Source organism: Psychrobacillus sp. 05T411, from assembly GCF_056396485.1.
The window spans coordinates 57,672-115,342 of sequence record NZ_JBFTLO010000007.1 but is presented as its reverse complement, the minus strand read 5'-3'; the positions used below and the strand labels follow the sequence as shown (position 1 = coordinate 115,342).

Sequence of the window (57,671 nt, the reverse complement as noted above, 5' to 3'; positions counted from 1 at the left end):
CGATTCTAGTATTAAAGTTTCATACTAAATCATATTTATCAATCAATAAGATTTTTATTGATTCTTTTTACTTATTTATATATTATTAAGCTAATAATTACAAGAGGTTAATAGAAGAAAATAAAATTACTTTACAATATCTTCATATAAAGTTTCTAGCAAAAATTTACACCCTATCTTAGTATAGTATATAGAAGGCCATTATTGACAAAATTCACAAGCGAAAAGGATGATCACTTTTGTTAAACAGACTTAAAAATACAAGTGGATTCACGCTTGTGGAAATACTAGCTTCCGTCGTATTACTGACTGTTGTCATTTCATTATTTCTAACCATGTTCCCTCAAATGGCTAATATAAACAATAAAAATGGAGAAAACTTGGATGCGGCGAATGTGGGGAAAGAATTACTTGTAAAAATGAAGAAATTGACATTAGATAAAGCAATATTAAAAGAAAACCTACCTATAACCATTTCATCAAATATTAATTCATCTTCAAATCCGATTATTATCTTAGGAACATATGATTCAAATAATCAATCTTTTAAAGCTAAGATTACCATTTGGCCAACACCCGATGTAAATGGGGCACAAACTTTACATAGGATGCAAATAGACATTATGAACTCTAATGACAGAATACTAACAACAACCTATGGATATCTTAAGAATTGAAGTTTTACTGAAGAGGAGATTTCTTATGGCAAAAAGATTTAACGAAAAGGGAATAACTTTAGTAGAATTGTTAGCTGCACTTGCATTGTTTGGAATAATTTCTGTCCTTATTTGGAATTTCTTTTTTCAAGCTTTAAGTTTTAATGATCGAGAAGTTACTAAAAATCAATTGCAACAAGAGGCAAATTTGATTATAAATACGATTCAGCAACTACATACTAAATCAACAATAACTAGCATAACAAACACTAATAATACCTTAACCGTAAATTACGGTGTAGATAAACATGAAGATTTTGACAAAAAAAATATTCTCTACATTTTAGAACCATCAACAATTATTCCTAGTAAAGAATTCAAATTTAAGCTAACTTTAAAGTCTTCAACAAATGATGCTGTAAAATTCCAAGTAGAAACGACATTTAGTAAATTAAAATAAGGAGTGTGAAAAAAATGAAGAAAGTTCATAATGAACAAGGCTATACCCTTCTCCTTACAATGGTTCTAATTACTGTAGTAGTTTTACTCTTTGCAACTTTTACAATGAAAGCTCTAAGTCAGCAAAAACAGGTAGAACAGACCGACGATACTTTTGAAGTTACGGCGATTGCTGAAATGGGGATTGAGTATTACCATACAGAAGTTTTGAATCTAATTACCGAAACTTTATTTTCACTTAAAAATGATAATAGGTATAAGGATACCTTAGTTGATGACCAGCTAACAGCATCAGAAAAAACAAATCGAATTAACTCTTTAGAGCTTGAATATCGTACTAAACTACAAAAACAACTAGAATGTATTGATAATGATAAAGATTTCGAGAATAGTATTTGTCCTCATTCAGATAAAAGTATTAATCTAATAAAAACTGTAAATGAAATAAATTCTAGTCCTTCTGTCAATTTTTCCTTGTTAGATTCAAAAATTCTTACTTCATCAGGACATCCTCAATTAGAAATTGAAGTTGAAGGAAACATTTCAAATAAACAAAACAAAATATCAACTATATTAAACTTGCCTGCAAACTTACTTAATGCCACCTTTATTCCTGGTGCTACAATCACTTCAGGTACACATGGGGGAACAATAACCGCTGAAGATGATCTAGTGATTTCTAATAAAACTACAATCTCTAATCAGATTAAACTATATAATAGAGTAACTATAACTACCACTAATCGAAGTGAAATTTATAATTCTAATATTTATATAAAAAAATTAGAATTTACTAACAATAAAGAAAGTAATGGCAATAAAGATATTCTGAAGTTAAATGGAAATTCAAAGGTATGTATTAAAGAAATTTCCGGATTTGATGCAAAAAAAATTAACACTACAGGTGGTTCAAATGTCTATATCTTAACTGTTAAAACACCTACCGTGATAGAAAATGCTATTCGTTTTGTTTTAGCAGAAGAATTCAATTCTAAATGTAACTTTATTAATACAATTGAAGAGGACAGTTATGTAATACATGAAACTGTAGTTGTAGATGATATTACTGAAGAAGTCATATATCATTAATTTAAAATTTATCTATTGATTTTGGACCTTATGTTAGAACAATTATACGAAATTCCGACAATTAACTACAATTCATTTATAGGGTTTAGTGAACATACCTTAACAACCGAGGAATAGATAAAAAGATAAAAGATGAGCGGAACCCGCCCCTGTGGCAGTCACAAATTGAAGGCATTTGAGTCTGTCACAGGGGCGGGCAAGGGTTCGTCTAACTTGGTTTTGTTTAGGGAATTTGTCTTCTTAGAAAGTAACAGTAACCGAAATTATATCTTCGGTCGATTACACTTTGGGCAGAGAGCCTATGTTTCTACCCTCAATTTCAAGAACTAAATCATTTCTAGGGCTTAGTTGATACAACATGTAAGTAACTTTATAACCGGAAAAAAGAAGTTGTCCATTGTCGAATTTACAGTCGACTTAAGACAACTTCTTTCTATTTCAAAAATTCCGTAACCCAACTCCTCACTTGTGTTAGCCACAAATTAAGGAACATTTTTGTTTGCTGCAGGGAGGGATAAGGAAATTTTAGCTTTTCATTTCCCCTATCTCACATACTCCGCCACCCGATTTCTACCAGCCTGCTTAGCCCCAGTATACAAAGCCCTATCCGCATTACGAAGAAGCGACATACCTTCATCACTATCTTCAGGCGCGGTGGCAACTCCAATACTTGCTGTTATGAAGATGATTTTCTCACTGGCTGCCTGGTCTAGATCTGCTAGCACAATAAATGGAGTTTGTTCAATTTTTCGACGGAGCTGTTCAGCGATGTGAAGCGCCTCGGTTTTTGTGTAGTTCGGAAGTAAGATGACAAATTCTTCTCCACCATATCTTGCAACGGTTCCACTACTTCCAATTTCCCTTTTAATAATTTGGGCAAACTCTTGCAGAATAAGATTTCCACTATGATGTCCAAAGGTATCATTGACTGCCTTGAATTTATCAATATCCATCATGATTAATGACAAGGTACTATATTGTCCGAGCGTCAATTTTTCCATATCCGATTCAAGTTGTCTATCAAAATAACGGTAATTATGCAATTTTGTTAATTCACACCGTTCACTTTTAGCTACTGCTTCTCGTACATACTTTGCTTTTTCCACCGAAACGGCAAAATAAGAACAGAGTAAATGGATGATTTTAAGTTGGTATGCCTCGAAAGAATATTTATGGCGAGATGCCAAGACTAGGACACCTTCTATTTTTTGGTTGCGATAAATAGGTACAGCCATCACACTTTGCATTTCTAAATTTAAAAATGGAGGCTTTATATGAATCCATTCGCTTTGTTTATTGTATAAAGTTGGAACTCCTTTTTCGTAAACAATCCCTGCTAGGCTGTTTGCAAGCTCTTCATGTGCAAAGTGCAGGTCTTTGTTTTCTCCATCTTCAATTGCACGCAGTATTTCAAAACTTCCATATAAATCATCGACAATATAAGCAGCATCCATCGGAAACATGTTGGCAATTCTATCTATGAACATATCGATAATCTCTCTGCCAGTCATCCGCTCCGCCAATTCGTGACCAAATTCACTAGCTTTTTTCAAATCACCATTCACTTTTTCCGAATCACTATATAGTCTTATTAATAAGGTGATCAATATAAATGGCACCCCAAGTAACCAAAAAGCACTAGTACCGACGTAACTTTGAAGAAAATATAAACTTAATCCAAATGGTAAGGTCATAAGTAATCCAGTAGCATCCCAGCCAAAATCTCTCGTAAGAAATTTAGGTTCGAGTCCTGTAAGCACGTCTCTAACGTATAAAAATAAGTGATTCAATATAATATATAAAACCGCATAAATAGAACCGTATACCAATACATCTTTCACGACTAAGGTGCCTAATTCAAACCCAATAAAATGAACAATCGCACCACATATAACAGAAACTAAAAAAAACATAAAAGAGCAATATACAATTCGGTAAGCGTTTTCTCGATTCGTTTTCATGTGATAAGCAATTGGGATTAAACATAATTGCATGACTAGCAATTCCGCGAAAATACCATAATTCAAATAGATTGCTATCGAAACCCATTGCACTAGAAACATCGTTGTTCCAGATATAAAAAACGGGAAAATGGTAGTAAGCAACGCTAAAGCTAATAAAAATGACATTATACCCCAGTTAATTTGCCGCATGGGAGCGTAGAGATAAGCTAAATATGTACCAAGAGGCACTACTAATAGCCATAATATATAAATATTCTTTTTCGCTTTATCCGAAATATCCATAGAACTATTTTCCACCTCTTTAGTGTTTTTCGACTAAGACAAATAGCATGTCCTCAACTATTTTTAATTGTACCATGAATTTATTAGAATTTTTAATCTACTAATTAACCATTTTCACTCTTACTTCTGTAATAAAATATAATGATCCAGTGATAATAGTCACAGTTGATTTTTCATTATTTTTAAAATATATTTTATCTATATCTTTAGTAATGTATTTTTCACTGTGCGAACAGTGTTTATATAAAATGGAAGCTGGAAGTGCTCTTTCATGATGAAAATTTACAAATTCAAAAGAGCTAGCAACCTCCTCTAATTTTCGGAGCATATAAATATAATCCTTATCTTTTAAAATACCAACGATAAAATGGATTTTATTATTCGGAAACATTTCTTTAATCGTTTCTACTAGTGCATTGATGCTTGCTTCGTTATGCGCACCATCAAAATAAACATTTGTGTCTACCCTCTCCATTCTACCGAGTAAACTTGCTTTTTTTACAGCAGTTTGAACTTTGTTTTTATCTAACGGTGCACCACTTTCTATGAGTGCAGTAATTGCTAAGGCCATATTAGATAGTTGGTGTCTACCTAACATTTGTGGATGTAGATTTTCAAATATATTTTTTCCATATGTATACGTGTTTTGTTGTATAGAAAAAGTTTTACCGAATTCTATAAGTTGTGCATTTTTTTCGTTCACTTCTTTATTTACTTCATATTTTGCTTCTTCCGTTAATGGCCCTATTATAAGTTTGCCATTCTCTTTGGTAATGCCTGCTTTATGCCAACTTATTTTTTCGATTGTATCTCCTAAAAAGTTGGTATGGTCAATTGATATACTGGGGATAATTGCGATCGACTGGTCCATCACATTTGTGCTATCTAATCTCCCCCCCATGCCCGTCTCGATAAACACCATATCCAATGGTGCTTCTTCCAAAACGAGAAAGGCAACTACTGTTAAAAGTTCAAAATCAGTTAGCATGCCACTTAGTCCTGCTCCTTGTATTTTTCGGAAAGCATTGGCCATCTGTTCCTCTGTGACGTTTTGGCCATTTAATTGGATTTGATCATGCACATCGACTATGCTTGGCGACGTAAACGAGCCATAAGACAAACCATGTTCTTTTGCCAGTGCACTTAAAAATGCAATGGTCGACCCTTTGCCATTTGTACCCGCCACGTGGATGACCTGGTGCTTATTTTGCGGATTCCCTAATATATTTAAGGCTATTTGCATAGATTCAAGCCCTGGTTTTATCACTGTTTCACTTTCTACTTTCCACTTTTTTTTGTACGTATTAAAATTTGTTATTTCCACGTATTTTACCCTACTTCCGTCTTTGTTCTTTTCGTGCTAAACTTCTTATGAACACTATTATAACACGCAATCGAAGGGGTCTTTCATTATGCAAACATGTTGGATTGTATACAACGGTAGTCTTACTCACGATAAATTTATCGACCAAGCGCTCCTCCTTCAAGAAGCTGCTGAAAAACAAGGAATCCAAGCAACATTAGTGAAAAACTATGAGCTGCTTATGAATGTCCAGCAATATTTACCGGTCAGACCCGATTTTGTCGTCTTTCTTGATAAGGATATTTTGCTAGCCAAATATTTAAAAAATCAAGGTATTCCTGTTTTTAATGATCMAAACGTCATTGAGATTTGTGACAATAAAGCGCAGCAATATATCGCTTTAGCACAAGCACATGTACCAATGCCCATCACAATTATTGCACCTAAAGTATATAGCGGCTTTTCTATAGAGCAGACAGGTTATTATGAACAAGTATTAGCAACTTTAAAGTTACCGATGATTATAAAAGAAGCACATGGATCGTTTGGCATGCGTGTCTATTTAATCGAAACAAGAAAACAGTTTTTCGAAAAAGTCGCGGAGCTTAGCGGAGTTGAATACGTATTTCAACAATTTATCGAGACGAGTCGAGGACGAGATATTCGTGTTAATGTAGTAGGCGGACAAGTAGTTGCTTGCATGCATCGACATTCCGAAACAGATTTTCGCGCCAATATTACAAATGGCGGTACTGCTTCTTCTATTATGTTGACGGAAAGACAAAAAGAAGTAGCCATCCAAGCTGCGGCTGCACTAAACGCAGAATTTGCAGGTGTCGATTTATTATTTGGGGAAGATGAAGAACCTTTAGTATGTGAAGTAAATGGGGTTGCCCATATCCGTAACATATACAACGTAACCGGCATCAATGTGGGAGACTTTATGATTAGTTATATCCTTTCCAAAGTTGGAGCGCTCACGATATGAACGGCTTATTAATATATGAATTAAAGGAAATGGAACGCAATCGAAGTTTCATAGACCGGCTTATAAATGCTGCAGAAAGTCATGGACTCACCCTTACTGTAATAGATGATCAAACTCCTACTATTCCAGATGTTGATTTCATCTTTTTTAGAGCAAGAAATCCTAAACTTGCTAAGCAACTAGAAGAGCGGAATATCCCCATGTTTAATCGGGCAGAAGTAAACTCAATAGCCAATGATAAATTAAAAGCTATTCAGCTCGTGCAACTTCTTGGAATAGCAGCTGTGCCAACTAAGAAAATAAAAAGTACTAATGATATTATAGAATATCCAACCGTGTTAAAAACAGTAGATGGCTATGGCGGAACACAGGTAGAACTTGTTCCAACAAAAGAAGATGCGGCTGTTTTCCTAGAAGAACACAAGTCCCAAACAATCATCGCACAAACCTATATCGAAACAAATGCAACAGATGTGCGGGTATTTATGTTAGGAGAAACAGTAGTAGGTGCGGTGAAACGCATTGGTGCAGAAAATAGTTTCAAATCTAATTTCACACTTGGTGGTAGGGTAGAAAAATATAGTTTAAATGCACAACAAGTTGCGGATGTACAAAAAATCGCTAAGGCATTAAAAAGTGATTACATCGGGATAGATTTTCTACTGCTTCCTGACGGAAATTGGCTGTTCAATGAAATTGAAGACCCAGTTGGCGCTAGATCTTACTTCGCAACTACCGGACAAGATATTGCTATACCGATCATGAATTATATAAAGAAAAAATTAACAGAAAAAGAGTGCGCCGATTGACCTGGCTGCACTCTTTTTTTATTATAAGTTCTTCAATTCTTCCAAGCGTTTTAACACAGTTGCATGTTTTTCTAAATAATCTTGTTCTTTTGCACGTTCTTCTGCAACTACTGCCTCTGGTGCTTTGGATACGAAGCGTTCATTTGATAATTTCCCTTGAACGAGCTTCACTTCTTTTGCCCATTTTTCTAATTCTTTTTCTAAACGAGCTTTTTCTGCATCGATATCGATTAATCCTTGTAGTGGAAGATATAATACAGCTCCAGTTACAACTGCTGACATCGATTGACCAGGCGCTTCTAAATCCAATCCAATTACAAGTGGTTCTGGATTACAGAAACGCTCTAAATATTTTGCGTTTGCTTCAAGTACTGCTAACGTATCAGCATCTTTTACAGAAATGTATAGCGGTACTTTTTTGCTCATTGGCGTTTGTACTTCTGAGCGGATATTACGTACAGAACGAATGATTTCTGCAAGTAATTTCATGCTAGCTGCTTCTTCTTTATTGGAAAGAGCTTCGTTCACAGTTGGCCAAGGAGCTACTGTAATAGACTCCCCTTCATGCGGTAGGTTTTGCCAAATTTCTTCCGTGATGAAAGGCATAAATGGATGTAATAGTCTCATTGTATTATCCAAAACATATGCTAATACAGAACGAGTCATTTTCTTCGCTTCTTCAGCGTCTCCGTTAAGCGGAAGTTTGGACATTTCAATATACCAGTCACAGAAATCATCCCAAATGAAGTTATAAAGGGCACGCCCTACTTCACCAAACTCATATTTCTCTGAAAGTCTTGTTACTTGCTCGATTGTTTCGTTTAGACGCGTTAAAATCCATGCATCTGCAACTGACTTTTTACCATCTAAATTAATTTCTTCAAATTTTAAGCCATCCATATTCATCAATGCAAAACGAGATGCATTCCAAATTTTATTGGCAAAGTTCCAAACTGCTTCTACTTTTTCAGTAGAATAACGTAAATCTTGCCCTGGGGATGAACCAGTACTTAAGAAATAACGTAGAGAATCGGCACCGTATTGGTCGATTACGTCCATTGGGTCTATCCCGTTTCCAAGTGATTTAGACATTTTACGTCCATCTTCTGCACGAACAAGTCCATGGATTAATACATCCTCAAACGGACGAGTTCCTGTAAATTCGATTCCTTGGAAAATCATACGGGAAACCCAGAAGAATATAATATCATAACCAGTTACAAGTGCATTCGTTGGATAATATTTTTTAAACTCTTCGTTTTCTGCACTCGGCCAACCAAGTGTGGAGAATGGCCATAAAGCTGAGGAGAACCAAGTATCTAATACATCTTCGTCTTGTTGCCAATTGTCAGCGTCAGCTGGAGCATCGTGTCCAACATAAACTTCGCCAGTTTCTTTATGATACCAAGCAGGGATTCGATGACCCCACCATAATTGTCGGGAAATACACCAATCATGGATATTTTCCATCCATTGTAAGTAGGTTTTCTCAAAGCGGTCCGGTACAAAGTTTACTTTTCCTTCCGCTTGTTGTAACTTAATCGCTTCTTCTGCAAGTGGTTGCATTTTAACGAACCATTGTAAAGATAAATAAGGTTCAACAACGGCTCCACTACGCTCTGAATGGCCTACTGAATGTAAATGTTCTTCTATTTTGAATAAAACACCTGCATCTTGTAAATCCTTAACGATTTGTTTACGGCATGCAAAACGATCCATACCTTCGTAACTTGCAGCGTTTTTATTCATCGTACCGTCTTCATTCATCACTAAAATACGTTGTAAATTATGACGGTTACCAATTTCAAAGTCATTCGGGTCATGGGCAGGGGTAATTTTCACTGCTCCACTACCAAATTCCATATCTACGTAATCATCTCCAACGATTGGAATTTCGCGTCCAATGATTGGCAGTTTAACTGTTTTCCCGATTAAATGTTTATAACGCTCATCTTCCGGATGTACCGCTACTGCCGTATCACCTAGCATCGTTTCCGGGCGAGTTGTTGCAACATCAATGGAACCAGTACCATCTGTTAGTGGGTAATGCATATGATAGAATGCACCCTGTACATCTTTGTGTATTACTTCGATATCGGATAGTGCCGTTTTTGTCGCAGGATCCCAGTTAATAATGTACTCACCACGGTAAATTAGCCCTTTATTGTACAGCTTAACGAAAACTTCTTTTACAGCATTCGATAAACCTTCGTCTAGTGTGAAACGCTCACGAGAGTAGTCTAGACCAAGTCCAAGTTTTGACCATTGTGCACGAATATGACCTGCATATTCTTCTTTCCATTTCCATGTTTCTTCGACAAACTTTTCGCGGCCTAGATCATAACGAGAAATATTTTCCGAACGTAGCTTTTCTTCTACTTTTGCTTGTGTTGCAATACCTGCGTGGTCCATACCAGGTAACCAAAGTGCATCGTACCCTTGCATACGTTTCATACGTGTCAGAATATCTTGTAGAGTAGTGTCCCAAGCGTGACCTAAATGTAATTTTCCAGTTACGTTTGGAGGTGGTATTACGATAGTATACGGTTTTTTATCACTTTCTGGGTGTGCTTCGAAGAATTTTCCTTCAAGCCACCACTCATATCGACCTTTTTCAATCGACTGAGGATCATACTTGGTTGGCATCGTTGTTTCATTTGTCATATTGTTTCCTCCTAAAAAATGAATATAAAAAAACTCCTGTCGTCATTAAAGGACGAAGGAGTTTGTTCGCGGTACCACCTTTATTCGCAGATGCCAAAATGCACATCACGCTCTCAATTCGATAACGGCTTCAAACCGGCATTTGCTACTATTAGTTCACAAATGCTGCTCATGGGCTACCTTCAAATGGCGATTAACAGAAACATTTCAGCAAATTGTTTCCTTTCTTTTGATAACCAAGTCATTTTACTCTTCCCATTCATTGCATCATTATTTAGTTGTCAATATTGTACCTAATCTTATCATATGTCGTCAAGTCAAGTCTCGTGAAAGGAGAATATTATGAAAAGAAAAGGCTATAATCCTTATTTACTACCTGATTGGCTTCGCAGAACACGGTTTTATTGTAAAGGTGTTATTATTCCCATTTGTGGTTTTCAAGTAATACGTGTTTTAATCGTCCCTACCACATGGGACATCTTAATCCTTGTTTTTTTACTCTTCCTCTGTTTTTTGTTTTACAGAGACATAATTTGATGGATAGGAAATCTTGGAGTAGCCATCATCCAAATCCAAAATGAATTGAAGTTCTGACTCTTCTATTTTTGTCTGATCGCTTTCGGGTGTTTCCTTTGTTTCCTTTGTTGCTGTTGTTTCTTTTGTTTCTTTTGTTTCTTTTGTTTCTTTTGTTTCTTTTGTTTCTTTTATTTCTTTTATTTCTTTTTCTTCGGATATCGGTTCCAGTTCTATTTTTTTCTCAATCTCAATTTCAATTTCTACTTCTTCTTGATTGGGACCTTCGAATTCGCAATGAACAGACCATGCAATTTCAATTGCTGCATGCTCTGCTGTTTTCGCCTTCACATGTTGAACGTTTAAAGTAGGTGAACTGCCTGCACGTATTTTATCCTTGGAAATTTCTACACTCATTGGTACAGCATATTCAAAATAACCTACTTCGCCCTGTACATCTAAATCTTCAATTTGTGTTACATCACTCGTAGCATGATGTGCATGTTCACCTTCTTCAAATTCAACATGACAGGTAATGTGGTAAATCCCCACTATTTGAATCGATTCCTCTGTTTCTTGTTGTTCGAATTGTGGAGTAACTGCCACCGTTCTTATTTCTTTTGGTACACCAAAGCTTGCAGGAAAAAGAAACTGCTCTTTTACATCCCAATTTTTTGCTTCCATTTGTCATCCTCCTTCATATAGGACAACTTATGAAAAATTAGGGTAGAATAGAACACTGTTTTACTTACGGGTCTGGTCCTCTACGAGTTGCTTCCATTCAGACCAATCTGAAAATCTTGGAATTGTCAGATGCTTATTATAAGATTGTGTTTTCACATATACTTTCGTTTTGCAATCATTTAGTGTGTTTAACACATCCGGTTTATCATCGAAATAATAATCCAGCTGTAATTTTTGAATAATCATCACTTTTTCTTGATCTTTCATTCCACAATAGAAGTTTTCATCTTTTACTGGAAACCCTTGTTCTCTTAACCAGGTTTTAGTACGTTCTCCATGTTCGGACGGTCTTGCCGTTATATAAAAAACTTCATGTCCAGCCGTCGTTAATTGCTGCAACATTTCCACTGCATCTGGATAAGGCGGACAATCGGTATAATATATATCTTCCAACGAGTTATTCCACATGTGAGACCCTTCTTCAGAAGTCATTCCAAAAGGCTCGTGGATTTCCACCTTATTTAATGCATGAAAAATATCCAGCGCAATATGTTGATTTAATTTTTGATTATAAAGTTGAAAAGCATGTTCACGGAGATTGATCAATGTATCATCAATATCGAACCCAAATCTCATTTCATTATCCCTCATTTATATACTGGATATCCAACAAATTTAAAATCTTTCCCGATTTTTACAATGTCTGTATCCACTAGTTCTACTGCGTCACCCATACTTTCAATTCCAGTGCCTCCCAGAAATGAAGGGGCATTTTTTCCACCAATTAATTTCGGTGCAATGTAAATAACCGCTTTATCGATTAAATTATTTTCTAAAAAGGCGGCGTTAATCGTACCTCCACCTTCAATAAGTAAAGAGGAGATCGATTTTTCTCCTAAAATCGTTACGACTTCAAGTGGATTAACATGCTTCGGATCAGATGTGTGAAAAATAGAAACACCTAATTTTTCTAAAGCAGCTTTCTTTTCTTCGTCATAGTTTGCACTTGTAAAAATCCACGTATCGGCAAGCTTATCTGTGACTAATTTCGATTCAAGTGGGATTCTTAAAGCGGAATCTAGCACCACTCGAAGTGGATTTCGGCCATTTGGGATTCGTGTCGTTAACTCAGGATTATCTGCAATGACCGTGTTAACGCCTACTAATATAGCCATATGTTCATTACGTAAATGATGCACATCATGTCTCGCATCTTCTGAAGTAATCCATTTACTATGTCCTGTATAGGAAGCAATTTTACCATCTAGTGTAATACCTGATTTTAGCGTAACGAAAGGTTTATTTTCAACGATGAATTTATTAAAGACTTCATTCATTTTACGTGAAGCTTCTTCTTCCACACCAACAATTACATCAATACCCGCATCTTCTAGGATTTTGACTCCTCGTCCTGATACAAGGGGATTAGGGTCTAATGTCGCAATGACAACCTTTTGTATCCCTGCTTGTACGATTGCCTCTGCACATGGACCAGTTCTGCCGTGATGAGAACAAGGCTCAAGTGTTACATAAATGGTAGCCCCTGCTGTTTTATCCCCTGCCATTCTTATCGCATGAACTTCCGCATGGGGCTCTCCCGCTTTCATATGAGCTCCTACACCAACGATTCGATTCTCATTGACAATGACTGCACCAACGAGTGGATTAGGATCTGTTTGTCCTTTCATCGCTTGCGCGTTTTGAAGCGCGAGATTCATATAAAAAGCATGATTAGTCATGTAAAAATGTACCTTCTTCCTCCAAATGTCCTGAACGATTGATCTTCGTTTGTAAATAACTTTCATTATATTCAGAGACATCACCCCATAAAGGCGTGCGACCAGACACTGACAATCCTGCATCTTTCAATGCTTTTAATTTTTTCGGATTGTTCGTAATTAACGTCACCGGTTTTGAACGCAATGCTTTTAATACTTCAATGGCATCACTATAATTTCTAGAATCATCTACAAATCCTAGTTTTTCATTTGCTTCTACTGTATCCGAACCATTTTCTTGAAGGATATAAGCCATGGCTTTGCTGAATAAACCAATTCCTCTACCTTCATGGTTTGCTAAATAGAATAGTGCACCTGAACCATTGTCCACAATCATTTGCATCGATTGTTTTAATTGGAAGCCACAGTCACAACGTTTGCTTCCGAAAATGTCGCCTGTATGACAAATGGAATGCATACGAATTAACGCTTCTGCATCATTCTGGAAATCTCCGTATACAAGCACACTCGATTGTTGATACTCCGCCAGGTTAGCAGAAGATAAATTATCAATGATTTGCCCAATATCTTCTGTTTCTTCCTTGCTATTTAACCAGCAGTACCACTGGAAAATGACTGTTTCTCCGTGTAAATTAACAGGGAGTCGGATAGGTCCGACTAAATAGATAGAACCTTCTTCTGCTTTTAGTACTTTAATTTTATCTTTTAAAACATTAATAGCGTTATTTGTAGCAGTTTGCACATTGACCATGCTATATTCCTCTTTTCTTGTAACTAAATTACGTTTTCATCTATATTATTCTTTGTAGATTACTTTTCGTAAGCAATTATATTTTAGTAATCGCGATATGTCAAATAAGTCGTTCTAAAAACATAATGGGCAGACATGGCTGAATAGCTGTGTTATGCATTATAAGGATAATGCGTGGTAATGAGTTAGATGAGGTGTCCGCTGGGATTTTCGCTGCAGGTCGGACGCTTTCCATGGGGTGAGCGATGAACCTTCACCGCCGCTAGCGCGTACGATGTGAAGTCTCATCTTGCTCACTTAATCCCATTGGAGTCGCCGCCCTGCAGTGAAAATCAATGGAAATTGCCCAATTATCCATACCATCCCATTAAAAAACAAAATTTCAACCAGTTATTCCATTGAATTCATCCAATAAATGGCTTAGGGCAACCAACCGATCACTGGGAGCAACCAGTTCTACTACGAAAGCAACTAAATCAGCATGAGAGCAACCAAATTACTCGTGAAAGCAACCAATTTTTAAAATGGCAAGTTTTACTAGGATTGAGACGTATTATTGGGATAGCGCATCTTATTAACCGCTAAGATTTTCACTGCCGGGAGGACGACTTCCACTGGGTGAAGTGTAAATTAATAGAATTTGCATACTTATCAGTGCAGACCAGTTGAAAAAACAAAACTTTACCCACTTTTTCCATTGCATGCATCCAGTAAATGGCTTAGGGCAACCAACCGGTGACTGGGAGCAACCAGTTCTACTACGAAAGCAACTAAATCAATACGAGAGCAACCAAATTACTCGTGAAAGCAACCAATTCTCAAAATGGCTCTTTACTTGATGTAAGACAACCATAATTCCGACATATTATAGGAAATATATGTCTTAAAGCCCATCGAACACGCTGGCCGGCATCTACTCGACTAGTTTGTCGTGTGCAGCTGCCTTATTGTCGCGTTCGCAGTGGATATTGTCTCGTTCAACCATTTATTGTTAATATGGGATCTCAATAATTTGGCAATTTCCATTGATTTTCGCTACAGGCGGCGACTCCAGTGGGATCAAGTGAGTAAGATGAGACTTCACAACGTACGCGCAAGCGGCGGTGAAGGCTCATCACTCACCCCACGGAAAGCGTCCGCACTGCAGCGAAAATCACAGCGGACACTTTATTCACCTCACTACCACTCAGTTTCCCTATATAACGATACCATCTACTATTTAATTCTCTTTAAGATAATACAAAGGACCTTGCATTTACAAGGCCCTTCGTCTTTATCTTGCTAGTTTTTCAAATACAGTGTGGAATGCTTGTACTGTTTTTTCGATATGTGCTTCGGTATGTGCACTTGATAAGAACAAGCCTTCAAATTGAGAAGGCGGTAAATAAATACCTTCTTCCGCCATTAGACGGAAATACTGAGCGAATAGCTCTAAATCGGATGTTTTCGCTGTATCAAAATTTATGACGTCTTCATTTGTTAAAAAGAATCCAATCATCGAACCTGCACGATTGACCGTGTGTGGAATATTATATTTTGTTGCTGCTTCACGGAAGCCTTTTTCTAATTGGTCACCTAGTTTAATGAAATACTCATAGGAACCTTCATTTAAACGGGTAAGTGTTTCGTATCCTGCTGTCATTGCAAGTGGATTTCCAGAAAGTGTTCCCGCTTGATATACAGGTCCACTCGGAGCAATCATCTCCATTATTTCACGCTTCCCACCGAAAGCTCCAACCGGTAGACCGCCACCGATTACTTTTCCAAGACAAGTTAAATCTGGTGTAATCCCATAATAACCTTGTGCGCAATGATAACCAACACGGAATCCAGTCATTACCTCATCAAATATTAACACAGTTCCATGTTTTTCTGTTAACTCTCGAAGACCTTCTAAAAAGCCTTCAATTGGTGGAACAACTCCCATATTTCCTGCTACAGGTTCTACAATAACTGCTGCTAAATCATCACCAAAGTTCTCGAATACATGACGCACGCTTTCTAAGTCATTATAAGGTACCGCAATCGTATTTTTCGCAATTGACTCAGGAACACCAGGGCTATCTGGTAAACCAAGTGTAGCGACTCCAGAACCAGCTTTAATAAGCAGGCTATCACCATGACCGTGATAACTACCTTCAAACTTCAATATTTTATTTCTTCCTGTATACCCGCGTGCTAAACGAAGTGCGCTCATCGTTGCTTCCGTCCCAGAAGAAACCATTCGCACCATTTCGATAGACGGAACTCGTTCCATAACAAGTTTGGCCAATTTGTTTTCGATTAAAGTCGAAGCTCCAAAGCTTGTACCAGTTTCGGCTACAGCTTGAATCGCTTTTACTACATTCGGTTCTGTATGACCTAGAATAAGTGGACCCCAAGATAATACATAGTCGATGTATTCATTGCCATCTATGTCTGTTAAAATAGCGCCTTTCCCACTTGCCATGAAAATTGGATCCATGTCTACGGATTTAAACGCACGCACTGGACTATTTACTCCACCTGGCATTAATTTTTGTGCTTCTGTAAACGCTTGTTTAGATAAGTCATATGATTTTGTCATTATTTCTCCTCCAACCAACGTGCTACGTCTTTTGCATGATAGGTTAAAATCATATCTGCTCCGGCACGTTTCATTCCTGTTAACGTTTCTAGTACTGTTTCTTTCTCATTAATCCAACCATTAATAGCAGCGGCTTTAACCATTGCATATTCGCCACTTACATTATAAGCAACGATTGGTGCATCGAAGTTATTTTTTACATCACGAATTATGTCTAAGTAAGCAAGTGCTGGCTTTACGATTAACATATCTGCACCTTCTTCGATATCAGAAGTTGCTTCGCGAATTGCTTCCATACGATTCGAGTAATCCATTTGATATGTTTTACGGTCTCCAAATTTCGGTGCGCCGTCTGCAGCTTCACGGAACGGACCATAGTATGCAGAAGCATATTTCACTGCATAAGACATAATTGGTACATCCGCAAATCCTGCTGCGTCTAAGCCATGACGAATAGCAGTAACAAAGCCGTCCATCATATTCGAAGGCGCAATAATATCTGCACCTGCTTCCACTTGGCTAATAGCTGTTTTAGCTAACAAATCAAGGGATGGGTCATTTAAAATTCGCTCATCTGCATCGACTACACCACAATGCCCATGATCTGTGAACTCGCATAGACAAGTATCTGCAATGATTACTAAATGAGGATGACGTTCTTTTATAAAACGAATTGCCTTTTGAACAATACCGTGATCATGATACGCTTGTGTTCCAACTGCATCTTTCTCTGCAGGTAATCCAAATAAGATAACAGAAGGAATTCCTAATGAAGCTACTTCGTCTATTTCTTCTCCTAAACGATCAAGAGAAAATTGAAATACACCAGGCATAGAAGCTACTGGGTTTTTAATATTTTCCCCATCCATAACGAAGATCGGGTAGATTAAATCTTCTTTATGTAAATACGTTTCTTTGACCATTGCTCTTATACCAGCCGTTTTTCTTAATCGACGGTGACGTTGAAATACTAATTCTGTCATTGCACTCTTCCTTTCCAATCTGCTAATTTATTTACTACATCTAGCAATGTATACGTTTCTGGCATGACTTGAACAGTCGCGCCTAATGATTCTAAGTAGTTTTTCGTAATATGGCCAATTGTACATATTGTAAATCGGTCATAGCCTGTATGAACGCCTATATTTCGATGAAATACACTTGCAGTAGATGGACTTGTAAAAACGAGCGAACAACTTTCTCCACTTTCTAAAAGTGTCCGAACTTGTTCCAAATTCTCATCTACTTCTACTGTTTCGTATATAGTCCATGTATCGATTACATTTGGTAACCCGTCAACAAGCGTGCTTTTTGCAAGATTCCCTTTTAAAAATATACAGCTTTCATGTGCAGCCGAAACTGCTGGAAACTCTTTTACAAACACATCTGCACTAAAAATAGTAGGTGTAAAACTTACATGAAAGCCTAAACTTTCTATTGCACATGCAGTTTTCGAGCCAACAACTGCAATTTTCGCCTTCAAGGAAGAAGTTTCTATTTCGAACTGCTTTACTTTAGAGTAAAATGCATGAACGCTACTTTGGCTTGTAAAAATGAGCCAATCATATTCGTAGCAAGCGAGTAATTTCTCCCTGTCATCTAATGTCATAATCTCTTGTGTCGTTATTACAGGAGCAATTACTGGATTTCCTCCTAATCGTAGCGTTAAATCCACTGCGTCAGATGATCGTAATATCCCAGTAAAAATGACGTGCTCGTCTTGTAAAGGCTTTAGCTTAGACATTTAAATCTGCCTTTACTTGTTGGATTAGATCATATGCTCCTTGCTCTGTAACTAGGCGTGCTACTTCTTTTCCTACTGTTTCTGCGTCTGTACCAGTTACTACTTCTTTATACACAACGGATGCATCTGGAGCCGCAACTAATCCGGTCAGTGTAATTTCATCCCCACTAATAACTGCATGTCCTGCTATAGGAACTTGACAACCCCCATCCATTGCAGCTAAAAATGCACGCTCTGCATGTACAGCATCCCAAGTTTCTTTATCTGAAAGCTTTGCAAGCTCTGCCAATAATTCTGCATCATCTTCACGACATTCAATCGCTAAAGACCCTTGCCCCACTGCTGGAACACAATCTTCTTGTGACAAATATTCTGTTACTACTTCATCACTCCAGCCAAGACGCTTTAGACCCGCTGCAGCTAAAATAATCGCGTCATATTCGCCATCTTGAAGCTTTTGAAGTCTCGTATCTACATTTCCACGGATCCATTTAATCTCTATATCTGGACGCATTAATAACAGTTGAGCACTTCTTCGTAAACTGCTCGTACCAATGATAGCTCCTTTTGGTAGTTCCGCAAACTTCACATGACCTGTCGAGATAAATGCATCTCGCTCATCCACTCGTTTAGGAGTACATCCCATCACTAAACCTGGTGGCAATACAGAAGGCATATCTTTCATACTATGTACAGCAAAATCGATTTCTTTGTCGTATAATGCTTGCTCAATTTCTTTTACAAAAAGACCTTTTCCACCAACTTTAGATAATGTCACATCTAAAATTTGATCCCCTTTTGTCACAATCTCTTTTACTTCAAATTCAAAAGGTGCTCCCATATCTTTCATCTGTTGTATAAACCAATTTGTTTGTGTTAAAGCTAACTTACTTCTTCTTGAACCTACAATAATTTTACGCATAACTTCGCTACCTTCCTTTTCTTTAATACCATAAATGGAATTGTGAGAATTGACTTCCTAATAAAAAATTGATCAAGACAAATAAAAATGCATATATATGTACCCATGCGAAGTTTGTCCCTGAAAATCTGGCTCGTTTTTTTATTACTAAAACAACAATATATATTACCAATAGAATAAAAGAACTAACGATTTTAAAATCAACGATAGAAAATACATCTAACGATACATATGCCCATTCTAACCCAAGAACTAAACTTACAAACAGCAGAGGGACTCCTACAATAATAGATAATGTCATCCCTGATTCAGCTTGTTGTAAAGATGGTAATCTAGAAAACTGTTTTGTCCATTTTTTCTTTTTTAGTACACGATATAATATTAAGTATAATGTCGAAAAAACAAAGGATAAAGAAAAAGCTACATATGCTAATAATGCAAATGTAATATGAATAAATAATAATTCAGATCGTAGCGTATCACCAACAGCAGACTGTTCAATTTGATTTGGTGCAAAGGTATGAATCGTCATAAAGATAAATCCAATAACATTCAAAAAGAATGCTGGCAAATCTAAGCGAAATACTATTTGCAAAACTAAGGACAATATGATGATTAACCATGCATAAAAATAGATTCCTTCAAACAAGGATAATATCGGAAATCGCCTTGTTTCGACTATATACAACACTAAAAATACCGTTTGCAATATCCAAACAACGGAAAGTAGCCGCACAGCAATTCGGTGTGCATGACGATCTTTATTCAAATAATCAATAAAATAAAAAACAAGACTAACGGATTGGAGGACKACCATTATCTCGTGTAGCCGTGTCATCGTCAAATCAGCCATATCTAATCTCCCTCTATATAATAAAAAGGTGCTTTATATATCTATTAGTTACCATACAGATATAAAAAACACCTCCTTTTCTTTGTTAAAAGGATAAATTTCCTTTTAAATTTTGAGACTCCAATAAAGAGCTTTTTAAACTGATTTTTGCTTTTTGAGCTTGTTCGATTATTTCACTTTGCACATCTTCTTCAATTCCAAAAATCTGTTGGAATAATTGAAGCTGTTCAACCGAATCCTTTGCAGTGGATAATTCTTTCACTTGCAAAATTGGCTCTTTCAAAAGCTGATTGATAATGGATTTCGTATGCTTGTTTAAAATTTTTCGCTCGCGTTCTGTTAAATCAGGCATTTTATTTTCTATAGAAACCATTGTTTCGGTTTGTATTTTGTTTGCTTTTTGACGAAGTGCTGAAATAATTGGGACCACTCCAAGAGTCGCTATCCAATCATTAAATTGTTCAATTTCTGTTCCAATCATTTGGTTAATCTGTTTAGCAGCTCGTTCACGTTCTGCTAAATTTGCTTCGACAATTCCTTGTAAATCATCGATATCATATAAAAAGACATTCGGTAAATCACCAATTCTTGGATCTAAATCACGTGGTACTGCAATATCTACCATAAAAAGTGGTTTTCCTTTGCGTAATCGTTCTACAAACTGCATTAATTCGAAATCGATGACGAATTCTGTGGCACCTGTTGAACTGATTAAAATATCTGCTTCCAATAGGGCGCATTGTAGCTCGTCCATTGGTTTGGCATTTCCATGGAATTTCTCTGCAAGTTCTTTCGCCTTTTCAAAAGTACGGTTAATCACCGTTACTTTTTCTGCACCACTACCGTGCAAGTTTTGAATAGCAAGCTCGCCCATTTTTCCAGCACCTAAAATGACTATATGTTTAGACTTAAGCGTACCGAAAATTTTCTTTCCTAGCTCTACTGCAGCATAAGAAACTGAGACAGCATTTTCACCAATAGCTGTTTCGGAATGTGCACGTTTTGCGAATGTCACCGCTTGTTTGAATAGTTGGTTGAAAACGGTTCCGGTTGTGCCATTTTCTTGCCCATTTAGAAAACTTTTTCTCACTTGGCCTAAAATTTGGGTCTCACCAAGTACCATTGAGTCGACTCCTGCTGTAACACGGAATAGATGATTATTGGCTTCGTTATCTTCATGGATAAATAAATAGCTAGATAAATCTTCCAATGGTATATCAAACCAATTCGCTAAAAATTGTTTGACATAATATTTACCTGTATGTAATTGATCCACAGTCGCGTATATTTCTGTACGATTACAAGTAGATACAATAACATTTTCAAGTATGCTTTTTTGTCCTTGTAGTGCCCGCATTGCGTTCGGCAGCTCTGTTTCGACAAAAGATAACTTTTCTCGAATTTCAACTGGAGCAGTACGGTAATTGACACCTACCACGATTGTATGCATGGAATCATGTCTCCCCTTCACGTTCATTTCATTAGCCCTATTATAGCATAGCCCATCCACATGTTTTAAACCATTTGTGAACAAGCTATGAAATGTTAATTAGAATGATTATAAAATAATATTAACAAACAACCTTCCCTATTTCAAGGCAATAGCTCGTAATCGAAATTTGCAGAAAATTAGCAACAAAAAAGATTATGTAGAGATATATTACCCTACATAATCTTTTTTAATCACCTATGCAATCGGACTAGTACAAATGGATTACATTCTGCTTTCAATTTCTGCCCAAGCAGCGTCAAAGCCTAGTCCTGTTTCAGAAGAAAATACGACAAGCGGATCACCTTTTTCCATTTGTAGTTCTTCTTTAACGATTTTTTTATGCTTGTCCCATTTACCTTTAGGAATTTTATCGGCTTTTGTAGCAACGACGATACATGGAATATTATAATGCTTTAAAAAATCATACATCATACAATCATCTGCTGTTGGAGGATGACGTAAATCTACAAGTAGCACGACTGCTTTTAACACATTGCGAGAGGTAAAATACGTTTCAATCATTTTACCCCACGCTGCACGTTCCGATTTAGATACTTTCGCATAACCATACCCAGGTACATCTACAAACAGTAAATCTTCCTCTAATTTATAAAAATTTAATGTTTGTGTTTTCCCTGGCTTGGATGATATACGCGCCATGCTTTTTCGACCGATCATTTTATTAATGAAAGATGATTTCCCAACATTCGAACGTCCTGCTAATGCGAATTCTGGTAAATCTCCTTCTGGATATTGCGCTGGTCTTACAGCACTTATAAGTAGCTCTACATTGTTTATTTTCATTTTATTGTCTCCTCCAATGCTAATTGAAGCACCTCTTGCGCATCGGAAACAAAATGAAATGTTAATACTTCACGAACACTTTCTGGAATATCTTCAATATCACGTTCATTATCTTTTGGGCAAATAATCGTTGTTAACCCCGCGCGATGTGCGCTTAATGTTTTTTCTTTCAATCCACCAATTGGTAATACTCTTCCTCTTAATGTCACTTCTCCAGTCATTCCAATTTCTCGTTTAATCGGACGTTTGGATAAAGCAGAAACAAGAGCCGTAACAATTGTAATTCCAGCAGACGGGCCATCTTTTGGAACTGCTCCTTCTGGTACGTGAATATGAATATCTTTGTTTTCATGGAATGACGGATCAATACCAAATTCCTCTGCTTTCGAGCGGACATAAGATAATGCCGTTTGAGCAGATTCTTTCATGACATCCCCGAGCTTCCCAGTTAGTTGAAGTTTTCCAGTTCCTGCAGACAAAGATACTTCAATTTGTAATGTATCGCCACCGACTGTTGTATATGCTAGTCCAGTTGCTACACCTATCTGATTTTCAGTCTCTGCTAAACCGTATCTGAATTTTCTTTTACCGATTGTATCTTCTAAATTTTTCGTTGAAATAGTTATCCGCTTCTTATCACCAGAAACGATTTGAAGTGCCGCTTTTCGGCAAACATTTGCTAGTACACGATTTAACCCACGTACACCCGCTTCTTGTGTAAAATGGCGGATAATATCAATAATTGCATCATCTTTCAATTGAAGCTGGGATTTAGTGAGGCCATGCTCTTTTATTTGCTTTGGTAGTAAATGGTTTTTGGCAATAGAAAGTTTCTCCATTTCCGTATATCCAGCCAGAGAAATAACTTCCATACGATCTCGTAATGGACCTGGTATCGTACTTAAATCATTGGCAGTAGCTATGAATAATACATTAGATAAATCATAGGTTTCTTCAATATAATGGTCACTAAATGTATTATTTTGCTCTGGATCTAACACTTCTAGCATTGCAGCAGAAGGGTCACCTCTGAAGTCATTTGACATTTTATCGATTTCATCTAACAAAAATAACGGATTGATCGTTCCAGCTTTTTTCATCCCTTGAATAATGCGGCCTGGCATTGCACCAACATACGTGCGGCGATGTCCACGAATTTCAGATTCATCGCGAACCCCACCTAATGAAATACGAACAAAGTTACGACCTAAAGATTCCGCAATAGACTTGGCAAGGGAAGTTTTCCCTACTCCAGGAGGTCCTACTAAACAAAGGATTGGCCCACGTAAAGATTTTGTCAATTGGCGAACAGCTAAATATTCTAAGATTCTTTCCTTTACGGACTCTAATCCTTCATGGTCTCGATTTAAAATTTCTTCCGAACGTTTAATATCCAATTGATCTTCTGTGGATTTCGACCAAGGAATGGAAACAATCCAATCGATGTAATTTCGAATAACGCCACTTTCTGGCGCCTGAGATGGTAATTTTTCATAGCGATTTAATTCTTTTAATACATTTTTTTTCGTTGTTTCAGGTAGACCCGCTTTTTCAATTCGTTTTTTCAACTCTGCAACTTCACCAGTTTTACCTTCTTTTTCCCCAAGCTCGGTTTGAATCGCTTTCATTTGCTCCCGAAGATAAAACTCTTTTTGTGTCCGTTCCATCGCATGTTTGACACGAGTATGAATCTTTTGTTCTAAATTTAATATTTCTTGTTCATTGTATAACCGGGCGATTAATGTTTCTAACCGCTCTTTTACATCCATTATTTCCAAAATCTCTTGCTTACCGGTAATTTTTAGAGGTAAATGAGATGCAATCATATCCGCTAAGCGACCAGGTTCCTCTATATCCACAACGGCATTATATGTTTCTTCGGAGACGCTTTTAGATACTTTTGAATACTTTTCAAAATTATGTAGTAACGTACGCATAAGCGCTTCTTCTTCTTGATCTGCTTTTTCCGGTTCAATATATGCAGACACAGTTACTTCATCAAACGTATCTGTTTTTTTATAATCATCCCAAATCGCACGTTGTACACCTTCTACTAAAACACGCATTGTTCCATTTGGGAGCTTCACCATTTGTTTAACAGTTGCAATTACACCCACATCATATAAGTCTTCCATAATTGGTTGTTCTAAGGTCATATCTCTTTGTGCCGATAAAAACAATTTTTCTTCACGTAACATCGCTTCGTTTAAAGCTGCAATAGAACGCTCGCGCCCAATATCGATATGAAGAATCATTGTTGGAAATACTAATAACCCTCTTAGAGGCAGTACTGGATAATATGTCATATTTTTGTTTGTCATTTTGGGAAGTCACCTCCAACTTATTCTGTCCGAATCGTATAATAAAAATACGGTTCAATCTCTCTACATCGGTCTTCCCTATTTTCCCAAAAGAAAACGTAAGAAGAAAAAGCTGACATCCTTGCTTGCGCTAAGCACGCGCAGATTGGAAGCCAGCTTATATTAACACTCCGTTATGCAGATGTTTTTTCGTTATCTTTTTCTAATTCAGTGCCGTCTTCTAACAATAGTCTTGGACGTGCTTTTTCTGTAATAGCTTCTTTCGTGATGACACACTCTACAATATCTTCACGTGATGGTAATTCGTACATCACATCTAACATAATATTTTCAATGATAGAACGAAGACCACGTGCACCAGTTTTACGCTCAATTGCTTCTTTGGCAATTTCAATTAATGCATCATCTTCAAATGTCAACTTCACATTATCCAATTCAATCATTTTTTGATATTGCTTCACAAGTGCGTTTTTAGGCTCTGTTAAAATTTGTACAAGTGCTTCATTGTCAAGCTGCTCTAAGCTTGCAAGTACTGGTAAACGGCCGATAAACTCTGGAATTAGTCCAAATTTCAGTAAATCCTCTGGAATTAACTGACTAAGTACTGAACCTGCTTCTATTTCCACTTTGTTCGGATCGGCACCGAAACCAATTACTTTTTCACCTAGACGACGTTTTATAATTTGTTCGATTCCGTCAAATGCACCACCAACGATAAATAAAATATTCGTTGTATCAATTTGAATGAACTCTTGATGTGGATGCTTACGACCGCCTTGTGGTGGAACACTTGCTACAGTACCTTCTAATATTTTTAGAAGTGCCTGTTGAACACCTTCACCTGAAACGTCTCTAGTAATAGAAGGATTTTCAGATTTACGTGCTACTTTATCTATTTCATCGATATAAATAATCCCTTTTTCTGCTTTTTCAATATCGTAATCCGCAGACTGGATAAGTTTTAACAGAATGTTTTCAACATCTTCCCCAACATAGCCCGCTTCCGTTAAGGAAGTCGCATCTGCAATAGCAAATGGTACATTCAAAATACGTGCTAATGTTTGAGCTAGTAATGTTTTACCACTACCAGTAGGTCCTATTAGAACGATATTCGATTTAGAAAGTTCTACTTCATCGATTACACTATTTGAATTGATCCGTTTGTAATGGTTGTACACTGCAACAGCTAGTGATTTTTTTGCTCTTTCCTGCCCAATTACATACTCATCTAAAATAGATAAAATTTCTTTAGGTTTTGGAACTTCTTTAAACTCTACTTCTTCCTCGATACCAAGCTCTTCCTCTACAATTTCAGAACATAAATCGATACATTCATCACAAATATATACGCCTGGTCCTGCAACTAGCTTACGAACTTGTTCTTGTGGTTTTCCACAAAAAGAACATTTTAAGTTCCCTTTTTCATCATTGAATTTGAACAAAATATTCACCCCTATTCAAGCAATTATCTTACAAGATTCTCATTAAGTAATCAAATAATACGTTTATGTTTTATATCGCTGCAACCTATGTATGGTATAAAACAAGGCACAGACAAATTGCTGTACCTTGTTTTATATTATAACGCTTTCTTCACTTATTATGAAATTTTAGCGTTTTCTACTAAGAATTCAACTGTTTTTTGGAAACGAATGTCGTTTTCAAGTACTGCTGTACCACCAAGTGCGTTTTTAATATCCCCGGCAGCCATGTTGAATTGTGCAGCCATTTTTTCAAGCTCTGCATTTACATCTTCTTCAGTTGCTGTCAATCCTTCTTTTTCAGCAATTGCTTCAAGTGTTAAAGAAACTTTTACTCGGCTGTCTGCATCTTCTGCCATTTGAGCACGTAAAGCTGCTTCATCTTGACCTGAGAATTGATAATAAAGATCTAAGTTCATTCCTTGTTGCTCTAAACGTTGTCCAAACTCTTGAAGCATACGATCAGTTTCTGTCGCAATCATTGCTTCTGGAATGTCGATTGTTGCATTAGCTGCAGCTGCTTCTACTAAGTTGTCGCGAAGTGTTTGTGCTGCTAATTGTTTTTTCTCTTCAGCAGTAACTTCTTTTAGCTTTGCACGTAATGCATCGATACCTTCTACTTCTGCGTCGATTTCTTTTGCAAGTTCGTCGTTTAGTTCAGGAAGTTCTTTTCCTTTAACTTCTTTCACAGTTACTTTGAAAATTGCTTGTTTACCAGCTAGTTCAGCAGCATGGTATTCTTCTGGGAAAGTTACTTCTACGTCTTTTGACTCTCCAGTTTTTACACCTACTAATTGTTCTTCGAAACCTGGAATGAATGAGTTAGAACCGATTTCTAGTGGGTAGTCTGTTCCTGCTCCACCTTCAAATGCAACCTCATCAACGAAACCTTCAAAGTCGATTACAGCAGTATCGCCATCTACGATCGCATCTTCTTTTACAACTAATTCAGCTAAACGAGTTTGTTGGCTTTTTAGTTGCTCTTCGATTTCTTCGTCTGTAACAGCCTCGTCTAATTTAGTTACTTCTAAACCTTTGTAGTCTCCTAAAGTTACTTCTGGTTTTACAACAACTTTTGCAGTAAATACTAAAGGTTGTCCTTTTTCCATTGTTACGATATCGATTTCTGGTTGATCTACTGGGTCAATTCCAGCATCTTCAACTGCATGCCCATAAGCATGTGGAAGAATAATATCTAATGCATCTTGGAATAATGATTCCACACCATACATTTTTTCAAACATTTGACGTGGCATTTTTCCTTTACGGAAACCAGGTACATTAATTTGTTTTACTACTTTTTTAAATGCTTGGTCTAAACCTTTCGTAACTTCTGCTGCAGCGACTTCTACAGTTAATAAACCATTATTGCCTTCTTGTTTTTCCCATTTTACAGTCTGATCCATTGACATATATTCTACCTCCAAATAATAATTTACAATAATTTAGCACTATGCATATACGTATACAGCGCAGTTTTTCACTAATTATATTGACAACTTGTATATTATAGCATAGATGAATAGACTTTCAATACTATTAATACTCAGGTCCCTTCAGTCGAAGCTTCCAATAATTGAATCAACTCGTACAACTTATTCGGTTGTATACTTCCGTTTCCAAATAAAGAATCCACAAAATTTACATACGCTTGTGCAACTGATTCATCGCTATATCCTGCCCAATCGAATGGAAATAATGCATATGCATGGCTATGTATTAATCCTACCGTTAACTGCAATTTGGAAGGGTCTTTTTCTAATATGTTATGGAGATAACTTTTGACAAACTCTATTCGTTCCATCGCATTAGGACTCGGAGGCGAAGATGGATTCACTTTTTCTTTGAAGCCAAACTTTTCAATCAATATCTCAGTAGTCTCCCCATTAGAACCTAGAAGTAATAGTGCCAGCGTTTGAATAGCAGGGGGTACTTTTTTGCTTTGGGCAATTTCTATAATGTTAGGTATTACTTCAGTTACATCTTTGTGAAAAGCTTCTTGTAACAATGCTTCTTTCTCTATGAAGCTTAGTTTTAAGTACTCTTCTATTGCAAATTTTTGTTTATCGACACTGGGGTTAATATCATTGTCGTTTGTAAGAAAGTCCTCCTGCTCTTTCGCCAAACGCCCACTCAATTCTTTTAATTGCAGGAAATTTTTCTTTCTTTCATTCGTAAATCTTTTATCCACTAGTAATTTGTTTAATACACGATCAACTTCATAATAAGCCTTTAGGTCGAGTAAGATTGTTAAGTAAAGTTCCACGATTTGTTCGAATAAAGGCGATCTTTTTTTCAGCAAATTCTCACATATTTCTTTTGCTTCCTGTTGCCGATTAGTTTCCAACAAAGATAGTATGTATACACTTAATATCGCATCGTCTAGCTCAATATGTTCACTCGCCTGATCGAAGCAATTGGCTGCTGCTACATGATTATTTACTTCTGCAAAGGCTAACCCATCCGCAATTAACTTTTCAACCATTCCTGGAAAAAAGATAATATTTTCTTTTGTTTTTKGATTATGTTGCCTTTTTTTCATTTTACTCGCCTGCCTTTCTTTTCAATATATACCTATATACTATATCATGTTCACTTATTTTTCTATATCTCGTTAACTTTTATCTGAAAATTTCCACACTATTTTCCATTGAAGACGGACGCTTACTTACCACTAATATCAATCAGGTGAGTTTAAATTTTATAAAAAATAAAACATTGCATAAAAATCGGACCAACTGGATAGTCATAATCCAGTTGGCCTTTGATATCGTTTAAAGATGAAAATAGAAACTTTTAAGCAATTTGAGCACTTTGTGAAGCCACTAGTTCCTCATACAAGTGTAAATCTTCTTCATATAATTTTATATATGTTGAAAGGCTATGAGCTTTCACGGCCTCATAACTTTTTTCATCTACTATTTGAAATTTTTTATTAAGTAGTTCGGCATTTTCCCAAGCATTTTCTTCGAAAGTTATATTCATTTTATGTTCTTCAATAAGCATAGCAAGTAAATCTAAATTGTTATATAGCTCATATATTGAATGACTTTTTTTGGTATTATAAATCTCCAACGTACGTGACATTGAATCTAATAAAGCATGGCGATCCATTGCATGCCCTAATTCATGTATAGTAATTATTTGGATATATGATTCAAGTGAAATCGGTGTTCGCATTTCTTCACATACTTCGAGCAAACGATTCACATCAAACCCAACATAGTTTCCAATAAAATTATAGCTCATATTTATCCCTGAATTATCTTGTTTCAGTTCAACATCCATCCGAACATCGTGCATCGTGGAACTAATCAACTGGCAAATATATTTTTTTATATCTTTGTTTTTCATTCGTCTCTCTGCTTCTCCTCGCTCTTGGTGTAATAAACTTTCTCTAGTATATGTTAAAATCCAAAGTAAAATTTTCGACAAAAGTAAATATATAATAATATTAATTTGAATTCAAGAGAGACGTACTGAAATCTAATAGCCATCTTTTCTTTGAAACCAAAAACACTCTTTAGTCGCCACTACGACTAAAGAGTGTTTTCTTAAATATTCTATTTAACTGTAATTCTTCCATTTAAAATGTAGCTTTAATTATCCTTATTGTTATTGTTCCGTTGTCTGCTACGGGCTTCTCCGCCCTTACGACCAATTTCCTCGTAAAAGTCTTGGTCATGATTTTCGGCAGTAGCCTCTCCGCCTTTACGTCCGATTTCCTCATAAAATTCACGATTATGATTTTTGGAGGTAGCTTCTCCGCCTTTACGTCCCGCTTCTTCGACAGTCATGTTTTCATCATTGTTTCTGTTGCGATTGTTCTGCTTGTTAGCCATTAAATAAATTCCTCCTCTAAATTTTTATCAAGCTTGAAGTAAGATCAAGCTTACTTTTTATATTCCCAGTTCATATAATGTTAAACATGCTATTTTCATATTTTCAAGATTGTTGATAAGACAACTTTTATCATTAAAAATATCATAAAAAATGTGTAGGAATACGACAAAGCCGCATCTCTACACATCAAGGAGTAACTGTAATAGTGTAAAACTCGTTCAGTTCAAAATACTTGTTCCTTATCTTTCGTCCATTTTAATAATAATACGCGAGGCATCACCTGTAGCAAGTAAATCAAATCCTTCATTGATCTCTTCTAAGGAAATAATATTGGAAAGAAGCCGATCAACTGGTAATCGTCCTTGCTCCATTAAGTTTATATAATTCGGGATATCTCTTTTAGGAACACTGCTTCCTACGTAAGATCCCTTTAGCGTTCGTTCTTCGGCGGTTAAAGTAACATAAGGAAATGCAAATTTATGCTCAGGATGGGGTAGTCCAGTCGTCGTAGTTACTCCACCACGTTTCGTTACCCCGTACGCAACTTCCATTGCCGCAACAACTCCTGCCGTTTCAAAAGCATAATCTACTCCACCATTTGTGTAGGCACGTACTTGTTCCACAACATCTGGATCTTTTGAATTGAATATAGCGGTAGCACCAAGTTCTTTTGCTTGTTCCAACTTTTTCTCGTTAATATCAATAGCAATGACCTCATTAGCCCCTGCTGCAATGGCACCAATAAGTGCGCTCAAACCGATACCACCAAGTCCGATAACAGCCACTTTACTTCCTAATGTAACTTCCGCAGTATTTACAACCGCACCAACACCCGTTATTACCGCGCAACCAAATAAAGCCATCTTTTCAAAAGGCAAATCCCTTTCTACTTTCACTAGAGAATTCTGTGAAACGACCGCATATTCAGAGAATGCGGAAACTCCAACATGGTGTCCGATACTTTCTTCCCCATTATGAATACGCATGCCTCCTCCGAGAAGCGTGCCAGCTCCATTCGACTGTGCACCCGGTTCACATAAAGCTGGTCGTCCCTCAGCGCAAGGAATACATTGACCGCAACTAGGTACAAATACACAAATAACTTTGTCACCAGGTTGGAAACTTGTTACACCTTGTCCCGTTTCCATAACGACCCCTGCAGCTTCATGACCAAGCGCCATAGGAAGTGGTCGCGGTCTGCTGCCATTTATCACGGATAAATCAGAATGACATAGGCTCGCGGCTTTTATTTGTATTAAAACTTCTCCAACTCCTGGTGAATCTAAGTCGACTTGTTCAATTTTTATAGGTTTACTAGATGCATAAGGCCGCTGGGCGCCAGATTCACGTAAAATAGCAGATTTAACTTTCACAAAGCCTACTCCTCTATGATAATATTTTCATTCCAATAAATTTAAGGTCCGTCATTTCTTGGATTGCATAGTGAATACCTTCCTTGCCAATACCACTTTCTTTCACACCACCGTACGGAATATGATCATATCGTTTAACAGAAACCTCATTAATCCATACCCCACCTGTTTCTAAAGCTTCCGCCATTCGCATTGCTAGGTTAATATTATTCGTAAATACCCCTGCCTGTAGACCATAGCGTGAATCATTTGCATAGCTAATTACTTCTTCTTCCGTATCAAAAGGTACTACAGCAATTATTGGAGCAAAAACTTCCTGACAAACAACCTTCATCTCAAAATCAACGTTTTCTAAAATCGTTGGCTCTAAGAAAGTACCATTTCTTGTCCCGCCCGTACGAATAAGAGCTCCCGATTGAACGGCTTCATGAATCCACGATTCCGCTTTTTTAGCCGCCTCTTCTGTAATCATCGGTCCTAACTGAGTCGATTCTTCCTTAGGATCACCCATTCTCAAAGCAGATACCTTCTCTGTAAGTTTGTTTAAAAACTCATCATAAACTAATTGATGAACATAAATACGTTGTGCCGAAACACATGCTTGCCCTGCGAATGTAAAGCCTCCCATCAGTATGGAAGATACGGCATTATCTATATTTGCATCATCAAAAATAATATTTGGGGCATTGGATCCTAATTCAAGTGTCACCTTTTTCCCTTTAGCCATTTCCTGAATATGCCATCCTACTGCTCCACTTCCAGTAAAAGTTACTTTTTTGACAAGTGGATGAGTCACAAGAGGCTCAACTAGTTTCTTCCCGACACCTTKAATAAGGTTAAGCGCACCAGATGGCAAACCCGCCTCATGAAATAATTTATATAAAGCAACTGTAGAAAATGGTGTTTTTTCCGCAGGTTTTATAACAATTGTATTTCCTGCTGCAATTGCAGGAGCAATTTTATGCAATGCCATATTTAACGGGAAATTAAAAGGTGTTATRGCAGCGACAACACCTAGTGGAACGCGCATGGAAAAACCAAATTGTTGCTCTCCACCGATTGCATTATCCAGTACGATTTGCTCCCCATGGAGATTTTTCGCCCCCTCTGCAGCGAAATGCAGAACTTGAATCGCTCTAACAACTTCCCCTCTTGCTTCTACAATTGGTTTACCTGCTTCTAATGTTAAAATTCGTGCAAATGCTTCTTTTCTTATTTCTAACAAATCCGCTACATTTCTTAAGATTTGACTTCTTTTATGTGCTGGCATTTTCTTCATCGTATGTTGAAATACTTCATGCGCATTTTCCACTGCTTGGACTACTTCGTTTTGAGTAGCGCAGAAAATTTGTCCTATTTTTTCTTGATTATAAGGATTGAGTACTTCAATTATATCTCTGTCTCCCGCTATCAATTCTTCCCCATCTATAAAAGAACCATTTTTTAACATGTGATTATCTACCTCCAAAAGTTTATCCTTTATTCGTAGTACCCCTCAGTAGACTTAATCAAAGTTTTAAATTGTTTTTCATCATGACCAAACCAAATTGTTGAGTTATTCTCTTCAGCAAAACTTCTAATACGCTCAACTGTGGAATTGTAACCAACCGAATCATATAAAATCCCTGGTGGTTTAACTGGCGGCCCTAAACTTTCCGCAGTGTACAATGCATCCGAAGCCAGTAGCAGATTCCCAGTGCCAGGCAATTCGATATGCAAACCAAGCATCCCGTACGCATGTCCTGGTCCAAAGTTTATTATTTTAATGCCTTCTACTAAATTGACTTCTTTTTCAGTCGGTTTGATCGTTCGCCAGCGTAGCTCATTCTTAATCCACGCCATCACGTCTCCCCAAATATAAGCACCCATATTACGAGTCATCGCAAAGGTTTTCATCACATTTTGTAACTCTGAATCATGTACAATAATTTCTGCATTTGTAAATAGTTCTAAGCATCCAGCATGATCTAAATGTAAGTGAGAAGCTACTACATATTTGATATCTTCAGGACGTACTTTTAACTGTTCTAATCGATTGATTAAATAACATTCTTCATTTTGAAAGGCAGGGAAAAGTTGCTGAATTCCTTCTGGCCAACGCCCATCGTCTCCCATACCTTCCGGGTTACAACCTGTATCAAACAAAATTTTCCCTTCCGGATGGTCGATTAATACAGCAAAAACCGGAAACTCCACAAATTCTGATTTTGGACTCGGATCGGATACACTAGCAGGATTATGCATTGAAATCATATAGTTTTTATCCATCTTCATCGTACCCGTATCTAGTACGTAAACTTTTTTAGAATTACACATAATATATTCCTCCAATATTTTATATTTTCTTCATTCAGTCGATCAACTCTCTATTCTTCAATTGGCGTATTCAATTCCAATTGATGCTCGCGTCACTCCACGATTAAAGGAAGCATCCAATGCTTTCGACAAATCTTCTAATGTAAAATCACAAGCAAGAATTTCACTGAATGGATATTTGTTAATATTCAAATTCAAAAACTTTAATGATTTATATAAATACCAAGGTTCATAACGAATGAGCCCTAATATTGAAATATTTTTTCTTGTCATTAATCCCGGATCGAACTCGGTTAATTTGCCAGGAGAAATATTACCAATAGAAATATATTTTCCTCCCGATTTAATGAGATGGATCCCTTCAGCTAAAGCCACTGGTACCCCCGTTAGTTCCATCACAACATCCGCTCCAACTCCGTTTGTTAGCGACATTATTTTCTCTGTACGTTCCTCAACCGTCTTATACTCATCCATCGAAAGTATCTCGTCAGCGCCGAATCTTTTTGCTAAAGCAAGACGATTTGGTACGGTGTCAATGACAATCACTTTAGCTCCAAACATTTTTGCAACTGCAGTAGCATTCAAGCCAAGCCCACCGGCACCTTGGATAACAACTGTTTCCCCATATTTTAATCCGGATTTTTCAATGCCAAAGTACACTTGTGACAGGGCACAGTTTGCACCAGCTGCAACTTCATCTGGAACATTGTCCGGTACTTTATAAAAATATTGATTGGGATGGATATAGTAGTGCGTAGCAAATGATCCATGAAAATGGGGATACTCATGCGCTTCTTTGCTCCAATACTCATATGCGTTTTCACATAAATTCAAATACCCTTGCAAACAGTGTTTACATTTCTTGCAAGTCAAAAAATAAGCTGCTGCAATTCGATCACCCACCTGTACTGGTTGTCCAGCATAATCAGTTGTGACGCCTTCACCTAGCTCAACAATTTCCCCTACCATTTCATGTCCCATTACCCCGGATTTTTTCGTAGGATGTAACCCTTTCCAAATATGCAGTTCCGACCCACAAACATTTGTCCTTTTAACACGAACCAATATGGAATCTTTTGCTGCCTTCGGTAAATCATACTCTTCAAAAACCATCTGTTCTGGTTCTGTCATTACCGCGACTTTCCCCTTCACCCAATAACCCCCAATATTATTATAAAAATTGCCAAAACAAATTATGAATGCATGGCTATTTCATAATCTATTCGTAAACTCATGAAAATATTTCTTTTTTCGGGAGATAGTTAATCTTCTTGCTCTCTATAGGAAATCATTCCTTGCTCTGTACCTAAATCGAAAAAAATAAAAAATCTCGTGAAAACTTTGATCAAAGTTTTCACGAGATCCAAAAGACTTTTCATTAATAAGATCCTAATTTTTTTAGAGATAAAAAAAAATGGAATCAATTGAGTTTTATAGAAAGAATACAAACATTCTCGCTCTCAAATAAAAAAAAGCAGTAAATGTTGAATATCAACATTTACTGCTTTTTTATGAACGTCCCAGGAGAGATTCGAACTCCCGACCGACGCCTTAGAAGGGCGTTGCTCTATCCAGCTGAGCTACTGAGACTTATGTATAAAGGAAGTAATTAGATCGAAAACCAAAATTACCTTCTTTATTTATTATATAGGAAATTTATCAAAATTCAACCTTTTATTGAAATTTTTTTCAGGTATTTTACTGGTTCTGTAATATAAAACTAATATAACCTTATTATCTAAAAAATCCCTTCTAATAGAAAATTAGAAGGGATTTCTAATACGTCCCAGGAGAGATTCGAACTCCCGACCGACGCCTTAGAAGGGCGTTGCTCTATCCAGCTGAGCTACTGAGACAAGAACTCCCCCACCACACAGATAGGAAAGACAAGATTTAGTATATAATTAAAATTGAACAAAGTCAACGATTTTTTAAAAAAGATATATTTTATTCGATTTCGTATAAGGCTAATGAATTAAATGCTTTTACTTCACTCTACCTAAGTTGACCTTTGCCAAATAAAATCAAAAACGTATACTTTCTAGTATCACATGCTCCGAAGAGTAAAAGTTTACATGCCATGAATGTTCCATTTTTTCAACAATTGCATAACTCTTTTCTTTACGTCCACGCGGCTTATGCAAACTTCCTGGATTAATATACAAAATATCATTCTGCAATTCCGCACCGAGCATATGCGAATGACCGAAACAAACGATGGTAGCTTGTACTTCATCTGCACGATACTTAAGTGGCATAAGTGTCGTTTTTACATGATGCTTATGCCCATGTACAACTAATATTTTTTCGTTCTCTAGCTCCGTTATTACTTCCTCGGGAAAACCTTCATCAAAGTCACAATTCCCTCGAACAATATGAACTGGTCTATTTTCGAAATAAGAAGCGGGTAATTCGCTATCACCACAATGAATTACCGCCTCCACATTCGTCCAATGCTCCATCACTCGTTCCAATGTCTCTGCATCCCGATGTGTATCACTCATCACTAATATTTTCATCGATATATCTATGCTTTCCCAACTAAATCATCTAAATTCGTAGCAAGTAATTGGAGTGCATTACCGCGATGGGAAATAGCGCCTTTTTCTTCGGCTGATAGTTCCGCCATCATTTTGTTTTCTGCAGGAACAAAAAAGATTGGATCATATCCAAATCCATTCGTGCCTTTTCTTTCTTGAGCAATAACCCCTTCACAAGTCCCTCTTACAGTAAATGGATCGCCTTTAGGAAAAGCTACAGCGATCGCGCAAACGAATCTCGCTGTTCTTTCCGATTCTTTGATGTCTTTAAGCTCTTCTAGCACTTTATCGATATTTGCTTCGTCGCTCTTCTCTTCCCCCGCATACCGCGCAGAATAAATACCTGGGCGACCGTCTAGTGCATCAATTTCAAGTCCACTGTCATCTGCTATAACCATTGTTTGTAGATGGTTAGCGAGTGCCGTTGCTTTTAATAATGCATTTTCCTCAAAAGTTGTACCTGTTTCTTCTACATCCATATCATTTGCTACATCATGGAGCGTCAATACCTCATAGCCAAGCGGGCCAAATAGTGCCTCAAAGTCTTTTGCTTTTCCTTTATTTTTCGTTGCAATAATTATTTTTTTCATACAGTTTCAGGACCTCCCCCGCCAATTTTAGTCGCTAATTCGCCTAGAGCCGCATGTTGGATATCCATTAATCGCTTAATACCAATTTCTCCTAAATCCAACATCTCCATTAATTGTTTTCGAGAAAATGTTGCTTCTTCTCCAGTACCTTGCAGTTCTACATATTCACCACTGCTCGTTTGAACAATATTCATATCAACGGAAGCAGTAGAGTCTTCTTCATAATTTAAATCTAGTACGCCTCCAACGTTTTCCAGCACCCCAACACTTGTTGCAGCTAAATATTCACGAACTGGAAAATAGGCCAATTGTTTTTGTTCAAATAATTTTCCAAGCGCAATCGTCAATGCCACAAAGGCACCTGTAATACTTGCCGTTCTAGTACCACCGTCTGCTTGAATAACGTCACAATCAATCCAAATTGTTTTTTCTCCGATTACTTCTAAATCGACTACCGAGCGAAGTGCTCGTCCGATCAAACGTTGGATTTCCATCGTACGACCAGTCACTTTCCCTTTAGATGATTCTCTCTGGTTGCGTGATTCCGTCGCCCGCGGCAGCATAGAATACTCCGCAGTAATCCAACCTTTACCTTGTCCTCTTAAAAACGGTGGCACTCGGTCTTCAATAGTCGCATTACAAATGACTTTTGTTTGTCCAACCGTTATTAATACAGACCCTTCTGGATGAATTAAATAATCTGTTTCTATATGTACATCTCTTAGTTCATTTACTTTTCTTCCGTCAGTTCTAATCATATATTTCTCCTTTAGTCTATTCATGCAAAAGAAGACCCCGTTATTTAAGGTTTCTCAAGCTAACAGGGTCATTTGAATGAAATTGTTCGTACATCTGCATTCGGTAACTCTAGCCATTTTTCCACAATCGTTTTAAAAATTGGCACTGATCCCGTCGTATAAAAAACAGGGTTTTTCTTCTCTTTTATCGGATGATGCATCTGATGATAATTTAAATACTCCATTACATCTTGGGCTGTCTCTTCAGCAGAGGAAAGTACTTTTACATTGTGGCCAACTGCCTCTTCAATATGCTTTTGTAGTAATGGATAATGCGTACATCCAAGAATAACTGTATCAAATTGCTCATTTTTTAAAGGCAATAATGTTTCCATTACCATATTCCTTGCGAACTCACCTTCATATTCATTACTTTCAACGAGTGGAACGAATGTTGGGCAAGCGAGTGGAATAACTTTACTGGATGTATTTAAAGCCGCAATTGCCTTCTCATACGCTCCACTTTTAACCGTACCGCTTGTACCTAGCACTACGATTTCATTCTTTTTTGTTGCTTTAATCGCTGCTCTCGCTCCTGGAAAAATAACACCAATCACAGGGAAGGGCATTTTTTTACTTAGTGAGTTCAATGCCACTGCCGTAGCTGTATTGCAAGCAATGACAAGCATTTTTATGTTCATTTTGGCAAGCGTCGTAGCGAGTTGCCATGTGAATTTCCGTACTTCTTCGCTTGACCTTGGTCCATACGGACATCTAGCTGTATCTCCTATATAAATTATTTCTTCATTAGGTAAATGTCGCATAATTTCCTTCGCGACGGTCAATCCACCTACTCCGGAGTCTATAACACCAATTGGGGCTTTCACGTTAATTCCTCAGTTCTTTTTCATCTCTTGATGTAATTTTTCTAATAAAATCGATAAATTTGCTACTTCTTTTTCATCAAACTGCCCGAGGATTTCTTTTAAATATTGTTGTCTTTTATCAATAACCTCTTCAATAATACGTTCACCTTCTGCTAGTAAGTGTATACGCACAACACGGCGATCCTGCTCATCTCTAACTCGTTGAACTAATTCACTTCTTTCCATACGATCGATTAAATCAGTCGTTGTACTAAAAGCTAAATACATTTTATTGGAAAGATCACCAATTGTCATATCTCCTAGTTCTAAAAGCCACTGTAGAGCTACAAACTGCGGTGGTGTTATTGTATAAGCATTTAAAATTTGACGGCCTCTCTGTTTAATAATACCCGATATATGTCGAAGCTCTTTTTCTAAAAAAGCAACATCTTTTTTATTATGTTCCATATCTTTTATTTCATCTGCCATATAATCCTTCACTCCTCAAAACAATTCTTCTTATTTATTATTGTGACGTGTTCTGAGGAAAATGGCAAGGATTCAAGTTAATTCAACGATAGTTCACCTAGTCTTAATAGTTCCACAATTGCTTGTGATCGGCCCGATACTCCTAATTTTTGTATCGTATTAGAAATGTGATTTCTTACCGTTTTTTCACTAATTGATAACTGAATTGAAATTTCTTTTGTAGAATTATCTTCTACTAGTAACTGAAAAATTTGACGCTCTCTGTTTGTCAATATTGATCGATGCTGATTGTTATCGTACAATGCCTTAGCCCCCTATCCACTCTCCTACTAACGTATGTAGCATCGGGATAGTAGGTGACGGCTAGTTGGCACTGTTTTTAAAAACTTCTCGTTCTTTTTCGTTCCATTGAGAAGCTTTCCCCGTTTTTTTGTCGATTTGCACGATGGTGCCCCTTCCAGTAAAGACCATTTCGCCTTTTTCGTTTTTAGCCATGTAATGTATATCAACGGACGAAGAACCAATTGTAGAAGCTTTTACATAAATCCGAAGTTTTTCGTCAAAGAATACTTGTTGGACATAATCACATTGTAAATCCGCGACAACTGGAATTTTTTCACCATTTGGATTTAACCATTCATTCATAAAGTTTATGTGTTTAAAGTACTCAATACGTGCATATTCAAAGTAAGCAAACGTTACCGTATTATTCAAATGTCCGTACATATCCGTTTCTGAAAAACGTACGCTTACTTCCGTGTAAAAAGAAAAATCTTGTTCCCAACTCGCAACATCTTCTATGTAACTAGCTCGCATCAAAATCATCCCCCAGTAAATGAATATTTATTCATTTATTGTAACAGAGAAACAAAAAGTCTGCATAGAACATTATATTCTACGCAGACTTTTCATGATGATCCAAGAGAAAGTGTTAACTTCCCTACTTAGTTATTGTCCAGCTGCAGCGCCTTGCTCCTGCGCACAGCTCGTCGCAGAAGAACGTTGCCCCTCGGGGTCAAATGTGAAAAAGCTGTGGTGGCTGAAGAGCTGCCTCCTGGGCCCGCACGATGCGGGTCATGTCTGCTTTGCCACAGGATGTGGCGCACTTTGCAGACCTACCACATCCCAATTTGCCTGTCGGAGGCCTGCAGGATGCAGGTCATGCAGTCGTTGCGACACGATGTCGCGAACTTAGACTGTATTCCTTTAACATAGGCGCTTCCGCATTTCTTTATTAGTCAACCATATGGTCGCTTCCGAAGAAGTTTTTGAACATTTGCACTGTTGTATCTCGGTTTAATGCAGCGATAGAAGTTGTTAAAGGAATACCTTTTGGACATGCAACAACACAGTTTTGTGCGTTACCGCAGTTTGCAAGGCCTCCGTCTCCCATAATCGCATTTAAACGTTCATCTTTGTTCATCGAACCTGTTGGATGCGCATTAAATAGACGTACTTGCGAAAGTGGTGCAGGTCCCATGAATGATGAACCGCTATTAACGTTTGGACATGCCTCCAAACAAACACCACAAGTCATACATTTAGATAATTCATAAGCCCATTGACGTTTACGTTCTGGCATACGTGGTCCTTCCCCAAGATCGTATGATCCATCGATTGGAACCCATGCTTTTACTTTTTTCAATGAATCGAACATACGTGTTCTGTCTACTTGCAGATCACGAACTACAGGGAAAGTTTTCATTGGTGCTAACTGAATCGGTTGCGTTAATTGATCGATTAATGCAGAACAAGATTGACGTGGTTTACCGTTGATAACCATCGAACAAGCTCCACATACTTCCTCTAAACAGCTCATATCCCATGCTACCGGAGTAGTTGCTTTCCCATCCGCATTGACAGGATTTTGACGAATTTCCATAAGCGCTGAAATCACATTCATATTAGGACGATAATTTACTTCAAACTTTTCCCAATATGGAGTAGATTCAGGTGTATCTTGTCGAAAAATTTCGATTTGAACTTTTTTTGTTTCAGTTGCTATTACCATGATTAATTTTCTCCTTTCGCAGAATAATCACGTTTACGAGGTGCAACAAGCGATACATCGATTTCTTCATAATGAATAACTGGAGCTCCAGTTACAGGATCGAATTTCGCCATCGTTGTTTTCATGAATTCTTCATCATTACGTTCCGGGAAATCTGGTTTGTAATGCGCTCCACGGCTTTCGTTACGTTGAAGTGCACCTATTGTAATAACGCGAGCTAACACAAGCATGTTTTTCAACTGTCGAGTAAATGATGCACCTTGGTTAGACCATTGTTGTGTATCATCCATGTTGATATTTTCATATCGTTCCAACAGTTCTTGGATCTTTTTATCTGTTTCTTCTAGTTTATCATTATAACGAACAACCGTTACGTTGTCAGTCATCCACTCACCTAATTCTTTATGAATTAAATAAGCATTTTCCGTACCTTTCATCGCTAACGTTTTGTCCCATTTTTCTTGCTCAAGTTTCACTTCAGCTTCGAATAGGGCATCATCCATATCAATTGCATGTGTTTTAAGTTTACTCATGTAGTGAACTGCATTAGGTCCGGCAACACTTCCACCAAATACAGCAGATAGTAATGAGTTTGCACCTAAACGGTTGGCACCATGTTGAGAGTAATCACATTCACCTGCTGCAAATAATCCAGGGATGTTCGTCATTTGATCGTCATCCACCCATAGTCCACCCATTGAATAGTGAACAGCCGGGAAAATTTTCATTGGAACTTTACGAGGATCATCTCCAGTAAATTTCTCATAGATTTCGATAATTCCACCTAGCTTAACATCAAGCTCATGCGGATCTTTGTGAGAAAGATCTAGATACACCATATTTTCTCCGTTAATACCAAGTTTTTGGTTAACGCATACGTCGAAAATTTCACGCGTTGCAATATCACGAGGCACTAGGTTACCGTATGCAGGATATTTTTCTTCTAGGAAGTACCAAGGTTTTCCGTCTTTATATGTCCAAATACGTCCGCCTTCACCACGCGCTGATTCTGACATTAAGCGTAGTTTATCGTCACCTGGGATTGCAGTTGGGTGAATTTGAATAAATTCTCCATTTGCATAATATGCACCTTGCTGATAAACGATAGAAGCTGCAGAACCAGTATTTATAATAGAGTTAGTTGTTTTTCCGAAAATAATTCCAGGACCACCAGTTGCCATAATAACAGCATCCCCGCGGAAAGCTCGAATTTCCATTGTTTTAAGGTTCTGCGCTTTAATACCGCGACAAATGCCTTCACTATCTTTTATAATTCCAAGGAATTCCCATCCTTCGAATTTTGTAACTAGACCGTCTACTTCAAAACGACGAACTTGTTCATCTAAGGCATACAGTAATTGTTGACCAGTCGTAGCACCAGCAAATGCTGTACGGTGCATCATTGTACCGCCAAAACGACGGAAATCTAATAATCCTTCCGGTGTACGGTTGAACATAACACCCATCCGGTCAAATAAGCTAATAATTCCAGGTGCAGCATCTGTCATTGCTTTAACTGGCTTTTGGTTTGCTAAGAAGTCTCCACCATAAATAGTATCATCTAAATGTACTGCTGGTGAATCTCCTTCTCCTTTTGTATTTACAGCCCCGTTAATACCGCCTTGTGCACAAACAGAGTGTGAGCGTTTTACAGGAACTAATGAAAATAGATCTACGTGCGTGCCATCTTCGGCTGCTTTCATTGTTGCCATTAATCCAGCTAAACCACCGCCGACAACAATAAGTTTACTTTTTGCCATGCTATTCTCACTCCTCGATTTTATGGTAGTTGGTTGTATAAAAAGATTTTAAACGAATGCTAAAAGAGCTTGTACACCAACTACAGATAACGCTAAGAAGATTACTAATGTTACATATGTAGCGATTCGTTGCGATTGTGGAGATTGTGTAATCCCCCAACTAACTAAGAATGACCAAATACCGTTAGCTAAGTGGAATGTTGCTGAAATAACCCCAACGATGTAAAAGCCTAACATCCAAGGATTTGCTAAAATCTCCGCCATCATGTTAAAATTAACTTCTTTTGCACCAATTGCAGCTTGGAATCTTGTCTCAAATACATGCCATGCGATGAAAACAACAAGGAAAATCCCAGTAAATCGTTGTAAAATGAATAGATAGTTACGTAATGTACCAAAGTTTTTCGGATTATTCTTTGCGGTAAATGCAATATAAATTCCGTAAAAAGCATGGAACATTAATGGTAAATAAATGATGAAAATCTCCAACAAAATAACAAACGGAAGACTTCCCATGAAACCAGATGCTTTATTAAAAGCTTCTTCTCCTCTAGTAGCAAAATGGTTTACTACTAAATGTTGCGCCACAAATAATCCAACAGGAATTATACCTAATAAAGAATGTAAGCGGCGCCAATAAAATTCGCGATCTTTCGACAAAACAGTTACCCCCCTCAAATTTACATTTACTCGATATGAAAACTATTCTAATAGAATACTTTTCATAACTTGTTCACATCATCATGTTACGAATTTATGACATATCCATTGTACTCTCATCATTTTAGAGCGTCAAGGTATCTTTAGACTTTTCAATAATCTTCTAGATGCATATTTAAATAATGATTCGATTATTTTTTCACAAACTATTCCATTACCACCAAGAAATAATTTATGCTAAAATAGACAAGGACAAATGATATTTATTTTTTGAAAGAAGGGTTGCTACTTGAATGATAAGGAACATTCACATGTAACTTCCTTTGGATATGAATTACTTAGAGACCACGTGCTTGCTTCTATTCTCGGAAAACATGAAAAAGATATTTTATATTGGGCTGGAAAAGACCTTGCTCGCAAGTTTCCTCTTTACTCGATGGATGAAGCCATCACTTTCTTTCAAGAAGCGGGTTGGGGAACGCTTGCATTAAATAAAACAACGAAAGATTCTGCGTTTTATATCTTACATACGTACAATTTACCGAAAAGCGGAAAAATGAGAAGCCACCGATTAGAAGCAGGCTTTTTAGCGGAGCAACAACAGAAAATCGGCGGTTATTTAACAGAATGTTATGATGAAGAGCCAGATAAAAATGGATTTGTGTCATTACAGGTAAAATGGGATGTACGAGATACAAAATAAGCATTGACCGGCCGCTAAAGCCAGTCAATGCTTTTTCTTTTAAGTTCAGCAGATAGGAGAATGCATCCTAATCATCGCCGTCTCAATCCGAGTAAACTTGCTATTTTATGAAACGGTTGCTTTCATTGGCGATTTGGGTGCTCTCGTATAGATCTGGTTGCTTTCGCGTTGATTTAGTTGCTTTACGAATAGAACTGGTTGCTTTCAATGCTGGATTAGTCGCCCTTAGCCATTTATTGGATTTATTGCGTTTGCGCAAGACGCATTGTCCCTATTCCGCGCAATACAAACAAGGGACGTAACAAAGTTACGTCCCTTGAGATTGGTATTTTTGTTCAGTTATTGCTTTATAGCCAAGTCGAATTCATCATGCAGCGCATTGGCGGCTGGAATCATGTCAGCTTGAGGAATAACAACTGAAACTTTTATTTCCGATGTACTTACCATTTTTACCGGAATATTCTCTTTACTTAATCGATCAAACATTTGCGCGGCAACCCCCGGATTGGAAACCATACCTGAACCAACGATAGAAACTTTCGCTAACCCTACCTCGAAGTCAGCAAATGTAAAACCGAGTGTTTTTTTATGCGTTTCTAACACTGTAATAGCTTCCGCTAACGATTCCTTTTTAATAGAGAACGAAACGGCAGGTCTTACGCCATCTACAATAGATTGCACAATAATATCTACATTAATATGATTTTCTGCTAGTGTCGTAAAAATCGATGCCAATGATCCATTAAACGGGACATCATATTCAATCGTTAGACGCACAATATCTGATTCAAACGCTACCCCACGAACTACTAAATTATTTTCCACATCTACTTCCTCCTTTAAAATTGTTCCTTCACTTTCTTCATAGCTTGACCGCACTCTGAGTGGAATTTTATAATTTTTTGCAAATTCTACTGCTCGAGGATGTAGTATTCCAGCACCTAGATTAGCTAGCTCAAGCATTTCGTCATATTCCAACTGTTCTAGTTTTCGGGCATTCGTAACGTATCTTGGATCAGATGTAAATACTCCCTCTACATCTGTATAAATATCACAAATTTCCGCTTCAATAGCTACTGCAATTGCTACTGCGGTCGTATCTGACCCACCTCTTCCAAGAGTAGTGATTTCATTATCTTCGGAAACCCCTTGAAAGCCAGCGACAATGACGATTTTATCTTCATTTAATAAGTTATTTATTTTAGAGCCATCCATTCTTTCCACTCTTGCATTTTTATGTACATTATTTGTTATTAAACCTGCTTGCCAACCCGTGAGTGAAACTGCATTTAATCCAAGTGCATTTAACTGAATAGCTAGTAATGCCATCGTCACTTGTTCTCCGGTTGAAAGGAGCATGTCCATTTCGCGTTTGGATGGACTTTCTGTTATTTCATTTGCTAAATTCACCAGTTCATCTGTAGACTTTCCCATTGCTGATACAACAACTACAATATCATGTCCCTTTTCTTTTTCTTTACTTATTCTTTTTGCTACACTTGCGATTTTTTCTGTAGTCGCTACAGAAGTACCGCCAAACTTCATCACAATTTTACTCATGCATATCTGCTCCCTTGTTTATCTGTCAGGATAAAAAAATGCTTTTCACATATTGTGAAAAGCATTGTCTCATACACGGTCAATTAATGTCCATGTGAGATAGCCCTCCAGAATACTGAATTCTGACAATTCTACATTTATTCAATGCAGAACCAACCTAGAATAGGAAAAGCTATTCTACGTTTCGGCGAATGACCCTTTCCATTAGCGATAATCGGATCTTTTCACCCTGTCGCTAAGTACTCTTGTCAGTTCGCACCTCTATCTTCACTTTGAAATAGTGAATATTAAATTGTATCAACCATACCACAAGAATATTCAGAAGACAATCACTTTTTCTGAAAATGCTCCACCATCGTTTCAGCAAGTTTACTAGAAAGCCCGGCTTCTATAAATTCTTCCTTTGTCGCGATTTGCATTTTCTTGATAGATCCGAAATGTTTTAATAAGGTTTTTTTCCGTTTAGGGCCAATTCCTTCGATTCCATCCAAGGAAGAAGCAATCGTATGTTTTCCTCTTTGTTGACGATGGAATGTAATAGCGAATCGATGCACTTCATCTTGAATACGTTGCAATAAATAAAATGCTTCGCTTGTTCGCTTCATCGGAATAATATCAATTGGATTTCCGTATAAAAGTTGAGATGTTTGATGCTTCCCATCTTTTGCAAGACCAGCAATCGGTATTTCTAATCCTAACTCGTCTTCCAAAATTTCTCGAGCCGCTTCTATTTGTCCTTTTCCTCCATCAATGATAATTAAATCGGGCAAAGGTAAACTTTCTTTTAATACTCGTGTGTATCTTCTGCGAATGACTTCTCGCATTGCACCGTAATCATCGTGTTTTGCAGCGGTTTTCGTCTTGTATTTTCGATAATCCTTTTTATATGCTTTTCCATCCACAAATACAACCATCGCTGAAACGGCGTCGGTACCATGAATATGGGAATTATCAAAAGCCTCCATTCGATTTGGAGTTGCAATCCCTATTAAATCACCTAATTCCTCCACTGCCCCTATCGTCCGCTCTTCTTGTCGTTCGATCAAATGAAACTTCTCACTTAAAGCAAGCACAGCATTTTTCTCGGCAAGCTTAACTAAGTTTTTTTTCAATCCTTTTTGAGGAATGGTCACTTTCATTTCTAACAATTCAGAAGCTAAGTGGATGTCCGTATTATTAGGTACGTACACTTCTTTAGGTTTAATATGTTCCGGTTTTGCATAAAACTGACCTAGAAATGTTAAAAACTCTTCTTCCGGATCACGATAAAGAGGAAAAAGAGAAACATCCCTTTCGATTAGTTTTCCTTGTCGGATAAAAAATACTTGGACACACATCCAGCCTTTATCCACGGTATAACCAAAAATATCCTGACTGGTAAAATCGTTTGTTGTAATTTTTTGTTTTTCCATGACCATTTCAATATTGGAAATTTGATCTCTATATTCTTTTGCCCGTTCAAATTCTAGATTTTCTGCTGCTTCATTCATCTTTTCCATTAGTTCTTTTTTTACATGTGTATAGCCGCCGTTTAAAAAGCTCGTAATTTCATCCGTCATCTTTTTATAAGTGGAATCCTCTATTTCCTTTACGCAAGGAGCTAGGCATTGCCCTAAGTGATAATATAAGCAAACACGGTCGGGTAATTTCGCACACTTTCTTAGTGGGTATATACGATCTAATAGTTTTTTGGTTTCATTTGCAGCATGTGCATTTGGATAAGGACCAAAATATTTTCCTTTGTCTTTTTTCACTTGTCTTGTAATGATTAATTTCGGATTTTTTTCCGCTGTTATTTTAATGTATGGATACGTTTTATCGTCTTTTAGCATGATATTGTATTTTGGATCATGCTTTTTAATAAGATGAAGCTCTAGGATAAGTGCTTCTAACTCTGACGATGTGACGATATATTCAAAATCGACTATTTCTTGTACTAATCTTTGCGTTTTCCCATCATGCGATCCAGTAAAATAAGAACGTACACGATTTTTTAATATTTTCGCTTTGCCGACATAAATAATGGTTCCTTGCCGATCTTTCATCAAATAACATCCAGGATCATCTGGTAAAATGGCACATTTTTGTTGTATCAAATCATTCATTTCATCACCCGTTTAAAAAAGCCGGGCACCTTTAGAGGACCCGGCTTTATATTATGCGTTTTTTTCTACAAATTGAACTAATGCTTCTTTTGGTTGGAAACCAACTGCTTTGTCCACTGGTTGACCATCCTTAAACAATACTAATGTTGGGATTGACATAATACCAAATTGACTAGCAGTTGCTTGGTTTTCATCCACGTCGACTTTTACGATTTTTACTTTATCGCTCATTTCAGCGTCCATTTCTTCTAATACAGGAGCAATCATTTTACAAGGACCACACCATGTTGCCCAAAAATCTACTAATACTAATCCTTCCTCAATTTCTTGTGAGAAAGTCTGATCTGTTCCATGAACTATTGCCATTAAAAATTCCTCCTTTGGTTAACTCTAAATAGATTATAGCAGACTCATATTGCTACATCTACATATTAGCTTACACGAAAAGCGCAAGCGCCTATTCTGCCCCGACAGGCAAATGAGGAAAAGCGAGGAGGCAGCTCCTCAGCCACCACAGCTTTTTCACATTTGACCCCGAGAGGCAAGGCGCTGGAGCTAGATCTATAAAGTAAAAAACTCGGCTCTAACAAAAGAGCCGAGTTGCTTTTAAGCATTTACTTTCAACTGTTTAAATTCTTCCGTAAGCATTGGGATAACTTCGAATAAATCGCCAACAATACCGTAATCTGCCACTTTGAAAATATTTGCTTCTGGATCTTTGTTGATCGCTACAATTATTTTCGAGTTCGACATACCCGCTAAATGTTGAATCGCTCCAGAAATACCTGCTGCAATATAAAGGTCTGGAGTAACTACTTTACCAGTTTGACCGATTTGTAGTGAATAATCACAGTAATCAGCGTCACAAGCACCACGAGAAGCTCCAACCGCTCCACCTAGCACATCTGCAAGTGCTTTCAATGGCGCAAATCCTTCTTCGCTCTTCACTCCACGTCCACCAGCGATGACTACTTTTGCTTCAGATAAATCTACACCTTCAGATGATTTACGAACTACTTCTTTAATAATTGTACGAAGGTTTGTAATATCCACCGATAATGAAGATACATCCGCTGATTTGCTGTCGTCTTTTGCAAGTGGTGCGATGTTGTTTGGACGAATAGTAACGAATTCGATACCATCTTTTACTTTCACTTTTTCGAATGCTTTACCAGAATAGATCGGGCGAATGTAAACAGCCTTCTCGCCTTCTCCTTCAATTGCAGTAACATCAGATACAAGTCCAATTTGCAGTTTACTAGCAATTTTTGGAGAGATATCTTTTCCTAAAGCTGTATGTCCGAAAACGATCGCTTCTGGATTCTCTTGTTCAATAACAGCTAGCAATGCTTGTCCATAACCGTCTGATGTATATTGTTTTAAATGTGGATGTTCTACCGTAATCACACGATCTGCACCATATTTGCCAAGTTCCAATGCTAGATTTTGCACTGAATCTCCTAATAGAACACTAACAACTTCTCCGCCATTTGAAATTTGTTTTCCAGCAGCGATTGCTTCATAAGAAACATTACGTAGTGCACCTTCACGTGCTTCCGCAAGTACTAATACTTTTTTAGACATATTCTTTTCCTCCTAATTTAAGTTAATAATATTCGCTTAAACGACTTTTGCTTCCGAATGAAGTAAGTGAACTAACTCTTTCACTTGGTCAGCTAGCTCGCCTTCTAATACTTTTCCTGCTTCCTTTTTAGGAGGTAAATAAATTTCTAGTGTTTCTGTTTTCGCTTCTACATCGTCTTCATCTATATCTAAATCATCTAGTTCTACTTCTTCTAATGGTTTTTTCTTAGCTTTCATAATTCCTGGAAGTGATGGATAACGAGGTTCGTTAAGCCCTTGTTGTGCTGTAACTAAAAGTGGTAATGATGTCTCCAGAATTTCTGTATCCCCTTCCACGTCACGTTTGATCGTTACAGTTGTCCCATCAATCTCAAGATTTGTAATCGTTGTGACATAGTTAATACCTAAAGCTTCTGCGACACGTGGTCCAACTTGTCCAGATCCACCATCAATAGCTACATTACCAGCTAATATTAAATCAGGATTTTTATCTTTTAAGTATTCGGAAATGATATGAGCAGCTGTAAATTGATCCAATTCTTCTACATCATCTTCCACATTAATAAGAACAGCTTTGTCAGCTCCCATAGCAAGTGCTGTGCGAAGTTGTTTTTCCGCATCTTCTCCGCCTAATGTTAGAACAGTCACTTCCCCACCTTGTGCATCGCGAACTTGAATTGCTTCTTCGATCGCATATTCATCGTAAGGATTGATGATGAATTCTGCTCCGTCTTCTTGGATTTTACCGCCACTTACTACGATTTTTTCTTCTGTATCAAATGTACGTTTCACTAAAACATAAATGTTCATTTAGTTATCCTCCCCTAGCGTAATATTTATTTACCTTTAAAAACTGGTTCTCTTTTTTCTAAAAATGCAGAAATACCTTCTTTTGCATCGTCTGAAACAAAAACGCTTCCAAAAACATTTGCTTCTGCTCGAACGCCTTCATAGTAAGAGGCTGGTTTTATATATTGGAGCATTTCTAACGCCGCTTTTACAGCAACTGGGCTTTTCTTTGCAATTTTAGTTGCAAGTTCTTGTGCACGGCTAAATAATTCTTCTTCTGGATATGCATGATTGGCTAAGCCAACTTTCACCGCTTCTGTCCCACTGATTGGTTCACTCGTTAACAGTAATTCTGCTGCTTTTGCAAATCCAACATAGCGAGGAAGTCGTTGCGTTCCAGCAAAACCAGGGATTAGACCTAATTGTAGTTCTGGAAGCCCTAGTTTAGCGTTTTCTGACACAAGTCGTATATGACAGCTCATCGCTAGCTCAAGGCCCCCACCAAGTGCAGCTCCATGAATTGCTGCGATAACTGGCTTTGAAAATCTTTCTAATCTTTCGAAAATGAGTTGTCCACTTTCAGCTAATTCAGAAAATTCTTCACCTGAAGAAACGGAAGTAAATTCTTTAATATCTGCACCAGCAGAAAAGAATCTCCCTTCTCCTTTAAGCAGTAGAACACGAACAGCATCATCGTTTTCAACTGCATCTAAAAGATCATTTACTTCTAAAATTACCCCTCTTGCTAGTGCATTTGCTGGTGGACGATTCAGTATAACCGTAGCTACACCATCCTCAATTTCCCATGACAAGAATCCCATTTACACAACTCTCCCCTTTGTTATTCTTTTATAGCATTTAATAACAGACGATGTACTTTTGGGGTCAAATCTATTAAATTATATTTATATTCATTCATAACCCAAGTTGTTGTCGTCTCATCTATTGTACCAAAAATCATTTGTCTTGCTAAGCGAATATCTAAATTTTGCTCAAATTCTCTATTTTCAATACCTTCTTTTAATATGGAGTCTAGTAGGACTAAGTAATTTTTTAAAATGGCATTAATACGTAAACGTAGGGCCAAATTTGACTGTCTCAACTCTAACTGGGTAACAGTTGCTAAGTGATGATCACTTGCAAGTACACTAAAGTGATTTTCTATCATCTTTAATAGTTTCTCCGAAGCGTTCGCATCTATTTCAATTATTTGCTTTAAGTTTTCTGCGAATACTTCCATTTTTTCTTCAAATACGGAGATTAATATGTCTTCTTTGTTTTTAAAATACAAGTAGATTGTCCCATCCGCCACACCAGCTTGTTTTGCAATTTTAGAAACTTGTGACTGATGATATCCATTTTCTGCAATAACTATAATGGCAGCATCTATAATTTGCTTATATTTTGGCTTTTCTTTTTTCAATGTATTCACCACCAAATGATCAATTACTTGCGAATAATATAAAAATATGAATGATTACTCATTCATATTTTTATATTATATTTAATTTTCAGTACTGTCAATATACAAATCAAATTTATCCTAACAAATCGGAAAAGTTAACCTTCCGCTGCTTGTTTTAACTTTTCTTTTTCTTCCTCTATTAAAGTTCTTCTTAAAATTTTACCGACGGCTGTTTTTGGCAACTCTTTTCTGAATTCATATATTCTTGGTACTTTAAAAGCAGCTAAATTTTCACGACAGAATTTATTTAACTCCTCTTCTGTCACTGCTACTCCCTCTTTTAATACAATATACGCCTTTACCGTCTCTCCACGATATGCATCTGGCACCCCTGCTACGACGCATTCTTGAATGGCAGGGTGTTCATATAGCACTTCTTCCACATCTCGCGGGTAAATATTATAACCCCCTGCAATAATCATATCTTTTTTCCGGTCCACCACATAAAAGTAACCGCTTTCATCCATATAACCTAAATCACCTGTAAGTAACCATCCGTCACGCATGGTCATTTCTGTTTCTTCCGGACGATTCCAATAACCTTTCATGACTTGAGGACCTTTAACTGCTATTTCTCCAATCTCCCCCGGTGGAAGTGGTGTTGTTGACTCTAAACTAAAAATTGCTGCATCTGTGTCTGGCCAAGGAATACCAACAGTTCCCTTTACCCGGTGGTCACTATAGATTAAATTGGCAAGTGCTACAGGAGAAGTCTCCGTTAATCCATACCCTTCTACTAATCTACCACCCGTAACTTGTTCAAACTTTTCTTGAACTTCTACAGGTAGCGCAGCGGATCCACTTAAACAAGCTACAATAGATGATAAATCATATTTTTGTACATCCGGATGATTTAATATGCCAATGTAAATCGTTGGTGCACCCGGAAATAGTGTTGGCTTTTGCTTATCGATGGTTTTAAGTGCTGTTTCCACATCAAACTTTGGTAGTAAGATCATTCTATTTCCTAACATAACAGCTAATATCAATACCGTAGTCATCCCGTACACATGAAAAAATGGTAAAATGCCTAGTATGCTTTCTTCACCTTTTTTACATTTATACAACCACGCATCACACATCGATGCATTCGATATCAAATTTTTATGCGTAAGCATAACACCTTTTGGGAATCCAGTAGTGCCGCCTGTATATTGTAAAAGTGCAATATCTTCTTCAAAACTAAAAGGCATTTCGATCGGATTTGCTTTGGCCACTTTCATAATTTCGGGGAATAAGTGATTGATTCCTCGATGTTCTACCTTCACACTGAATCCATATTGTTTCTTTTGAATGAAAGGATATACTACATTTTTAGGAAAAGGTAAAAAGTCTTTAATACCTGTAAGAATTATATTTTCAAGCTGTGTTTCTTTTATTACTTTTGAAATACGTGGATATAAAATATCTAATGCTAAAATTACCTTTGCTCCTGAATCTTTCATTTGATAAGAGATTTCACGTTCTGTATATAATGGATTTGTTTGCACTACTATTGCTCCTGCGTATAATGCACCGTAATAACCAATAACTCCTTGTGGACAGTTTGGTAGCATAATAGCCACCCTGTCTCCTTTTTGAATGCCTATCATTTGTAAATAGTTTGCAAATTTTAAAGAAGATTCATAGAGTTCTTTGTAAGTGACGTCTTTGCCCATGAAATGTATGGCTATTTTTTCTGGGAATTTGTTATACGATCTTGTTAAATATTCTTGCACTGGTATAGATTCATAGGTAAGCGTATGCGGAATTTCAGGTGGATATTGGGAAAGCCAAATTTTCTCAGTCATTATTATACCCCCTTCTATCGTAATAATTGGAACATTCACACTTTTATTATAAATATAAATGAATGACAATTCAATTTATATTTATATATAGAAAAAAAAGACTGTTGTGAATTGTTTTTCTCAACAGTCTCTAAAATGAGCTGTTCACTCATTCTATTAATTCATTACTACATATATTATTCCTACAAGGACAAAAAGTATGCCTACAGCAACTAAAACTTTCGACAATTTTTCCATTACGATCGCTCCTATGAAATACTTGCTCCTATAACAAATGATAAGCCCACTGAAATAATGAGGGAAATAAATCCGACAGAGCGATTATCTTGTTCTATTTCTTTATCTACATTAAAACTTGGCGTCAAAAATTCAAATAACCAATAGGCAATGATAAGAAGAGTAAATCCGAATAAGCCCCAACCAATCATTTGGAATAAGGAGTTATGTTGTTCGATGGAATATTTAAAAATATTACATACGCCAAAGATTTTTCCGCCAGTGGCCATCGCAACAGCGACATTTCCTTTTTTGATTTCTTCCCAGTTTTTATACTTGGTAACAATTTCAAATATAACCATGGAAACAACTAAACATAAAATAACTACACTAAAATAACCAGCTGACTCCACAAGTGGGTTTGACCAAAAACCAGAAAGCAACATGTTAAAAACCCCTTTAAATTTTTCTTACTTTACGTGTGAGTAGTTAAAAAGTTTCAAATTCTTTTTACCTATTTTAATTCGACTACCGTAACTCCGTAACCACCTTCTCCGGCTTCACCGAAACGGTAGCTCTTCACACGAGAATGGTTTTTCAAATATTGCTGAATGGCTTGTCTTAATACACCTGTGCCTTTTCCGTGAATGATCGAAACACGTGGGTAATTTGCTAAAATAGCATCATCCAAATATTTTTCTGTTCGAATTAGTGCATCTTCGTATCGCTCTCCGCGAAGGTCAAGCTCCAATTTCACATGGGAATCCCTGCCACGAACTGCATTGACAGAAACCGTTTGCTTTTGTTTTTCCGGTTTAATATATTCTAAATCAGATTCATCCAATTTCATTTTTAGCATACCAATTTGAACTGACCATTCAGACTTGGAAAGTTTATCCAATAAGGTCCCTTTTTGCCCGAAACTTAGTACTTTTACTTCATCTCCAGCTGTTAACTCTTTTGCACGTTCGTTTAATTTCTTTTGTTTTTTTAATACTGGATTTGTTGGAAGTGCTGCGTCCAAACGTTTTTTCGCATCAATCAGTTCATGGTCTTTTACAAGTTTATGTGTATTTGCTTGCATTTTACGAAGATCACTTATGATTTCATCTGCTTCACGTCTAGCGTCTTCAATAATTTTTTTTGCTTTATCTTTTGCTTTTTGTTCTAATTGCTCTTTCTTTTGTTCCAGGTCTGCTAGTCTTTGTTCTAGATCTACTTTTACTTGTTTTGCTTCTTCTAACTGCTCTTCTGTTTCTTCTGCATCTTTTTCGGCTTGTCTTCTACTAGCTTCTAAAGAGGCAATCATGGAATTGACTTCCCCACGATCAGTTCCCGTGTATGTTTGTGCTTGAGAAATAATATAGGCTGGTAAACCTAGTCGCTCGGAAATTTCAAAAGCATTACTACGTCCTGGAACCCCTATAAGCAATTTATACGTAGGGCTTAATGTTTCGACATCGAATTCCACACTTGCATTCGCTACACCTGGTCGATTATAGCCGTATGCTTTTAGTTCTGGATAATGCGTTGTGGCCATTACACGTGCGCCCGTTCCATGCACAGCATCCAAAATGGAAATAGCAAGTGCCGCTCCTTCTTGTGGATCAGTACCAGCACCGAGTTCATCAAAAATGATTAATGATTTTTCATCATATTTTTTCAAAATATCTACAATGTTCACCATATGGGAAGAAAATGTACTCAAGCTTTGCTCAATCGACTGCTCATCGCCAATATCCGCAAATACCGATTCAAATAGTGCTACTTCGGAACCGTCTAATGCGGGAATTGGAATACCACTTTGTGCCATTAATGTACATAGTCCCACCGTTTTTAGTGTCACTGTTTTACCACCTGTATTTGGTCCTGTAATAACGATCGCCGTAATATCTTTTCCAAATTCGATTGTATTGGTAACTGCAGTGTCTATCGGAATAAGCGGATGTCTTGCTTTTACTAAACGAATATACCCATCATTATTAATAATTGGCATCGTACATTTCTCTGCTTGTCCATATTTAGCTTTTGCTAGAACCACGTCGATTTCGCCTAATATATTTACTAATAAGAAGATGTCATGTCCGACTATTTCTACTTCTGCTGTCAATTTGATCAGTATGCGTTCGATTTCTTCTTGTTCTTTTACTTTTAAACTGCGGATTTCATTATTGATTTGGACGACTGCTGACGGTTCGATAAATAAAGTTTGACCCGAAGACGATTGATCGTGGATAATCCCACCATAATGACTGCGGTATTCTGATTTCACTGGAATTACATACCGATCATTTCGAATCGTAATAATGGAATCCGAAAGCATTTTAGATGCATTTGCACCTCTTGTATAGCTTTCGAGTTTTTCTCGCACGCGGCTAACTTGTATTCGCAATTGCTGACGGATTGAACGTAGTGTACTGCTTGCACTATCTAGTACAGCTCCATTTTCATCGATACAATCATTTATCTCATGTTCTAATGCAGTAAGTATAGGCATTGCTTCTTTTTTCTCTAGAAAATGGGGTATTGCTACATCTTCTGATTCCACTACATTTTCTAAAAACTGACGTAAAATTTTACTCGCCCGAATCGTACTTGCCGTTTCCATTAATTCGATTGGACTTAGCATCCCACCAATTTGTGCTCGTTTTGCATGGGGACGAATATCTGTAATGCCGCCCATTGGAACATTTCCCCGTAATCGAAGAATAGACAATCCCTCATCCATTTCTTCCAATAGCTTAGTGACTTCCGCAAAATCTACTGAAGGTACTAGTTTGTCCATATGGCTTTTGCCAACAGAAGAAGTACAATATTTTGCCACTTCTTCTCGTATTTTATAATATTCTAACGTTTTCAGTGCTCTTTCAGCTATCACCGTGGCACCTCCTCATTATTTCTTAATAAACTGTTTAAACTGTTCTAACGTCCAAGTGTTTACGATTGACTCTTTGTGTAGCCATGCTTTTTGTGCGTAGCGTACACCGATATCCATATATTTTAGTTGATCGATATGATGGGCATCCGTATTGATCGCAATAGGTAGACCTTTTTCTTGTGCCAGTTTTAAATATTCTGTTTGCAAGTCCAGTCGATATGGGTTTGCATTTAATTCAAGCATTTTACCGTATTCTTTTGCCCATTCGATTAAGGTTGGCACATCTGGATTATATCCATCCCGTTGTTCAATAATTCGCCCTGTTGGATGCGCAATCATATGAACATAGGGATTTTTGACCGCATTATGTAATCGTTCCATAATTTTTTCTTGAGGTTGACTAAAACTGGAATGGATGGAAGCAATGACAAAGTCTAATTGTTTTAATAAGTCATCATCAAAATCGAGCGATCCATCTGGAAGAATATCCATTTCGGTACCTGCGAAAATTTCGATATCTGTGTATTGGTTATTTAATTCGTGAATTGCTTCAATTTGTTTTAACAAACGTTCTTTAGAAAGTCCATTTGCTACTTTTAAATAATCGGAGTGATCCGTTATAACGATATGTGAATACCCTTTAGTCCGACTAGCTTCCACCATTTCCTCGATGGAATGGGCACCATCCGACCAAGTTGAGTGCATATGAAAATCGCCTTTTATATCTTCAAGCCTAACAAGTAATGGCAATTGGTCCAATTTGGAAAACTCCGAGCCATCTTCTCGAACCGATGGAGGGATAAATGGTAAGTCGAAATAAGCATAAAATTCCTCTTCGGAGTTAAAATGCTGCATGGATCCATCTGCTAGTTCCACTCCATATTCACTGATTTTCTTTCCTTGTTCTTTTGCGATTTGTCTCATTTTAATATTATGGTCTTTAGAGCCCGTAAAATGGTTTAATGCTGATGCGTATTGATGTAATTCGACTAAGCGGAAATCAACGTCAATCTCATGTTCACCATCCAGTGTAACAGAAACTTTTGTATCTCCTGCCGCAATTATTTTTAACACTGGTAGTTCTTTTAAAAGGCCTTCTCGGACTTCTTGAGCTTTTGTTGTAGCGATGATAAAGTCAATATCTTTACTGGCTTCTTTGACTCTTCTGTAAGAACCGGCAACCGAGTATTTTTCAATCGCCTGTATAGCGGCTAGTTTACTTTCAATCATTTCAACAATCGGTTCCAGTTGCCAAACAGCAGTACGGTCTGGTTTAGATTGTAAGTTCTCAATTTCCGCAAGAATTTTCTGT

The 57,671-nt window shown here is 37.2% G+C and carries 51 protein-coding genes, 2 tRNA genes, 1 riboswitch and 1 other annotated feature (1 of these 55 only partly in view); of the genes, 6 read left to right on the top strand and 47 right to left on the bottom strand.

The genetic code is table 11. The annotated features are described in order from the left end of the window. Window positions 1-239 precede the first annotated feature (239 nt). The 3 genes from AC1DFT_RS07405 to AC1DFT_RS07395 are packed head-to-tail and all read left to right on the top strand — an operon-like array spanning window position 240 to window position 2,204. Entirely contained in the window at window positions 240-677 is a 438-nt protein-coding gene (locus tag AC1DFT_RS07405) for a PulJ/GspJ family protein (protein WP_477918553.1), read from the top strand. A gap of 25 nt (window positions 678-702) precedes the next feature. After that, window positions 703-1,116, top strand: a complete 414-nt coding sequence (locus tag AC1DFT_RS07400; RefSeq protein WP_477918552.1) for a prepilin-type N-terminal cleavage/methylation domain-containing protein — start codon at window positions 703-705, stop codon at window positions 1,114-1,116. A gap of 14 nt (window positions 1,117-1,130) precedes the next feature. Beyond that, window positions 1,131-2,204, top strand: coding sequence for a hypothetical protein (locus AC1DFT_RS07395; RefSeq protein WP_477918551.1), 1,074 nt, complete (start codon window positions 1,131-1,133; stop codon window positions 2,202-2,204). 542 nt (window positions 2,205-2,746) lie between these two features. Here AC1DFT_RS07395 and AC1DFT_RS07390 read toward each other — a convergent pair. Then, window positions 2,747-4,450, bottom strand: coding sequence for a sensor domain-containing diguanylate cyclase (locus AC1DFT_RS07390; RefSeq protein WP_477918550.1), 1,704 nt, complete (start codon window positions 4,448-4,450; stop codon window positions 2,747-2,749). Between the two features lie 100 nt (window positions 4,451-4,550). After that, entirely contained in the window at window positions 4,551-5,774 is a 1,224-nt protein-coding gene (locus AC1DFT_RS07385) for a bifunctional folylpolyglutamate synthase/dihydrofolate synthase (protein WP_477918549.1), read from the bottom strand. 88 nt (window positions 5,775-5,862) lie between these two features. Between AC1DFT_RS07385 and AC1DFT_RS07380 the strand changes: the two genes are divergently transcribed. Both AC1DFT_RS07380 and AC1DFT_RS07375 read left to right on the top strand, forming a co-directional pair. Then, a complete protein-coding gene (locus tag AC1DFT_RS07380) occupies window positions 5,863-6,741 on the top strand; it encodes an ATP-grasp domain-containing protein (protein WP_477918548.1) in 879 nt (292 codons plus the stop codon). Next, window positions 6,738-7,550, top strand: a complete 813-nt coding sequence (locus AC1DFT_RS07375) for an ATP-grasp domain-containing protein (RefSeq protein ID WP_477918547.1) — start codon at window positions 6,738-6,740, stop codon at window positions 7,548-7,550. Before AC1DFT_RS07380 ends, AC1DFT_RS07375 begins: the two co-directional genes overlap by 4 nt. Window positions 7,551-7,571: 21 nt before the next feature. On the opposite strand, the gene AC1DFT_RS07370 is transcribed toward AC1DFT_RS07375, so the two are convergent. The 34 genes from AC1DFT_RS07370 to AC1DFT_RS07205 form a co-directional block, all read right to left on the bottom strand. Continuing rightward, window positions 7,572-10,214 (bottom strand): valine--tRNA ligase, encoded by a 2,643-nt coding sequence (locus AC1DFT_RS07370; protein WP_477918546.1) that lies wholly within the window; start codon window positions 10,212-10,214, stop codon window positions 7,572-7,574. 45 nt (window positions 10,215-10,259) lie between these two features. Continuing rightward, window positions 10,260-10,486, bottom strand: a binding site (T-box leader). A 223-nt stretch (window positions 10,487-10,709) separates the two neighbouring features. Next, entirely contained in the window at window positions 10,710-11,411 is a 702-nt protein-coding gene (locus AC1DFT_RS07365; RefSeq protein ID WP_477918545.1) for a hypothetical protein, read from the bottom strand. A gap of 60 nt (window positions 11,412-11,471) precedes the next feature. Then, window positions 11,472-12,047: a 5' nucleotidase, NT5C type gene (locus AC1DFT_RS07360; protein ID WP_477918544.1), complete on the bottom strand. Its 576-nt coding sequence runs from the start codon at window positions 12,045-12,047 to the stop codon at window positions 11,472-11,474. A gap of 11 nt (window positions 12,048-12,058) precedes the next feature. Continuing rightward, a complete protein-coding gene (gene ribD / locus AC1DFT_RS07355; RefSeq protein ID WP_477918543.1) occupies window positions 12,059-13,150 on the bottom strand; it encodes a bifunctional diaminohydroxyphosphoribosylaminopyrimidine deaminase/5-amino-6-(5-phosphoribosylamino)uracil reductase RibD in 1,092 nt (363 codons plus the stop codon). Beyond that, complete coding sequence (locus tag AC1DFT_RS07350) at window positions 13,143-13,901, bottom strand: GTP cyclohydrolase II (RefSeq protein WP_477918542.1); 759 nt, start codon at window positions 13,899-13,901, stop codon at window positions 13,143-13,145. Before AC1DFT_RS07350 ends, ribD begins: the two co-directional genes overlap by 8 nt. Before the next feature lie 1,273 nt (window positions 13,902-15,174). Continuing rightward, on the bottom strand, window positions 15,175-16,467 hold the full coding sequence (gene hemL, locus AC1DFT_RS07345) for a glutamate-1-semialdehyde 2,1-aminomutase (RefSeq protein ID WP_477918541.1): 1,293 nt from the start codon (window positions 16,465-16,467) through the stop codon (window positions 15,175-15,177). Further along, window positions 16,467-17,450, bottom strand: coding sequence for a porphobilinogen synthase (gene hemB, locus AC1DFT_RS07340; RefSeq protein WP_477918540.1), 984 nt, complete (start codon window positions 17,448-17,450; stop codon window positions 16,467-16,469). The genes hemL and hemB overlap by 1 nt, the downstream gene beginning before the upstream one ends. Further along, complete coding sequence (locus AC1DFT_RS07335; protein WP_477918539.1) at window positions 17,447-18,211, bottom strand: uroporphyrinogen-III synthase; 765 nt, start codon at window positions 18,209-18,211, stop codon at window positions 17,447-17,449. The genes hemB and AC1DFT_RS07335 overlap by 4 nt, the downstream gene beginning before the upstream one ends. Next, complete coding sequence (gene hemC, locus AC1DFT_RS07330; RefSeq protein WP_477918538.1) at window positions 18,204-19,133, bottom strand: hydroxymethylbilane synthase; 930 nt, start codon at window positions 19,131-19,133, stop codon at window positions 18,204-18,206. Before hemC ends, AC1DFT_RS07335 begins: the two co-directional genes overlap by 8 nt. Before the next feature lie 22 nt (window positions 19,134-19,155). Next, window positions 19,156-19,986 carry a cytochrome C assembly family protein gene (locus AC1DFT_RS07325; RefSeq protein ID WP_477918537.1) on the bottom strand — a complete coding sequence of 277 codons (831 nt, stop codon included), beginning with the start codon at window positions 19,984-19,986 and terminating at the stop codon, window positions 19,156-19,158. Window positions 19,987-20,071: 85 nt separating this feature from the next. After that, a complete protein-coding gene (hemA, locus tag AC1DFT_RS07320; RefSeq protein WP_477918536.1) occupies window positions 20,072-21,436 on the bottom strand; it encodes a glutamyl-tRNA reductase in 1,365 nt (454 codons plus the stop codon). A 264-nt stretch (window positions 21,437-21,700) separates the two neighbouring features. Beyond that, window positions 21,701-22,282, bottom strand: coding sequence for a ribosome biogenesis GTP-binding protein YihA/YsxC (gene yihA, locus AC1DFT_RS07315; protein WP_477918535.1), 582 nt, complete (start codon window positions 22,280-22,282; stop codon window positions 21,701-21,703). Further along, a complete protein-coding gene (gene lon, locus AC1DFT_RS07310) occupies window positions 22,279-24,603 on the bottom strand; it encodes an endopeptidase La (protein ID WP_477918534.1) in 2,325 nt (774 codons plus the stop codon). Before lon ends, yihA begins: the two co-directional genes overlap by 4 nt. Before the next feature lie 173 nt (window positions 24,604-24,776). Next, window positions 24,777-26,045 (bottom strand): ATP-dependent protease ATP-binding subunit ClpX, encoded by a 1,269-nt coding sequence (clpX, locus tag AC1DFT_RS07305; RefSeq protein WP_477918533.1) that lies wholly within the window; start codon window positions 26,043-26,045, stop codon window positions 24,777-24,779. 158 nt (window positions 26,046-26,203) lie between these two features. Continuing rightward, window positions 26,204-27,490, bottom strand: a complete 1,287-nt coding sequence (tig, locus tag AC1DFT_RS07300) for a trigger factor (protein ID WP_477918630.1) — start codon at window positions 27,488-27,490, stop codon at window positions 26,204-26,206. Between the two features lie 140 nt (window positions 27,491-27,630). Next, window positions 27,631-28,626, bottom strand: a complete 996-nt coding sequence (locus AC1DFT_RS07295) for a hypothetical protein (RefSeq protein ID WP_477918532.1) — start codon at window positions 28,624-28,626, stop codon at window positions 27,631-27,633. Between the two features lie 254 nt (window positions 28,627-28,880). Then, on the bottom strand, window positions 28,881-29,438 hold the full coding sequence (locus tag AC1DFT_RS07290; protein WP_477918531.1) for an integrase: 558 nt from the start codon (window positions 29,436-29,438) through the stop codon (window positions 28,881-28,883). Between the two features lie 245 nt (window positions 29,439-29,683). Next, window positions 29,684-29,926, bottom strand: coding sequence for a KGG domain-containing protein (locus AC1DFT_RS07285; RefSeq protein WP_477918530.1), 243 nt, complete (start codon window positions 29,924-29,926; stop codon window positions 29,684-29,686). 240 nt (window positions 29,927-30,166) lie between these two features. After that, window positions 30,167-31,300 carry a zinc-dependent alcohol dehydrogenase family protein gene (locus AC1DFT_RS07280; RefSeq protein ID WP_477918529.1) on the bottom strand — a complete coding sequence of 378 codons (1,134 nt, stop codon included), beginning with the start codon at window positions 31,298-31,300 and terminating at the stop codon, window positions 30,167-30,169. A gap of 13 nt (window positions 31,301-31,313) precedes the next feature. Then, window positions 31,314-32,750 (bottom strand): aldehyde dehydrogenase family protein, encoded by a 1,437-nt coding sequence (locus AC1DFT_RS07275; RefSeq protein WP_477918528.1) that lies wholly within the window; start codon window positions 32,748-32,750, stop codon window positions 31,314-31,316. A 29-nt stretch (window positions 32,751-32,779) separates the two neighbouring features. Continuing rightward, entirely contained in the window at window positions 32,780-33,616 is an 837-nt protein-coding gene (gene ahlS / locus AC1DFT_RS07270) for an AhlS family quorum-quenching N-acyl homoserine lactonase (RefSeq protein ID WP_477918527.1), read from the bottom strand. A 57-nt stretch (window positions 33,617-33,673) separates the two neighbouring features. Continuing rightward, the gene (locus tag AC1DFT_RS07265) at window positions 33,674-34,768 is read right to left on the bottom strand and encodes a zinc-binding dehydrogenase (protein WP_477918526.1); all 1,095 of its coding nucleotides are present in this window, start codon (window positions 34,766-34,768) and stop codon (window positions 33,674-33,676) included. A gap of 364 nt (window positions 34,769-35,132) precedes the next feature. Continuing rightward, window positions 35,133-35,206: transfer RNA gene (locus tag AC1DFT_RS07260), tRNA-Arg, on the bottom strand. A gap of 192 nt (window positions 35,207-35,398) precedes the next feature. Next, a tRNA-Arg gene (locus AC1DFT_RS07255) sits at window positions 35,399-35,472 on the bottom strand. Window positions 35,473-35,640: 168 nt separating this feature from the next. After that, entirely contained in the window at window positions 35,641-36,135 is a 495-nt protein-coding gene (locus AC1DFT_RS07250) for a metallophosphoesterase family protein (protein WP_477918525.1), read from the bottom strand. 8 nt (window positions 36,136-36,143) lie between these two features. After that, window positions 36,144-36,746, bottom strand: a complete 603-nt coding sequence (locus tag AC1DFT_RS07245) for an XTP/dITP diphosphatase (RefSeq protein ID WP_477918524.1) — start codon at window positions 36,744-36,746, stop codon at window positions 36,144-36,146. After that, window positions 36,743-37,501 (bottom strand): ribonuclease PH, encoded by a 759-nt coding sequence (rph, locus tag AC1DFT_RS07240; protein WP_477918629.1) that lies wholly within the window; start codon window positions 37,499-37,501, stop codon window positions 36,743-36,745. The genes AC1DFT_RS07245 and rph overlap by 4 nt, the downstream gene beginning before the upstream one ends. A 71-nt stretch (window positions 37,502-37,572) precedes the next feature. After that, the gene (gene racE / locus AC1DFT_RS07235; RefSeq protein ID WP_477918523.1) at window positions 37,573-38,370 is read right to left on the bottom strand and encodes a glutamate racemase; all 798 of its coding nucleotides are present in this window, start codon (window positions 38,368-38,370) and stop codon (window positions 37,573-37,575) included. Between the two features lie 9 nt (window positions 38,371-38,379). Beyond that, window positions 38,380-38,838 carry a MarR family winged helix-turn-helix transcriptional regulator gene (locus tag AC1DFT_RS07230; RefSeq protein ID WP_477918522.1) on the bottom strand — a complete coding sequence of 153 codons (459 nt, stop codon included), beginning with the start codon at window positions 38,836-38,838 and terminating at the stop codon, window positions 38,380-38,382. 77 nt (window positions 38,839-38,915) lie between these two features. Beyond that, window positions 38,916-39,140, bottom strand: coding sequence for a helix-turn-helix domain-containing protein (locus tag AC1DFT_RS07225; protein ID WP_093266715.1), 225 nt, complete (start codon window positions 39,138-39,140; stop codon window positions 38,916-38,918). A 61-nt stretch (window positions 39,141-39,201) separates the two neighbouring features. Beyond that, entirely contained in the window at window positions 39,202-39,654 is a 453-nt protein-coding gene (locus tag AC1DFT_RS07220) for an acyl-CoA thioesterase (RefSeq protein ID WP_477918521.1), read from the bottom strand. Between the two features lie 418 nt (window positions 39,655-40,072). Further along, on the bottom strand, window positions 40,073-40,849 hold the full coding sequence (sdhB, locus tag AC1DFT_RS07215) for a succinate dehydrogenase iron-sulfur subunit (RefSeq protein ID WP_477918520.1): 777 nt from the start codon (window positions 40,847-40,849) through the stop codon (window positions 40,073-40,075). Between the two features lie 2 nt (window positions 40,850-40,851). Beyond that, complete coding sequence (gene sdhA, locus AC1DFT_RS07210) at window positions 40,852-42,609, bottom strand: succinate dehydrogenase flavoprotein subunit (protein WP_477918519.1); 1,758 nt, start codon at window positions 42,607-42,609, stop codon at window positions 40,852-40,854. Window positions 42,610-42,657: 48 nt separating this feature from the next. Then, window positions 42,658-43,269: a succinate dehydrogenase cytochrome b558 subunit gene (locus tag AC1DFT_RS07205; protein ID WP_477918518.1), complete on the bottom strand. Its 612-nt coding sequence runs from the start codon at window positions 43,267-43,269 to the stop codon at window positions 42,658-42,660. Between the two features lie 289 nt (window positions 43,270-43,558). On the opposite strand from AC1DFT_RS07205, the gene AC1DFT_RS07200 reads away from it, so the two are divergent. Further along, the gene (locus AC1DFT_RS07200; RefSeq protein ID WP_477918517.1) at window positions 43,559-43,972 is read left to right on the top strand and encodes a YslB family protein; all 414 of its coding nucleotides are present in this window, start codon (window positions 43,559-43,561) and stop codon (window positions 43,970-43,972) included. Window positions 43,973-44,311: 339 nt separating this feature from the next. On the opposite strand, the gene AC1DFT_RS07195 is transcribed toward AC1DFT_RS07200, so the two are convergent. The 11 genes from AC1DFT_RS07195 to polX all read right to left on the bottom strand — a co-directional run. Further along, entirely contained in the window at window positions 44,312-45,532 is a 1,221-nt protein-coding gene (locus tag AC1DFT_RS07195; protein ID WP_477918516.1) for an aspartate kinase, read from the bottom strand. A gap of 92 nt (window positions 45,533-45,624) precedes the next feature. Further along, window positions 45,625-45,804: riboswitch (Lysine riboswitch) on the bottom strand. A gap of 57 nt (window positions 45,805-45,861) precedes the next feature. Then, window positions 45,862-47,637 carry an excinuclease ABC subunit UvrC gene (uvrC, locus tag AC1DFT_RS07190; RefSeq protein WP_477918515.1) on the bottom strand — a complete coding sequence of 592 codons (1,776 nt, stop codon included), beginning with the start codon at window positions 47,635-47,637 and terminating at the stop codon, window positions 45,862-45,864. Window positions 47,638-47,688: 51 nt separating this feature from the next. Further along, a complete protein-coding gene (gene trxA / locus AC1DFT_RS07185) occupies window positions 47,689-48,003 on the bottom strand; it encodes a thioredoxin (protein WP_093266742.1) in 315 nt (104 codons plus the stop codon). 240 nt (window positions 48,004-48,243) lie between these two features. Next, on the bottom strand, window positions 48,244-49,221 hold the full coding sequence (locus tag AC1DFT_RS07180; RefSeq protein ID WP_477918514.1) for an electron transfer flavoprotein subunit alpha/FixB family protein: 978 nt from the start codon (window positions 49,219-49,221) through the stop codon (window positions 48,244-48,246). A gap of 36 nt (window positions 49,222-49,257) precedes the next feature. Next, on the bottom strand, window positions 49,258-50,031 hold the full coding sequence (locus AC1DFT_RS07175) for an electron transfer flavoprotein subunit beta/FixA family protein (RefSeq protein ID WP_477918513.1): 774 nt from the start codon (window positions 50,029-50,031) through the stop codon (window positions 49,258-49,260). A gap of 26 nt (window positions 50,032-50,057) precedes the next feature. Beyond that, window positions 50,058-50,831 (bottom strand): enoyl-CoA hydratase, encoded by a 774-nt coding sequence (locus AC1DFT_RS07170; RefSeq protein WP_477918512.1) that lies wholly within the window; start codon window positions 50,829-50,831, stop codon window positions 50,058-50,060. Between the two features lie 20 nt (window positions 50,832-50,851). Further along, window positions 50,852-51,433 carry a TetR/AcrR family transcriptional regulator gene (locus AC1DFT_RS07165; RefSeq protein ID WP_477918511.1) on the bottom strand — a complete coding sequence of 194 codons (582 nt, stop codon included), beginning with the start codon at window positions 51,431-51,433 and terminating at the stop codon, window positions 50,852-50,854. Between the two features lie 137 nt (window positions 51,434-51,570). Beyond that, entirely contained in the window at window positions 51,571-53,265 is a 1,695-nt protein-coding gene (locus AC1DFT_RS07160; protein WP_477918510.1) for a long-chain-fatty-acid--CoA ligase, read from the bottom strand. Window positions 53,266-53,513: 248 nt separating this feature from the next. Next, the gene (locus AC1DFT_RS07155; RefSeq protein ID WP_477918509.1) at window positions 53,514-53,927 is read right to left on the bottom strand and encodes a DUF350 domain-containing protein; all 414 of its coding nucleotides are present in this window, start codon (window positions 53,925-53,927) and stop codon (window positions 53,514-53,516) included. A gap of 68 nt (window positions 53,928-53,995) precedes the next feature. After that, window positions 53,996-56,359: an endonuclease MutS2 gene (locus tag AC1DFT_RS07150; RefSeq protein ID WP_477918508.1), complete on the bottom strand. Its 2,364-nt coding sequence runs from the start codon at window positions 56,357-56,359 to the stop codon at window positions 53,996-53,998. 15 nt (window positions 56,360-56,374) lie between these two features. Then, window positions 56,375-57,671 carry the 3' portion of a DNA polymerase/3'-5' exonuclease PolX gene (gene polX / locus AC1DFT_RS07145; RefSeq protein ID WP_477918507.1) on the bottom strand. The gene runs 407 nt beyond the window's last position, so 1,297 of the gene's 1,704 nt are visible here — the last part of the coding sequence; its start codon lies beyond the right edge, outside the window; its stop codon occupies window positions 56,375-56,377.

What these genes read in the sequence shown, in the direction of transcription:
- hemA (WP_477918536.1), bottom strand. Translation starts at nt 21,436, where the DNA reads ATGCATACAATCGTGGTAGGTGTCAATTACCGTACTGCTCCAGTTGAA.
- AC1DFT_RS07360 (WP_477918544.1), bottom strand. Translation starts at nt 12,047, where the DNA reads ATGAGATTTGGGTTCGATATTGATGATACATTGATCAATCTCCGTGAA.
- AC1DFT_RS07175 (WP_477918513.1), bottom strand. Translation starts at nt 50,031, where the DNA reads ATGAACATTTATGTTTTAGTGAAACGTACATTTGATACAGAAGAAAAA.
- hemL (WP_477918541.1), bottom strand. Translation starts at nt 16,467, where the DNA reads ATGACAAAATCATATGACTTATCTAAACAAGCGTTTACAGAAGCACAA.
- AC1DFT_RS07395 (WP_477918551.1), top strand. Translation starts at nt 1,131, where the DNA reads ATGAAGAAAGTTCATAATGAACAAGGCTATACCCTTCTCCTTACAATG.
- AC1DFT_RS07335 (WP_477918539.1), bottom strand. Translation starts at nt 18,211, where the DNA reads ATGTCTAAGCTAAAGCCTTTACAAGACGAGCACGTCATTTTTACTGGG.
- AC1DFT_RS07250 (WP_477918525.1), bottom strand. Translation starts at nt 36,135, where the DNA reads ATGAAAATATTAGTGATGAGTGATACACATCGGGATGCAGAGACATTG.
- lon (WP_477918534.1), bottom strand. Translation starts at nt 24,603, where the DNA reads ATGACAAACAAAAATATGACATATTATCCAGTACTGCCTCTAAGAGGG.
- hemB (WP_477918540.1), bottom strand. Translation starts at nt 17,450, where the DNA reads ATGACAGAATTAGTATTTCAACGTCACCGTCGATTAAGAAAAACGGCT.
- tig (WP_477918630.1), bottom strand. Translation starts at nt 27,490, where the DNA reads ATGGATCAGACTGTAAAATGGGAAAAACAAGAAGGCAATAATGGTTTA.
- yihA (WP_477918535.1), bottom strand. Translation starts at nt 22,282, where the DNA reads ATGAAAATAAACAATGTAGAGCTACTTATAAGTGCTGTAAGACCAGCG.
- AC1DFT_RS07230 (WP_477918522.1), bottom strand. Translation starts at nt 38,838, where the DNA reads ATGGCAGATGAAATAAAAGATATGGAACATAATAAAAAAGATGTTGCT.
- AC1DFT_RS07180 (WP_477918514.1), bottom strand. Translation starts at nt 49,221, where the DNA reads ATGTCTAAAAAAGTATTAGTACTTGCGGAAGCACGTGAAGGTGCACTA.
- AC1DFT_RS07245 (WP_477918524.1), bottom strand. Translation starts at nt 36,746, where the DNA reads ATGAAAAAAATAATTATTGCAACGAAAAATAAAGGAAAAGCAAAAGAC.
- uvrC (WP_477918515.1), bottom strand. Translation starts at nt 47,637, where the DNA reads ATGAATGATTTGATACAACAAAAATGTGCCATTTTACCAGATGATCCT.
- AC1DFT_RS07195 (WP_477918516.1), bottom strand. Translation starts at nt 45,532, where the DNA reads ATGAGTAAAATTGTGATGAAGTTTGGCGGTACTTCTGTAGCGACTACA.
- AC1DFT_RS07400 (WP_477918552.1), top strand. Translation starts at nt 703, where the DNA reads ATGGCAAAAAGATTTAACGAAAAGGGAATAACTTTAGTAGAATTGTTA.
- sdhA (WP_477918519.1), bottom strand. Translation starts at nt 42,609, where the DNA reads ATGGCAAAAAGTAAACTTATTGTTGTCGGCGGTGGTTTAGCTGGATTA.
- trxA (WP_093266742.1), bottom strand. Translation starts at nt 48,003, where the DNA reads ATGGCAATAGTTCATGGAACAGATCAGACTTTCTCACAAGAAATTGAG.
- hemC (WP_477918538.1), bottom strand. Translation starts at nt 19,133, where the DNA reads ATGCGTAAAATTATTGTAGGTTCAAGAAGAAGTAAGTTAGCTTTAACA.
- AC1DFT_RS07160 (WP_477918510.1), bottom strand. Translation starts at nt 53,265, where the DNA reads ATGACTGAGAAAATTTGGCTTTCCCAATATCCACCTGAAATTCCGCAT.
- AC1DFT_RS07390 (WP_477918550.1), bottom strand. Translation starts at nt 4,450, where the DNA reads ATGGATATTTCGGATAAAGCGAAAAAGAATATTTATATATTATGGCTA.
- ahlS (WP_477918527.1), bottom strand. Translation starts at nt 33,616, where the DNA reads ATGTGTAATTCTAAAAAAGTTTACGTACTAGATACGGGTACGATGAAG.
- AC1DFT_RS07285 (WP_477918530.1), bottom strand. Translation starts at nt 29,926, where the DNA reads ATGGCTAACAAGCAGAACAATCGCAACAGAAACAATGATGAAAACATG.
- AC1DFT_RS07370 (WP_477918546.1), bottom strand. Translation starts at nt 10,214, where the DNA reads ATGACAAATGAAACAACGATGCCAACCAAGTATGATCCTCAGTCGATT.
- AC1DFT_RS07375 (WP_477918547.1), top strand. Translation starts at nt 6,738, where the DNA reads ATGAACGGCTTATTAATATATGAATTAAAGGAAATGGAACGCAATCGA.
- AC1DFT_RS07170 (WP_477918512.1), bottom strand. Translation starts at nt 50,831, where the DNA reads ATGGGATTCTTGTCATGGGAAATTGAGGATGGTGTAGCTACGGTTATA.
- AC1DFT_RS07290 (WP_477918531.1), bottom strand. Translation starts at nt 29,438, where the DNA reads ATGAAAAACAAAGATATAAAAAAATATATTTGCCAGTTGATTAGTTCC.
- ribD (WP_477918543.1), bottom strand. Translation starts at nt 13,150, where the DNA reads ATGACTAATCATGCTTTTTATATGAATCTCGCGCTTCAAAACGCGCAA.
- AC1DFT_RS07155 (WP_477918509.1), bottom strand. Translation starts at nt 53,927, where the DNA reads ATGTTGCTTTCTGGTTTTTGGTCAAACCCACTTGTGGAGTCAGCTGGT.
- AC1DFT_RS07220 (WP_477918521.1), bottom strand. Translation starts at nt 39,654, where the DNA reads ATGCGAGCTAGTTACATAGAAGATGTTGCGAGTTGGGAACAAGATTTT.
- AC1DFT_RS07350 (WP_477918542.1), bottom strand. Translation starts at nt 13,901, where the DNA reads ATGGTCAATGTGCAAACTGCTACAAATAACGCTATTAATGTTTTAAAA.
- sdhB (WP_477918520.1), bottom strand. Translation starts at nt 40,849, where the DNA reads ATGGTAATAGCAACTGAAACAAAAAAAGTTCAAATCGAAATTTTTCGA.
- AC1DFT_RS07365 (WP_477918545.1), bottom strand. Translation starts at nt 11,411, where the DNA reads ATGGAAGCAAAAAATTGGGATGTAAAAGAGCAGTTTCTTTTTCCTGCA.